Source organism: Pedobacter sp. G11 (assembly GCF_003860265.1).
GTDB classification, from domain to species: domain Bacteria; phylum Bacteroidota; class Bacteroidia; order Sphingobacteriales; family Sphingobacteriaceae; genus Pedobacter; species Pedobacter agri.
The window spans coordinates 4,471,789-4,529,459 of record NZ_CP034190.1 but is presented as its reverse complement, the minus strand read 5'-3'; the positions used below and the strand labels follow the sequence as shown (position 1 = coordinate 4,529,459).

Here is a 57,671-nt window from a genome sequence, read left to right as displayed (position 1 = left end):
TTCATAGTTCAACAGGCTGGAGGAGAAGTTTTTGATTTTTCTGGTGGGAGCGATTATTTTACGAAAAGAGAAATACTTGCCACCAATGGTAAATTAACTGCGGAAATGCTTGAAGCAATCAAAAGGTATTTTTGATGAATATTTGATCTTTCTCAAGTAACGTTGATCTCCAAAATCAGCAAGACATTAAAAACTAATAGATATAAAAAAGAATGGCCCGCTAAATTAGCGGGCCATTCTTTTAATAAACTATGAAAGATAACGAGTTATAATGCCTCTGAAACTACATCTGTAACTTCTGGAACCATCCTTTGTAATAGATTTTGAATTCCAGATTTCAAAGTAATGGTTGATGACGGACATCCACTGCAAGAACCGCGTAATTCTACAGTTACAACACCTTCATCAAAAGATTTATAAGTGATTGCACCACCATCTTGCTCTACAGCAGGACGAACATAATCATGCAAAATCTGCTGAATTTTTATTTCCGTTTCTGAACCTTCGAAAGCAGGCGCTTCTTCGGCTGTAGCTTCCTTAATCTTTAATTCAGATTCAACCGCACCTTTAACAAATTCTTTTAAAATGGCTTCAATATCTGCCCAATCTGCATCATCTGTTTTAGTAATGGTTACAAAATTACTGGCGAAAAATACACCAGAAACAAAGTTGAACTTAAATAACTCCTTTGCAAACGGAGAATGCTCTGCACTTTCTTTCGTTGCGAAATCTTCACTTCCGTTTATTAATAGCTTGTTCACCATGAATTTCATGGTAGCTGGATTTGGAGTTTGTTCTGTATATACGTTAATGGTCATGTCTTAATCAATTAGAATAAACAAAATTAACAATTAGTCGCCAATAAAACTTTTGCGTGCTGTCTGTTTAGCGTCAATTTAATTTAGCTAGAAAACACCAGTATAATTAAATGGTGTGATGCTTCTTAATTGCACTTTCACTTCTTCAGTCACAGCTAAACCTTCAATAAAATCTGCAATACTCGCTGCATTGATTTTTGAATTTGTACGGGTGAGTTCTTTCAATGCCTCATAAGGATTAGGAAAATTCTCTCTGCGTAGTACAGTTTGAATGGCTTCTGCCACTACCGCCCAGTTATCATCTAAATCAGCATGTAAAGCTGCTTCGTTCAATAAAATTTTATTTAACCCACGCAAAGTTGAATGAATTGCAATAAGCGTATGCCCAAATGGAACACCAATATTTCTCAACACAGTAGAATCCGTCAAATCTCTTTGTAATCTTGAAATTGGAAGTTTAGCCGCAAAAAATTCAAACAAAGCATTTGCAATGCCAGCATTTCCTTCTGCATTTTCAAAATCGATGGGGTTTACCTTGTGTGGCATAGCCGATGAACCGATTTCTCCAGCTTTGATTTTCTGCTTGAAATAATTTTTAGATATATAGGTCCAGATGTCTCTGTCTAAATCGATAATGATGTTGTTAATACGTTTTAAAGCATCACATTGTGCTGCAAATTGATCGTAATGTTCAATTTGCGTAGTATGTTGTGCTCTCGTCAATCCTAAAGTTTGATTTACGAGTTTGTTCGAAAAATCTACCCAATTCACTTGCGGATAAGCAATGTGATGTGCGTTAAAGTTTCCTGTTGCTCCACCAAATTTGGCACTGTTGGGTATGGCTTTCAAGGCTTCAACTTGTATCGCTAACCGCTCTGCAAAAACCAAAAATTCTTTCCCTAGCTTAGTTGGCGATGCCGGTTGACCGTGAGTATGCGCCAACATTGGAATATCTTTCCATTCAGTTGCCAAACCATTTATTTTTTCAATTAATGAAGCAATGGCTGGATAATAACTTTCGTTTAGCGCCAGTTTAATGGAATAAGGAATGGCAGTGTTATTAATATCCTGAGAGGTTAAACCAAAATGGATAAACTCTTTATAATCCTGAAGGGAAAGTGTGTCGAATTTAGCCTTAATGAAATATTCAACCGCCTTCACATCATGATTGGTTACTTTTTCAGTTTCTTTAATTTCCAGCGCATCAGTTTCTGAAAAATTTTCGTGTATTTGACGTAATTGGGCAAAAAGGCTTTTATCGAAATTTTCTAAACCAGGTAAATTAATTTCGCATAATGAGATGAAATATTCAATTTCTACAAAAACACGGTATTTTATTAAAGCTTCCTCTGAAAAGTAGTTTGCTAGATTTTCTGTAGTCTTTCTGTAGCGACCATCAACAGGTGAAATTGCTTGTAGTGAGGTTAAATTCATTATGCGGATTATAATTTTGCCGCAAATTTACTACAATTGATGGATTTAGAGGTTTTAAATCAGATAAATTTTAAAGCGTCAGAGGTTATTAGTGCAATTCTCGAAAGACGACAACAAAAAAAGGCTCCGGAAATTTCCGGAGCCTTTTTTATATTTTCTAAAATTAATTAGTTTTTTACAACAGTAGTATCAGCTTTAACAACTGTATCAGCAACAGTAGTATCAGTTTTGATAGTTGTATCAGCAGTGATTGTAGTATCAGCGCCTAAAGTATCAGTACTTTCGCCTTTTTTTTCTGAGTTACAAGCAGCAACTGATAAAGATAAAGCGATAGCTAAAAAGCCTAATTTGAATGCATTTTTCATTTTAATTTTGTTTTAGGTGATTAATTAATTCAATGTTTATACTCAAAAATTGAAAAGGTAACCCAAGAAATAATATATAAATGAAAAAAGCCTCAACTTTATTCAAGTTAAGGCTTTTTTATATATGTTTTTCTACTAATTAGTTTTTTACAACAGTAGTATCAGTTTTAACAACTGTATCAGCAACAGTAGTATCAGCTTTAACAGTAGTATCAGCAGTGATAGTAGTGTCAGCACCTAAAGTATCTGTACCTTCAGCTTTTTTTTCTGAGTTACAAGCAACAACTGATAAAGATAAAGCGATAGCTAAGAAGCCTAATTTGAATGCATTTTTCATTTTGAAATTTCGTTTTAGTGATTAATTAATTTACTCTTAATACAGGAAAGCTAAAAAGGTAACCCGAAAAAATAAAAAAAAATAAAAAAAGCTTCAAACCTACTGGAATGAAGCTTTTTTATATTTTTATTAAGCTAGAGACTAGTGTTTAACAACAGTAGTATCAGTTTTAACAACTGTATCAGCAACAGTAGTATCAGCTTTAACAGTAGTATCAGCAGTGATAGTAGTATCAGCACCTAAAGTATCTGTACCTTCAGCTTTTTTTTCTGAGTTACAAGCAACAACTGATAAAGATAAAGCGATAGCTAAAAAGCCTAATTTGAATGCATTTTTCATTTTTAAATTTTTTTAAGTAATTAATTTTGTTGTTAATGCCGCAAAGGTAAAAAGGTAACCCAACAATTTTTAAAAAAATAAAAATATTTTTTCCAGCGGTTTTGGGTTACCGATTTGCTTACGATTGTATTAACCATTGATAGCAGCTATAAATATTTTTTTATCTAATATTGGGTTACTATTTTTAGAAAAACGTATTAACGAGTGAATAACAGTTTAAAGAGTTCAGTTCCAACAGATAGAGAAGTTATTTTAGGTATACTAAATAACTCAGAAGATACGCTTAACAAGTTATACAAGGCCTATTACGCAATGGTTTTGCAATTTATTCTCAATAATAATGGAGATGAAGATGATGCAAAGGATGTTTACCAGGAAGCGATTATAGTTTTATATAACAAAATTAAAGAGGGTAATTTTGAACTCAGTAGTAAGCTCAAAACATATATTTATTCGGTTTGCCGGCGGATATGGCTTAAGAAGTTAAGTCACAATAGTAAAAAAGCTGGTAATATTACTGATTATGAAGATGTGCTGAGTGTTGAAGAGGATGTAGAAGAGCATGAGGAAAAAGATTTACAGTTTGTTAAAATGCAATCTGCCTTAGATCATCTGGGTGAGCCTTGTAAAACTATTATTCAGGATTTTTATATCCACAATTTATCCATGCAGGATATTTGCGAAAAGTTTGGTTATACCAACACGGATAACGCCAAAACACAAAAATACAAGTGCCTGCAACGGTTAAAGAAAATATTTTTTCAACCATAATAATTGAAATGAGAAACGATTTGGAGTTAGATGCAATTATTGAAGATTATCTTTTAGGTAAACTTAATCCGCAGGAAACGGAAGCTTTTGAAACCTTAAGGCGCAATGATGCGTCTGTAGATCATAAAGTTGTTTCGCATAAATTCTTTTTAGAATCTATGGAGACTTTTGCAGCGCAGTCGCGTTTAAAGGATCAATTAAATAGTATTCATGCTGAAATTGATGTAGAAACATTGGCTTCAACATTAAGGCCTCATCCATCTAAAGTGATTCAGTTGTGGCGTAAGCATAAGTCAGCTATTGCAGTAGCAGCCTCATTTCTGGTGTTATCCCTCGTTTCTGTTTATTCAATTCAGCATAATACTAAGCAGAAAGAGCAATTGGTGTTATTGAGCAATCAGGTTAACAGGGCTATCAAAACACAAAATAGCTTAATTAGAAAAATCAATAATTCTGCTACTCCTGCAGGGAAGCCTGTTGTGCAAAATAGTATTGGTGGTACCGGCTTTGCAATTTCTACAAATGGATATATTTTAACAAACTATCATATTATCAACGGTGCCGATTCTCTTTATGTTCAAAATAGTAAGGGAGAATCTTTCAAAGTTAAAGCCACTTATACTGATCCGCAAAACGATATCGCAATTTTAAAAATCAGCGATAAAAATTTCGCTAATCTATCTTCTATTCCTTACACCATCAAGCGTAACACCAGTAGTATTGGCGAAATGGTGTACACTTTGGGTTACCCGAAAGATGACGCAGTATTGGGTGAGGGTTATGTGAGTTCTAAAAACGGCTTTGTTGGCGATACCACACAATATCAGGTAGCCATTGCGGTGAATCCTGGCAATAGTGGCGGACCTGTCCTTGATAATGATGGTAACTTGGTTGGTATCATCAGCGGAAAACCAGATCAGACTGAAGGTGCCGCTTTCGCAGTAAAATCAAAATATATTTTGGAAGCGATGAGGGCGATACCACAAGATTCACTGGGCAGAAATAAGCTTTCAGCTAATAAAAAAAGTGGTCTATCAGGTTTAAAACGTACAAAACAGATTGAGAAAATTCAGGATTATGTATTTATGATTAAGGCTTTTAATTAATTTACCCAAACAAATTAATATTCTTGAAACCCTGTTGATTAACTTCTTCAGGGTTTTTTGTTATAAAAATATTTCGTGGCATAAAAATTATATAATGCCTATGTATTTAGTATAGTATTGTTTAGATTTGCTTGCATCAAATAAAAATATAATATTATGAGTATAAGACTAGGCGATACCGCCCCTAATTTTCAGGCAAATACATCCATTGGAGAAATAGATTTTTACGACTACCTGGGCGATAGCTGGGGTGTTTTGTTTTCGCATCCTGCGGATTATACACCAGTTTGCACTACAGAACTTGGACGCACGGCCGCATTAAAAGATGAATTTGAAAAGCGTAATGTGAAAGTTCTGGCTATAAGCGTAGATACTGCAGAATCTCATAAAGGCTGGATTAACGACATCAATGAAACACAAAATACTTCCGTTGAGTTTCCCATCATCGCCGACCCTGAAAAAACTGTTGCAAATCTTTATGATATGATTCATCCCAATGCTTCAGAAACATTAACGGTTAGATCACTTTTTGTAATCAGCCCAGATAAAAAAGTGAAACTAATTATTACTTATCCTGCTTCCACAGGAAGAAATTTCAATGAAGTTTTGAGGGTGATCGATTCATTGCAGCTTACGGCTAATTATAGTGTGGCTACACCTGCAGATTGGAAAGATGGTGAGGATGTGATAGTGGTAAATAGTATTAAAACAGAAGATATTCCAGCTAAATTTCCAAAAGGACATAAAGTAATTAAGCCATATTTGCGTACAACACCACAACCTAATAGATAATCAACTTATTTTTTAAAAATTTCGCAACTTTATTGTTGGTTTATTCAAAAAGGATTGTATTATATGTGTAAATTATTATATTTGATAGTTTTGTTTCAATATTAACGCTCAATTTGGTTATTTATTTAGCTTAGATAATAAAATGACTGATTGAAATGCTGATCAAAGCTTAAAAGTTTATTTATTTTATTTTTTTTATTTTTTATGGCAACGGGAAAAGTTAAATGGTTTAACACTCAAAAAGGATTCGGATTTATTGTTCAGGAAGACAATAAAGACTTATTTGTACATTTTAAAGACGTATTAGGTGGAATTGATAGCCTAAAGGAAAACGATGCAGTTGAATTTGAAGTAGCAGAAGGCAGAAAAGGTTTACAAGCAGTGAACGTTAAAAAAGTCTAGCGAAAACTATATAAGTTTTAATCATCCCTAAATTAGGCCTTTCTATGGAAAGGCTTTTTTTTTAATAGTATTGTAGAATCGTTGTTTTCAAAACAATATTATTACCCATATTATCTTTAGTAAAAATAACAAATTGATTTTTACCAGGCTTTATCTTATGCTTTTTGGATAGATCTTCTGGTTTCGCTGGATAATTTCTTACAATGATATTGCCCGTTAAGTCTGTTGATTTCTTTAACACTCCAGTGGAGATGATTTCATCTATTTTAAATATTCTTCCAGCAAATTCTGGCTTAAAAATAGCCGACGTGTATAATTGTGTTTGCGGGTGTAATTTTTTCAGGCCGTATTTTGATCCGATTAAATTAAAAGCACCAGATTTCAGCAAAGCTGTGTCTGGCTCGTACAAATAATCTGAATCTGAAATGTCATTAGCATAATCTGCATTTACATCCGTTTCATCTTGTTGGAATACAAACTGTTTCTCAGCATCATTTAAGGTTACTGCTACAAACTTCGTTATACCATTAAAATCACGATCTATGACCCATAGTAATTCTTTACATTCATTTTTCAAGCTAACGATGTGAACTTCACTGACATTTTTTAATTCTGAAAATCCGGCTTTGATATCTAGCAAAGGTGCGGTTTTAACAATAATGCGATTGGCTTTTTTCAAAAGCATATCCAGATTAGCGGCTACATCTGGTGTACAGTCTTTAAGCATAAACACTTTACCAATTTCTGATCGCCTTGCCGGATCGACGAAAATTGTATCGAAATTTTCGGAAGCTGAGCGGAGGTATTCTATCCCATCAACTGGAAGAAAATTGATATTCTTGGTCCCTAAAACGGATGCATTATACTCAGCGATGTAAGATAAATCTTCATTTATCTCACAGTGAGTTAGATTTTTTACCTTTTTTGCAAAATAGTAATCATCAACACCAAATCCACCAGTGATGTCAATTAGTGAGTCTCCCTTTGCTAACTCTGATTTATATTTTGCAGTAATTTCCGAAGAAGTTTGCTCAATAGATAATGTTGCCGGATAATAAATGCTGGCCGTTTTAAACCAAGTGGGAAGTTTCTTTTGAGATTTTTTTTTTGAATTAATTTGTGTTACAATTTCTGCAGATGAAATGCCTTCAAACGGGCTTTTAGACAACGCAATTTTCGCTACATCAGCATTCAGGTTCGAATCGATATATGTTTGTACGGCCTTGTCTAAAATTTTTTTATTCATCTAAAGCAATGCTAAGCAATTTTGTTTTTCATTACCATCTGGCACGTATGTCTGCTTTTTACTTCTAATAAAATTTCTTTATCAACAGTAACACGATCAATTGTATTTTGATTATAATACCTGATTGTCACTAGTTCTAATCCTTTATTATATTTTACGGTAAATTCTGTTGAAAGATCATTAATTAACTTTTCAATTTGAGCGGAGCGATCATCAACACTTACCGAAAAGCTGATTGCAGAATTCAACATGGTGTTGATTTTGATTTTATGTTTATGAAAGCGTTCAAAGATCTTGCTTAAATTTTCTTCAATAATGAAGGAGTAATCTTTCGGGAAAATTGAGATTAATGCCTGGTTAACTTTAAAAATAAAAGAGGGGACAGGAAGTGAATTACTTTCTTTCGTAATGGCTGTGCCAGATCCTTCTGGTTGGATAAAAGACCGCACAAATAAAGGAATTCCCTTGTTTTGTAATGGTTTTATCGTTTTTGGGTGGATTACTGTTGCACCGTAATAAGTCAGCTCAATGGCATCATGATAAGATAACTGAGCAATTTTCTCCGTTTCATCGAACCATTTAGGATCAGCATTTAACACGCCGGGAACATCTTTCCAAATGGTTAATGCCGCTGCATTCAAACAAGATGCAAATATTGCCGCTGAGTAATCAGAACCTTCTCTACCTAAAGTTGTGGTATAGTTCTCACTTGTTCCGCCTATAAAACCTTGTGTAACGATAATATTTTCATGTAGAAGCGGAACCAGGTCTCGCTGGATGATTTGATTGCTCTTCAGCCAGTCTACCTTACCTTCCTTATAAGTATTGTCAGTTTGAATGAAATTTCTGGCATCAACCCAAAGTGATTTGCTGCCAGTTTCATTCAACCATGCGGCTACAATCTTCGTTGATACCACTTCGCCAATTGAAACAATCTGGTCATAAATATAATCAACATCATTATCCGGCTCATCTTCAATTAACCAATCAATTTCTACAAAAGTATTGGCGACATCATCATAAACAGGATTGGCTTTTCCCTCAAAAAGTATATCGATAATCTGAAAGTGAAAATTTTTAATTTCATCAAAAATAGCATGAGCTTCATCACTTTGCGAAAGGTAGGCATGAGTCAAATCTTCCAGTCTGTTCGTAATTTTTCCCATTGCAGAAATCACAATCAAAAGATTTCCATTTTTGTAATCGCGAACAATGTTAGCCAGGTTTTTAACACCAGCGGCATCTTTAACAGATGCGCCGCCAAATTTGAAAATATCCATATATTAAAATGCCTTAACTTGTTCTTGAGACAGTGCTGCGTTTAGCCAACCACTTTCCAGATGTGCTTTATATTTATTGTAGAAATTGATTGCCGGCTGATTCCAATCGAGCACTTGCCACACCATTCCTGTGTATTTTTCGTTTTTGGCTTCTTCGATTACCTTCTCAAAAAGTACTTTTCCAATGCCTTTGCCACGCATTTCTTCTGTGACAATAAAATCTTCAAGATACAATCGGCAGCCCTTCCAGGTAGAATATCGGGTATAATATAATGCGAAGCCAACAATTTGCTCATCCACTTCTGCTACAAACGCCTTCCACACCTGATTTTGGCCAAAACCCGCTTCAATAAAATGATTTAAATCTACTGTAACTTCTTCAGGAGCTTTTTCGTAAACAGCAAGTTCATTAATTAACTCTAATATCCTTGGGCAATCATCTGCCTTTGCGGTTCTGATATTCAAATTCATCTAGTTTGCAGAAAGGTTTTTAAAGTGTTTAATTATTCTTTTTCCAAAAATGCTACTTCCAATACGTACCATTGTACTGCCTTCTTCAATAGCAATTTTATAATCGGCACTCATACCGGTTGATATCTCTTTAAAACTATCTTCCTTGCGGAAAAAACTGGCCTTTATACCTTCGAAAAATACTTTGAGCTCATGAAATTCAATAGTGATCTGTTTCTCATTCTTGGTATTGGTAGCGATACCCATTAAGCCAATGATTCTAACATTTTTCATTTCCTGAAATTCCTCTGATCTCAAAATTTCAATTACCTCATCATAGCCCAAGCCAAATTTCGTATCTTCATCAGCAATATATACCTGTAAAAGGCAATCGATTATCCGTTTATTTTTTAGCGCTTGCTTATTAATCTCCTGCAAAAGTTTTAAGCTGTCAACGCCATGTATCAATTTTACAAAAGGGGCAATGTATTTTACTTTGTTGGTTTGTAGATGTCCAATTAAGTGCCATTCAATATCTTTGGGAAGTTTTTCTTCCTTCTCGATCATTTGTTGCACATGGTTTTCTCCAAAAATACGTTGTCCGGCGTCGTAAGCTTCCCGGATAGCTTCTTCAGTTTGTGTTTTTGAAACAGCAATCAGTTTAACTCCATCAGATTCTACTTCGCTTTTATATCGCTTAAGATTATCAGCTATGCTCATTTATAACTATTTTTGGGTAAAATTAACAACCTTGCCGCAATTTGGGCAAAAAAATAATGTTTAATTAAAAATGAAGAGAATAGTTTGGGGGTTTGTACTGGCAATTTTGGCCTTTGGATGTAAACCGAAAGTACCCGAGGGCATTATAGACCGGGAAAGGATGGAAGGGATTTTATTCGATATTCACTTAGTTGATGGCTATTTGTCTTCCATTTATGTTCAGGATTCTGCCCGTAAAGTAGGTGCCGCATATTATAATGGAATTTATAAAAAATATGATACCGATTCTGCCCACTACGCCAAAAGCTTAATTTATTACAACCATAACCCGGAAGTGCTTAAAGAAATGTATACAGCGATTTCGGGAAAAATAGAAAAACAAAAAACAGGTCTTAAAAAAGCAGATTCTCTGTGGCAAAAGAAAACTTTTAGAGCAGATTCACTTAAAATTATTAAAATTTTTAAGGCAGATTCGCTTGCGCTGGTAAAGAAATCGAAAACTGACTCTGTTTCGAAGGCGAAGACCACTACACAAATTAAAAAGAAAAGGGCAAAGGCTGATTCATTGATTAACATCAAAAGAAGTAATGTTAACCTCACGACTGCTTCGCCCACATTAGTACAATAATATGTTATATCCCGAAAATTGTTTAGAACGTTTAGGATTTGTAGAGATAAGAGCGTTGATTAGCAAACATTGCTTAAGCCCAATGGGGCAGGCAATGGTGCAAAAGATGCAGGTGATGAATCGTTTTGATCAAATCGACAAATTTTTACGACAAACCAACGAATTTAAGAGTATCCTGCAAAACCAGGAGCCGTTACAAATCAATTCCTTTTTTGATATTAAATCTCTGGTAGAGAAAATCAGAGTAGAAGGAACTTACCTGCAGGAAGAAGAGTGGTTTCAGGTATATACTTCTCTCCAAACTGTTTTTTCAGTGCTGCGTTTTTTTGAAGAGCGAGCTGAGGTGTATCCAACACTCGAAGCTTTATTTGAACATTTGCCAATCGAAAAAAATATCCTTCGCAAGATAGAAACGGTCATTGACCCGAAAGGTAAAATCAAACCAAATGCTTCGAAAGAGTTGCAGGAAATCACTTCGGCAATTTCTAAAACCGAGCAAGATGTTCGTAAGCGGATGGATTCCATTTACAAACAAGCCATTGCAAATAACTGGGTGGCCGATGGAAGTTTAACCATTCGTGATGGGCGGATGTGTATTCCCGTTTTGGCTGAAAATAAAAGGAAGTTGAAAGGTTTTGTTCACGATGAATCAGCAACCGGTCAAACCGTTTACATCGAGCCTGAGGAAGTTTTTACGCTGAACAATAAACTTCGTGATTTGGAATTTGATAAACGAAGAGAAATTATCAAAATTTTAATTGCCTTAACAGATGATTTGAGGCCATATTCACCACTCTTGCTTTCTTATCATGGCTTTTTAACGAAATTGGATTTTGTACGAGCGAAAGCGTTATTTGCCTTAGATATTGAAGCAGAAATGCCTGGTCTGCTTAAGGAGCCTAAAACCAAACTGATCAATGCCCGGCATCCATTACTGGCGATTTCTTTCGCTTCCGAAAAGAAAACAGTAACGCCCTTAAATATTCATATTGATGCCGAAACTCGTGTGGTACTGGTTTCTGGCCCTAATGCCGGAGGTAAATCGGTATGTATGAAAACGGTAGGTTTATTGCAGATTATGTTACAGACAGGTTTGTTAATCCCCGTTGATGCAAATAGTGAGGTAGGCTTATTCGAAAATATTTTTGCCGATATCGGAGATGATCAATCTATTGAAAGTGATTTAAGTACTTATAGTGCGCACCTGAAAAAGATGCGTTATTTTGTAGAACATGCTTCGCCTAAAACGATGGTTTTAATCGATGAGTTTGGTACAGGAACCGACCCACAGTTTGGAGGACCAATGGCGGAGGCTGTTTTGGAAGTTTTAAATAATAAAAAGGTTCGCGGTGTCATAACCACCCACTATTCTAATTTAAAGTTGTTTGCCGGTAATACTCCTGGCTTGGAAAATGCGTCGATGCTATTCGATAATGCTAAAATGAAGCCGCTTTATATTCTGGAAATGGGGAAACCAGGAAGTTCTTATGCTTTCGAAATTGCCCAGAACATCGGTTTGCCTAAAGAAGTTATCCAACTGGCAAAGGAAAAAACGGGTTCAAATCAAAATCGCGTTGATACCATGTTGGTCGATCTGGAGCGTGAGAAAAAAACAATTTATGATGCAAAAGTAAGTTTGGCGAATCAACAGAATAAGGCTAAAAACCTGATTGAAGAAAATGAAAAACTCAGGGCATTTTTAGATGAAAACAGAAGGGTTTTAATCAAAGAGGCCAAACAAGAAGCACAAAATATTATCAAAAATGCTAATAAATTAGTTGAAAACACCATTGCTGAAATTAAAGAAAAGCAGGCTGATAAAATCGTAACAAAAGAACTTCGCCAGAATTTGCAGCGTGAATTGGTAAAGAATACAGTTCCGAAAGAGCGTCCAAAACCGGTTCAGGTTGTTATTGGAGGAGAAATAGCCGTTGGCGATTGGGTGAAATTTACAGATAGCGAAACTACCGGACAGGTGTTGGAGATTAATCGCAATGAGCTGGTTTTAGCCATAGGCGATTTGCGATCGAATGTAAAGAAAACCCGTGTTCAAAAAATTAGCAATAAAGAAGCAAAAAAGGTTATTCAAAGCAGTGGAGGTTCTTTTGCAGGCAGGATGAATGATGCCATTTCTGGTTTCCGAGCCGAGCTTGATCTTCGTGGCAAACGTACAGAAGATGCTTTATTCGAGGTGGAAAAATATCTGGATAAAGCGATTATGTTAGGATTTCCTTCTATCAAAATTATCCATGGAAAAGGAGATGGCATTTTACGTAAAATGATCAGAGAGTATCTTCGGAAATATAGTCAGGTGAATAGGATGGAAGATGAGCATGCCGATAGAGGTGGCGATGGAATTACATATGTTTATCTAAACTAGTAATAACTATAGCATTATAAATTTTATGGTGCTATAGTTACTTTAATTAATGAATAAAACTGAATAGCAATACCAGGCAATTAGCATTTAAAAAGCTAATAATGTTAAGTAGCGAGTATGGCTGGATTATCTATAAGCGTAGACGCAAGCTTGGAGTTTTTGAAGCTAGGCTACTTTTTCTTATTTCCAGGACATTTTTTGCAACGCTTACCCTTCTTAAATTTTTCACAGCATTTTTTATGTTCAGCAGTGCAGCTGAAAAGGTATCCCATTCCCTTTTGAAATTCAGGATCGGTTGGAACAATAAATGTTTTGTCGTCTCTCTCGTAAATCATTGCAATACAAAGGTAAGCGTTGTTTAGAACAATTCCAATTAAATAACACTCCCAAGAGATTTACTGACTAAATCTACCGGAAATCTGAACGCAATTGTTAAATTAGCAAACTAACCAATAATTCATAAAATGATAAATAAGGTGGTATCAGGCGCTGAAGAAGCGATCAGAGATATTTCAGACGGAGCAACCCTAATGCTTGGTGGATTTGGACTTTGCGGCATTCCAGAAAACTGCATTAATGCTTTGGTAACCAAAGGTGTAAAAAATTTAACCTGCATTTCGAACAATGCAGGAGTAGATGACTTTGGTATTGGATTGATGTTGAAACAGCGTCAGGTTAAAAAAATGATTTCTTCTTACGTTGGTGAAAATGCTGAGTTTGAGCGTCAGCTATTAAGTGGTGAGCTTGAGGTAGATCTTATCCCTCAAGGTACTTTAGCAACAAGATGTTTGGCTGCCGGATACGGAATGCCTGCAATATTTACACCTGCTGGCGTAGGGACAGAAGTGGCGGAAGGTAAAGAAATCAGAAATTTTAATGGTAAGGATTATTTAATGGAATATGCTTTCGATGCTGATTTCGCCATTGTAAAAGCCTGGAAAGGAGATACGGCCGGTAACTTGACTTTTCGTTCTACAAGTAGAAATTTTAATCCGGTAATGGCTATGGCTGGGAAAATCACGATTGCTGAAGTGGAAGAACTAGTTGAGGCCGGAGAATTGGATCCGGATTATATCCATACACCTGGAATTTACGTTCATAGCATTTTTCAAGGTAAGAATTATGAAAAGCGTATTGAGCAGCGTACGGTCAGGAAATCTGAGGTCTGAAGTCGCTAGTCCGGAATCTATCCGATATCTTAATCTATCAATCAAATTTATGTTTAATAAAGAAGAAATAGCGCAACGTATTGCGCAAGAAATAAAAGACGGTTACTACGTTAATCTGGGGATTGGAATTCCAACTTTGGTTGCCAATTATATTCCGAAGGGGATAAACGTAGTTTTACAATCAGAAAACGGCCTTTTAGGGATGGGTCCATTTCCATTTGAAGGTGAAGAAGACGCAGATTTGATTAACGCTGGAAAACAAACCATCACCACTTTACCAGGATCTTCGATTTTTGATTCAGCAATGAGCTTTGGCATGATCAGAGCTCAAAAAGTAGATCTTACTATTTTAGGAGCGATGGAGGTTTCTGAAAATGGTGATATTGCAAATTGGAAAATCCCTGGAAAAATGGTTAAGGGAATGGGTGGTGCAATGGATTTAGTTGCATCTGCTAAAAATATCATTGTAGCCATGCAACATGTAAATAAGGCAGGGGAGAGCAAGCTGCTTCCATCATGTACTTTACCGCTTACCGGCGTAAAATGTATCAGGAAAATCGTGACCGAATTAGCTGTTTTAGATGTATTGCCGGGAGGTGGATTTAAACTCCTGGAGCGGGCTCCTGGCGTAAGCGTTGATTTTATAAAGCAATCAACTGCTGGAAGATTAATTGTAGAAGGCGAAATACCTGAAATGAAATTGAATATGTAAAAAGAGCGGCGATTATAAAATGGCCGCTCTTTTAAGATGTTTGTTAATGAATATCAACCAGGATACTTTCTCTTAAGTCATTTGAAATGGCCTCTGTAATGGCTATAATCTCATCCGGCTCATTGGTGTTATTCATGATCACCTTGTGGCATTGTTCCCTATAAGGAAGTAAATATTCTTTGTAGGCCGGCACAACGTGATTGTGCCACTTGTAAAGTACATCATCTTCAGGATAGCCACGTTCCAAGCCATCGCGTTTAATCCGGCGATCTAATGCGACCTGTTCATTAGCATCAACAAAAATGGTATGATCAAGCAAGGCTGCAATTTCTTTGAAATGGAGGATGAAAAGTCCTTCAACGATAATAATCGGAGCAGATTTAATTTCCAGTATTTTTACAACTGCAAGCGGATTATTGAAATTGTATTCTTTTTTATAAACTACCTCACCACTTGTCAATTGTTTAATATCTCGTAAAAACTGTTCGCTATCAATAGTAGAGGGAAGATCGAAATTGTATAACTTATTTTCTTCCTGGGTCATGTCTCCTGCAGGAATGTAATAATCATCCTGAGAAACAAGTGTAACCTCATCTTGTTTAAAGTGATGTAAAAAACAGTTTAAAAAAAATGTTTTACCTGATCCGCTACCGCCGGCAATACCTATTATAAATGGTTTTTTGTTCAAACTCATTGAGCACTATATGTTAAATTGCAGAAAAAACGTTTGTCTAAAGCGCCTAATGAATCGGCCACAGCTTTAGTCATTACAATAATAACATCTTTTGTTGATTCGTTTTCAGTGAATTTACCAACAACCTTTGCAAAGGTAGTCTTGTTCGTCATCGGGTTAGTAATTTTAATCACTCTGCCAACAGGTGCTGTGCGGTGTAAAACCAACATTTTTGAGCTATCGAGATCTGCATCTGCAATCCATACTGCAGCACCCTTTTCTTCAATCTGGCTTAAACCATAAACGCTTGGGTCACGGCGTAGTTTTGGATCCTTTACCATTGTGCTATCCGGCTCACTTTCCTGATCCTCTTTAGATGCTTCGTTTACAGATTTAGGTTGTGGTGGTTTTGGAATCACTAGTTTTTGATCAACCTTAATTGAATTATCTGATAGCTTATTTGCCGACCTGATTTGATAAGCCGTAAGGTTATACTTTTTCGCGATACTGAAAATGTTTTCGCCAGTTGCCACAATATGGATGAAACTTTCTTCTTTTGAGTTATTAACCGGCACCTCTACAGCGGGCTCAACTTGTTTCTCTTTCGGTACCTGAACATCGGTTACAATACCTCCCGGTACTTTTAAAACTTGTCCGATGCTAATGGCATTATCTGGTAAATTATTTAATTTACGCAACTGATAAGCTGTAACACCATATTGCTTTGCTACAGTAAAAATAGTTTCGTTTCTTAAAACGGTATGTGTGCCAGATGCATTTACAGGTTTATTATCCTCAACAGATTTTTCTTCAGCAACACTGACTACTTTACTTTCTTCTATGTTTTTTGTAGCCGGAATTTTTAGTTTCTGACCAATTCGAAGATTATTGCTCGATAGATTATTGGCTTTTTTTACTTCTTCAACAGTGGTTCCATATTTCTCTGCTATTTTACCCAAAAACTCTTTAGGTGCAACAGTGTGTTCAATCATGGTTTGATCGGTAACTGTACTTTCCTGAGCAGGGGTTTGCGTAACAACCTTTGTCGGTTGCGCAGGAGCGGGATTTGGCGTTTCAGCAACAGTGCCTTTGGTAGCAATTTTTAGCACCTGCCCAATACTTAAGTTATTTCCGCTTAAATTATTTAGTCGTTTAATTTCGATAATGGTGGTTCCATACTTTTCGGCAAGCATGTTTAAATTTTCTTTCGCCTTTACCGTATGTTCAATTATACCGCCATCAGTGGATGACGAAACCGGACTTGTAACATTTGTAGATCCCCATGGAAGATTTGTTGGAACTTTAATGATTACACCTACCTGAAGGTATTTGTTCTCATTGTAGGCCATAATATCTTTGGGAGATACATTGTACCTTCTGCCAACAGAATAATAAGTGTCTTTGGCTACAATTTGATGAACGATAAGTTTCTTGCCATTATTATTTTCAACGCCGATAGAGTCTCTACCTGTGCTTGCTTTAGCATTTGCGATGTTTAGAGCAAATAGAACAAAAGCAGATAAGTATATTTTGTGCATTTATTTTCTATAAATTTCTTAGTCAAAGGAAGCAATTATACGAATAATATTGTTAACCATATCGAGTTTTCTAAACGCTTTGATCGTAAAAATGATAGGATCAAAATTTACATCAGTCTATATGTTATTCATTCACAATAAATTGTAATAGATACAAATTGGCTTCTTATTGCTTAATAAACGCACTTATAAATAAGGTATTGTATTGCTGAAGATTTAGATTAAAACTTTTATAAATCTGATTTGTTAGGTACACATTAAAATCACATAAAAATTTTTAAAATGGACGCCAAGGAAATAAGCTTAAATGAAACAGAGGTAAAACCGGTAGTAGATCTTTTGAACGATTATCTGGCCAATTACCACATCCACTATCAAAAACTGAGAGGTTGCCACTGGAATATAAAAGGACAAAATTTTTTTACGCTTCATGTTAAATTTGAAGAGCTCTATACTAATGCCCAGTTAACTATTGATGAAATAGCAGAACGTGTTTTAACATTAGGTAAACCCCCTCATAGTCGTTTTGCTGATTACATTAAAGAATCACAAATTCAAGAGATTGATACCATTGGGATGAAAGATCTTGATATGGTTGACGCTATTTTGGATGATATGTCAAAATTAATCGAAATTGAAAGGGAAATTCTTGAAGCTACAGCTGATGCAGGTGACGACGGATCTAATGATATGGTAAACCGTTTCATGCAGTTTAAAGAGAAAAATACCTGGATGTTACGCTCATTTGCAGGAAAGAAATAATTTAAAAAGTAGGTTAAACGGGCCTCAGTTAAATAGATTAATTGTCAAATCTGTTTATCTGAGGCTTTTTTGTTTTATAGAATAGCTATTTATTTATCTTTGGGCATGGCATATAAAAGTTTAGCAGAATGTGTTTCCGACCTCGAAAAACATGGTCATTTAATCAGGATTAAAGAAGAAGTAGATCCGTATTTAGAAATGGCAGCCATCCATTTAAGGGTTTATGAAAAACAAGGTCCGGCATTATTTTTTGAGAAGGTAAAGGGTAGTCCCTTTCCGGCTGTTTCCAACTTATTTGGAACATTAGAGCGCTCGAAATTTATATTTAGAGATACGTTGCCCAAGGTGCAGCAATTGGTGTCGTTACGAAACGATCCGATGAAAGCATTGAAGAATCCTTTCAAGTATGCAGGTTCCGCAATGTCTGCTTTGTCGGCATTACCCATGAAAACGCCTTCCGCTAAGAACAACTTCAAGAAAACCACTATTGATCAATTGCCTCAAATCGTAAATTGGCCAATGGATGGTGGTCCGTTTGTTACCATGCCTCAAGTATATACTGAAGATATTGAAAAACCAGGCATTTTAAACGCCAACTTGGGAATGTATCGTATTCAGCTTGGTGGAAATGATTATATTCAAAACAGAGAGATTGGCTTACATTATCAAATTCATCGGGGTATTGGTGTTCACCAATCTAAAGCGAATAAAGTTGGGCAACCCTTAAAGGTTAGTATTTTCGTAGGCGGACCTCCGTCGCATCCGCTAGCGGCCGTGATGCCGCTGCCTGAAGGTTTATCTGAAATGACTTTTGCCGGTGCCTTGGGCGATCGGAGATTTCGCTATTTTTATGATGATGAAGGATTTTGTATTTCAGCAGATGCCGATTTCGTTATCACCGGAACAGTTTATCCAAACGAAAATAAGCCAGAAGGGCCCTTTGGTGATCATTTAGGTTACTATAGCTTAACTCATTCTTTTCCATTGATGAAAGTGCACAATGTTTATCATAAACAGGATGCCATTTGGTCGTTTACGGTAGTTGGCAGACCACCACAGGAAGACACCAGTTTTGGTGCATTGATTCATGAGATCACAGGTTCTGCTATTCCCCAGGAAATTCATGGTTTAAAAGAAGTTCATGCTGTTGATGCAGCAGGCGTTCATCCCTTGTTGTTTGCTATTGGAAGTGAACGTTATACGCCTTATTTAAAAGAGCGAAGGCCACAAGAAATCCTTACCATCGCCAATCACATTTTAGGGAAAAATCAGTTGAGTTTGGCAAAATATGTTTTTATCGCAGCAAAGGAAGATGACGAAAAATTAAGCACTCACCATATTCAGGAATTTCTTACGCACATACTCGAACGGTTAGATTTAACCAGAGATATTCATTTTTATACCAATACTACCATCGATACTTTAGATTATAGTGGAGATGGATTGAACAGTGGCTCGAAAGTTGTAATTGCGGCAGCAGGAGAGAAGAAGAGAATATTATGGAATGCCGTTCCCGAAGGCTTAAAAATGGGAGATGGCTGTTATCAGTACCACGTAGCCATTCCGGGTATTTTGGTTATTGAGTGCGATAAATATATTAGTGCCGAGAAAACGGCAGCTGAAATTGCCCTATTGAATATCTCCTTAATTGACCAGGATTTATCTGGCTTCCCGCTGATTGTGTTGGCAGATGATTCAGCATTTACTGCCGCAAATATTGATAATTTAGTGTGGATTACCTTTACCCGAAGCAATCCTGCAGCAGATATTTATGGCGTTAATGACTTTACCATAAATAAACATTGGGGCTGTAAAGGTTCATTAATTATTGATGCAAGGAAGAAACCACATCATGCACCGGAATTGATCAAAGATCAGTCAACTGAGTTGAAAATTAATCAGTTGGCAAAAGCAGGAAGACCACTTCACGGAATTATTTAGTTGGATGAATGAAATAAAATCATGATTTTTAGGCATACTGTAAATTATGCTTCCCAAATTCATCCTAGTTTCTTTCTTTATGCTTTTTGGCTACCTTACGAGGGCGCAAGTTCAAAGTTTTGATGTGGTTGCAGAAAATTTAAAAAGCTACCATTTACAACACAACCGCTCTACGCTTTTTATCCATTTTGATAAAAATGTGTATACCAATAATGATCAGGTTTGGTTTACCGCTTATTTATTAAAAGCTGCTGTAAGGTCTGATCAATTTCATACACTTTACTTATCACTGGTTAACGCAGCTGATAGTACCATACTCTTACAAGAAAAATTTCTGATAGAAGAAGGTATGGCTTTTGGTAGTTTAACCCTTCCGGATTCACTGCAGAGTGGTCAGTATAATTTTGTGGCCAATACCAACATCAAATTAAACAATGATTTTGATGGCGTATTTATTCAGCCGATCATAATAAAGTCTACTACGATCAATCCACTTGTTCCAAAGGTATCAGTTTTTAAAAGCTACGATGAAAAAACAAAAAAGGGAACTGCATTGCTCAAGTTATTATCAAGTGATAATCGCTTTGTTGAGCATGCTGAGGTAAGTTATAAAATTGGTAGAGGCAATAATATTCTTCATGCAGGAAAAGCAAAAAGCAATGTGATTGGAGAAATTATGATCGATTATAACGCAGATCAAATTAATGAAGAAAATAACTTGCTTCAGGCTACTATCAGAAAAGGTAAAGATATTAGAAATCTAATGTTCAATCTTCCTGTTAAGAATGGGAAGAAATATATGATCAATTTTTATCCAGAAAGCGGCAATCTTATAGATCAGTTATATTGCCGATTAGGTTTTGAGATTAAAGATGAAAACGGCAATGCAATACATGGGCGTGCTGTACTTTACGATGATGATAAAGTTATAGATACTATAAGCACTAACTCGGCAGGCATGGGAAGCTTTATGCTTCAGCCCGATAAAAATAAGAGGCTGTATGCGAAAATTGTAGGCATTGATTCTGCCAAACGGTTTGATTTACCATCTATTTTACCTGATGGCTTAGTACTCAGGGCTCGTAATTCGGTCATAGATAATGATTTGCGGGTTCAATTGGAAAGTAACAAGGCATCGAGCATTCACGTTGTACTTCACGATTTTTCGACGATTTACCTTCATTCTGCTTTCGAGCTTAAAGCTTTCAGCATTCAAAACATCCGGTTCAAGCTCGATTCTTTTCCGATAGGATTATATGCGTTAACTATTCTGAATGAAGCTTATCAGCCAATAGCTGAACGTATATTCTTTGCGCATTACGACCAAATTAATAAAATTCAAATTGGTACTGATAGGGAAGAATATCAAACAAGAGATCGTGTTGAGCTTTCTTTAAATGCTTTGGGTAGAAACAACAAACCCCTGCTCGGATTGGTCTCAGTTAGTTGTGTCCAAGCCAATCGGCTTGCTCAATACAATAATCAAAACATCACTGATTTTTACTTTTTTCAGCGGCATCTGGCTGATTTACCTCAACATCCTCAGGGTGTAAAGTATCAAGATCCAGAATACTTAAATCTTGTCTTATTGATAAAGGGGTGGAGGAAATATAAATGGCAAGGTGAAAAATTGGCTACAATTAAATTTAATCAGTCTTCTATGGAATTGAGCGGCACTGTAAAAAAAGACAATGGCCGGTTGAAAACGCCAATGTTATTAAATACAATCGGCGGAACAAAAATTAATGTTTTGGCTACAGATAGTGCTGGCCATTTCATTATTCCATCAGCTAATTTATTATCAACTGAGCAAGGAAGGGTTTGGTTAAGTTTGAGCGATAAAAAAAGTTACAAGTATGATGTTGAGTTGAATGATCCGTTCTTTGAGATAAAAAAATATGTAACTAATATTGGGTATAAGCCATTGGCGAATGGAGTTGTGATGCTAGAAGATAATATCTCAAACCTAACGGCATCTTCGGGAATCAAACTGAAAGACGTAGTAATTAAAAGCAAAAAAGATGATCGCTTGAATTTTGCTGTAAGGGGCGCAAATAAATGCGGTGATTATGTATGTCGGTCTAACATCTTGAACTGTGGCAATCATATCGGCGATTCTGAGAACAGACCACCAGAACAAGGTAAAACCTACAAACAAGCTGCGGGGTCAGGCAGCATCACTTATTCAGGTTGCACAGATAATGAGGATAAGCCAAATTTTAAAATTTTGAAAGGCATTCGTCTGGCCAAAGATTTCTATCAGCCAGATATTTTGAACATGAATGAACCAATCAATTTTGCCACAATCTACTGGAATTATCAAGTTGCAATCAAAGCATCTGATCACACAAAAGTTGTATTTAATACCGGCGATATTAGTGGAAGGTTTAAAATCATTGTTCAAGGAATTACATCTGAAGGTGTAGCTTATGGTGAGAAAGAAATTACAATAAAATCTAAATAACAAAGCCCCTGATTAATTAATCAGGGGCTTTATTATTTTGCGTTATAGCGGATTAGAACCTCACACCAAATGTTAAAAATACATTATTTCTATTGCTTTTAACATCAGCAACAGGTTCTGAATAATCATCTAACAGGTACGGACTAGAATTGAAATTCGTTTTATAGTTTTGATAAGCTAAATCAAAGTAATAGTTATCAATACGGTAGCCAATACCACCTGTGATGAACTGGCCTTGGTAGAATGAATTCTCTCCACCTTTAATACCGTTTCCATTCACTGCATAACCACCTCTTAAACTTACTTCACTGGTTACTTTTACTTCAGCACCAAGTCTGTAATTTACAGCTTCTTTATATGATGCCTTTATAAATGCATTATTATCATTAATTGTTGCAGAACTACCACCGCCATCGGCAGAAAAGCGCATTGAAGAGTAATCGATATAGTCTACATCTGCAGAAATTAATGCAACATTTCCGATTACATAACTTAAACCAGCTGATGCTTTGAGTGGCGTACGAAGATTGTAAGTGAAGTCATAATATCTGCTTGGATTATTGATAGATTGTGCACTATTTGTTGCATTACCAGCTAATCGTGCCTGTAAGGTCTCAGTCGTGTTATCTTCAATACTCATCCAGGTTGGCGTTTGGAAATTTAATCCAACTCGCAGTTCAGGTACCGGACGGTAGATCATTCCAAGTTTTAGGTTGAAACCATTACCTCTGGTTTGTTGATACCTAAGATGGGTTAGCGTATAGTTTTCATTGCCGGTATAAGCGGGTACAGTTAGCTGATCATCGTAAGAATTCACAATACCTGACTCAGTAAATGATGCATCACTTGTATACTTTACATTTACAAAACTAGCTGTTGCCCCAAGATATAATTTGTTTGAAAAATTAAGTGCCCCAGCAATATTAAATTCCGAAGTAGAACCTAATCTGCTTTCACTCCAGTTTTGATCAAAGTTTGCATTATTGTACGGCTCAGCAGAAAATCCATTAGGAAAATTTGGTGCATTTCTATTAATCAAATAACTGTTATAAGCATCTCCGGCAACAGAATTTTCTGTACCAAAGCCATTCGCTTGATCTACATATGCATCTCTAATTGAACTGTTTGTATTGATTCCGTTGTAATCAATATTATTCAAGAAATCATTGTTTCTGGTATAACTCAACCCGAAAACAGTACTTACAAGCCCTTTATTGACATCAGAGCCTTTCATTTTTGCTGCTGGATTGTAAAATACAACCCCCAGGTTATTCAAGTTGATTTGACTTTTATCTGATTTGATATTATTTCCCAGATAAGCACTCTCGTTGGAAACGCTGTTAAATTCCGGCGTGATATTTAATTCAGATTTTGTAAATAGTCCAAGCCCTGCAGGATTGGCGTTAATAGAACCGATATCTCCGCCTACACCAATCTGTGCGCCACCCATTCCTTTAAATCTTGCCGAGCTACCATAATTTGTCTGTGAAAAACGGAAAGCATCAGGTGCATAACTTTGGGCGTATGTTGTTCCTATAGTAGCTACTGTAGCTACTATGGTTGCTAATATTATTTTGTTCATTTGTGTATCTGCTAAAAATTATCCTCTTCCTGCTCTAGATGGTCTTGAGCCACCGCCTCCGCCACCACCAGTTGAACCACCGCCGCTGCTTCCGCTTGAAGATGGTGGAGGTGAATAACTAGGTCTGCTCATCTCTGTTCTTTGAGGAGGAGAGTAAGATTCATTTCTGGTTGGTCTGCTACTTTGAGTACCTTGAGGTGTATATCTTCCGGCACCATTTGATGAACCTGATTGCTCATTACGTGTTGGTCTGCCGGCATTGTAGTTTGGTGTGTAACCTTGTCTGCCTTGTCCATTTGGATTTGCAACACCTGAGCGACTTGGTCTGCCTGCATTTCCAGCTGTTGAACCGCCATACGATCTTGGAACACCTCTGTCGTTGCTGCCAGGTCTTGGTCTGTAATTATTGTTTGTGTAAACGCCACCACCATAGTAGCCGCCGCCTACACCCCAGCCACCGCCGTACCAACCGCCGCCCCAACCGAAGCGATCATAGTAAGAATATGGACCCCAGTTATTCCAGCCCCAATTGTTCCAGCCAAATCCCATATTACCATAATAGAATGGATTGTTCCAGATGCTTCCGTAGCCGAAACTACCGCCCCAACCAAAGCCTCCGCCCCAGCCACCTAAACCATAACCGTTATTCCAGCCTAAGCCATAGCCTAAATAATTAGTGGCACCATAGCTGTTTCCGTAGTAAAAGTTTTCGTAATAAGGGTCATAATATCCACGGAAACTGCTGCCATTATAAAAACGGTTGATTCTTGAGGAATAATCCATGTCGTAATATGGATTACTGGTTCCGTAATATTCGTCGTTGTAATCTGATTGTTCCTGCGCCTGAACTTGATTTTGAGGTGGAACATAAGCTTCTACCTCTCTCGCCTTCGCAACAGAATTATAAACATCGTCATTAGCTTTGGTTTGAGCCAATTTCGTTGTAGAGCATGATGCAACCAACCCAGCGGCTGCGATCATTACAATGGGTAAAAATTTAATTGGTTTCATTGTGTTTATATTTAGTTGTGTGTGTCACTAATTTACTAAAAATGGATCAAATTTACTAAAAATCAACTATTTAATTAGTCAGATTTATGTATTAAAACAAAAGCCTGCCATCTATAATCGTTTTGTAGGCATAAATTTATAAATTTGTGATCTTATTTTACATATTTTAACACACAAATTACGTTCCAAATACATAACATGAGCAAAGAAATTACAAGCAGAGATGCAGATTATTCTCAATGGTACAATGATATTGTTATAAAAGCCGATCTGGCTGAGCATTCAGCAGTTAGGGGTTGTATGGTGATCAAGCCAAATGGCTATGCTATATGGGAAAAAATGCAAGCTGTACTCGATAAAATGTTCAAGGATACAGGACATCAAAACGCCTACTTTCCATTGTTCATTCCGAAGTCATTTTTTTCAAAAGAAGCCTCTCATGTAGAAGGTTTTGCAACGGAATGTGCGGTGGTGACACACTACCGTTTGAAAAATGACGGTAACGGTAATATTGTAGTGGATGAGTCAGCGAAGCTCGAAGAGGAACTTATCGTGCGACCAACATCCGAAACTATTATTTGGAATACTTATAAAGGTTGGATTCAATCTTACAGAGATTTACCTATTTTGATTAATCAATGGGCAAATGTTGTTCGATGGGAAATGCGTACCAGATTATTCTTACGTACTGCAGAATTTTTATGGCAGGAGGGGCATACTGCCCATGCGACTGCCGAAGAAGCTATTGAAGAAACAGAACGTATGTTACACATCTATGCCGATTTTGCTGAAAACTGGTTGGCAGTTCCGGTAGTTCGGGGAAGAAAATCCCCAAATGAAAGATTTGCAGGAGCATTAGATACTTATTGTATCGAAGCGCTGATGCAAGATGGAAAAGCGCTTCAGGCTGGAACTTCTCACTTTTTAGGTCAGAATTTTGCAAAAGCTTTTGATGTGAAATTTACGGGTAAAGATGGTAAGTTAGATCATGTTTGGGCAACTTCCTGGGGTGTTTCAACAAGGTTAATGGGGGCTTTAATCATGGCACATAGTGATGATTCGGGTTTAATTATTCCACCAAAACTTGCACCGATACAAGTTGTGATCGTCCCAATTTATAAGAGCGATGAAGACTTGGCGAAAATTTCTGCCTATGTTAATGAATTAACTATGCGTTTAAAAGGACTTGGCGTTTCTGTCAAATACGATGATCGGGATACACAACGTCCGGGCTTTAAATTCGCTGATTATGAATTAAAGGGTGTTCCTATTCGTATTGCCATTGGCGGTCGTGATTTGGAAAACAAAACGGTTGAGATAGCCCGTAGAGATACCAAGTTGAAGCAGACTGTACCTCAGGAGGGGTTGGATATTTACATTGTAAAATTATTAGAAGATATCCAAACCAGCATGTTCAATAAAGCGTTGGCTTATAGAGATGATCATATTACCGAGGCTAACAGCTATGATGAGTTTAAAGAACTGCTAGATGGTAAAGCTGGCTTTATTTCTGCACACTGGGATGGAACTCCAGAGACTGAACAAAAAATTAAAGAAGAAACAAAGGCAACCATTCGTTGTATTCCTTTAGATAATCCTTTGGAAGATGGCGTTTGTATTTATTCAGGTAAGCCATCTACGCAACGCGTATTATTTGCAAGAGCATATTAATTAGAATGTAAACGGGTTAGGGTAGGGTGGTAGAAAAAATCTTATCCCGATACTTGATTTTTACATCTCAATAGTAATAAAATGAAATTCGGAACAAAAGCGATACATGCAGGTCAAGAACCTGATCCAACAACTGGTGCGGTAATGACACCAATTTATCAAACTTCCACTTACTGGCAGAAATCGCCGGGTGATAATAAGGGGTACGAATATTCCAGAGGAACAAATCCTACCAGGAAGGCTTTAGAAGATTGTCTTGCAGCTTTAGAAAACGCCAAATATGGGTTAGCATTTTCAAGTGGTATGGGCGCTACGGATGCAGTTTTGAAATTGCTGCAACCAGGCGATGAAGTGATTACGGGAAACGATTTGTATGGCGGTTCTTATCGGATTTTCACTAAAATTTTCACTAAATACGGCATCAAATTTCATTTTCTGGATTTATCAAAGCCAGAAAATATGTTGCCTTACATCAATGATAAAACAAAGCTGGTTTGGATTGAAACGCCAACCAACCCAACCATGCAAATCATCGATATTGAAGGCGTAGCAAAAATCACAAAAGAAAGAAAACTGATTTTAACGGTTGATAATACTTTTGCGTCTCCATACTTGCAAAATCCAATTGATTTAGGTGCCGACATTGTAATGCATTCGGTGACTAAATATATTGGTGGTCACTCTGATGTGGTGATGGGTGCACTCGTAACGAATGACGAACAATTGTATAAAGACCTATGGTTTATCTACAATGCTTGTGGTGCAACGCCCGGTCCACAAGATTCATTTTTAGTTTTAAGAGGGATTAAAACTTTACACCTGAGAATGAAAGCGCATTGTGAAAATGGTGAGCGCATTGCAAAATATCTTAAAACGCATCCAAAGGTAGACAAAATTTACTGGCCAGGGTTTGAAGATCATCCAAATCACAATGTGGCTAAAAAACAAATGCGTGGTTTTGGTGGTATGATTTCTATTACTTTAAAAGATGCTGATTTGCAGGAAACATTTCGTATCTCATCTAATTTTAAAGTATTTACCCTGGCAGAATCTTTGGGCGGAGTAGAATCCTTAATTAACCATCCGGCAACAATGACGCATGGTTCAATTCCAAAAGAAGAACGTGAGAAGGTTGGTGTAACCGACAATTTGCTGCGTTTAAGTGTTGGGGTAGAGGATATTGAAGATTTGCTCGAAGATTTGGAAAATGCATTAAAATAAAATTCTAGCATCTCACCGAATGCTAATGCCCTTCTTTCTGTCACCCAGTTGTTAAGCGATGTGCTTATCAGTTGGGTGACATTTTACTATAAATACGAATGGATTTTTTAGATCTAAAAAATTTTCTAGATAGCAAAGTAGAACAGTATAATCGGCCTGATTTTATTGAAAATGATCCGATATGCATTCCACATTTATTTCAGAAAAAGCAGGATGTAGAAATTGCTGGTTTTTTTGCCGCGATACTGGCTTGGGGGCAACGCAAAACAATTATTAATAAGTGCAAAGAATTGTTAAACAGGATGGATTACGCACCTTATGATTTTGTACTTAATCATCAGGATCAAGATCTTAAAAAACTGCTAAACTTCAAGCATAGAACGTTCAATGATACAGATTTGCTGTATTTCATTTCTTTTTTTAAAAATCATTACACCCATTTTATAAGTTTAGAACAAGCCTTTATTCCGCCCGATCTCAGCAATACTGAACAACCGATAGTAAATTATCCTACGGATTTATCTTCGACATCTCATGAATTGAGTGTAACGAATTTTAGCGTTGAAGATTCATTAAATCATTTTCGCCAGTATTTCTTTTCGATAGAAGATTTTCCTCACAGAACGAAAAAACATATCTCCTCTCCGAAGCAAAAATCAACCTGTAAACGTCTGAATATGTTTCTGAGATGGATGGTTAGAAATGATGGAATGGGGGTTGATTTTGGGATTTGGAATGTCATAAAACCAAAATATTTAATTTGTCCTTGTGATGTTCATGTAGACCGGGTGGGGCGTCTGCTTGGGTTAATAAGCAGAAAGCAAACCGATTGGCTTACAGCAGTAGAATTGAGCGCTAATTTAAGACAGCTCGATGATAATGACCCGGTTAAATATGATTTTGCATTATTTGGGTTAGGGGTGGAGAAAATCCTATAAATGCGCTAAAAAATTGAGAAAAGTCAAAAAAAACTTCTTTATCTCGATCAATCTTCCTATAATTACGTAGTCATTCTATTATTTTTAGAGTTCGTCTATTCCCAAAGCTATTATAAATGATTGCAGTTAATTTATCTGATGAGGATAGGTGGAAGAAATATAATAATTTCTCTCCCTTAATTTCAATATTTAAAAAATTTCATCCGCTCAATGATGAAATCGAGAAACGTATTAATCAGCATACTTTTCCAATTAGCTATAAAAAGAACAAATACTTAGTTTCTCCTGTTGATCGTAATAAATATTTGTTTCTTATTGTAAAAGGCGTAGTAAGAGGATTTATCAAAGATGGTGTTTCCGAAATAACTACCTGGATTGCACAGGAAAACGAAATTGTGGGTACGATCCGAAACTTATGGATTGATGGGGATTCTGATGAATATCTACAAGCATTGGAAGACGTCGATTTGATCGCCATTCCACACGTTTTATCTGAATATTTATATGAGAATTTTGCCGAAGCGAACATTGTTGGAAGAAAAATGATGGAGCTTTATTACAGGTCCGCTGAAGAGCGGGCGTATCTGTGCAGGATTTCTTCTGCAGAAAAGAGATATAAGCGATTTCTGGTTTCTTTTCCTGATTTAATTAATCGGGTATCCCTAAAATATATTGCTTCATTTTTAGCCGTTCGGCTAGAAACTTTAAGTCGAATCCGTGCTAAATTGTAGTTTTTAGAAAATCCATCACCAATACTCTGCTAAAAGGGCCAGTTCTTCGAAAGAAGATTGGCCCTTTTTCGCTATATGGGCTTATTACTTTTTACTCTAGATTTGTACTATAAATACTACATGTGGTTAAAAAGTTGTTGATTATTATCAAAAAAATTAGTGTGTCAAATTCTGATGTGCTGTTTTATAGTAATTTTTATTTCCATTTTTATTTGCTTTGTAGTATTGGTAATACAGTTTTTGACATTATATGTACAAAAAGACCCTCCGAAATGGGTGGAATTTGGAACTTGTACATGTCTGTATTTTAACATACTTTTGCCGCCCTTAAAACACCATGATTTAAAGTTGTTTTTTGTGCTAAAACTGATTTCAAATCAGCTAGATAACAAATTTTTGAATTTTAATTTTTCCTTATAGAAATCGGGAAATGGGAAGAATTAAGTAACGGTTACGAAGCACAGAGAACAACAAACAAAACAAGAAAACGCTCACAATATCTAACAAAAAAAATGAAAAAAAGTTTACTGCTGGTTTTGAGTCTTACATTAAGCATTCTGGGTGCTTTTGCTCAACAAAAAATGAAAGATGGTACAGTTGCGCAAAATAACTTACCAAACAAGGATGCGATTCTGGAATTAGAGAGCACTAACAAAGGATTGTTATTTTCAAGAATTTCATTGAAGAGTTCAAAAGACCCCTCGCCATTAGCCGCTCATACGGCGGGTATGATGGTTTACAATACTCAAAGCATATCTGATGTTGTTCCAGGTATTTATTATAACGATGGTACAAAATGGATTCTGGCCAGACAAGGACAGGCTTCAAATATTTCATACAATCCTACCACTTATACGATAACCTTTACAGATCCTTCTACCAACTTACCGGTGGTGGTTGATTTAAAAGACGTAGTAAAAAAGAATGAAACTTTGACTTTTTTAGTGAAACAAGAGAATGGAACCTATTTATATACTTCTGAAAACGGAAACAAAACAATTATCAATGTGCCAGCAGACGTTATCAATAACTTCCAGGCTATTGCAAACGATAATTCAGTAAGAACTATTCTTGAGAGTATTTTTAAAAGTACTGGAGGTAATGTTTCTTACGACGGAACCAATTTTACTTACATCGATAATGCCGGTGTTAAACAAACCATTAATATCTCACAGCTTGTTAAGGCCAATGAAACAGTAACTACGTTAATAGATAATAAAAACGGAACCTATACTTACACTGCCGAAGATGGAAAGCAAACGATCATCAATGTTCCGGCTAATGTAATTTCAAATTTTCAAACTATTGCAAATGATAATTCGGTAAAAACGATTATTGAGAATATCGTTAGAAATACTGGCGGTAACGTTTTTTATGATGGGGCGAATTTCACTTATGTAGATAATAACGGAGTAAAGCAGATAATCAATATTTCACAGCTTGTAAAGGCCAATGAAACAGTAACCACTTTAATAGATAATAAAAACGGAACTTACACCTATACAGCCGAAGATGGAAAGCAAACGATCATCAACGTTCCGGCTAATGTAATTTCAAACTTTCAAAGCATTGCAAATGACAATTCTGTAAGAACAATTATTGAGAATATAGTTAGAAACACTGGTGGTAACGTTTTTTATGATGGGGCGAATTTCACTTATGTAGATAACAACGGTGTAAAGCAGGTGATCAATATCTCACAGCTTGTAAAAGCCAATGAAACAGTAACCACTTTAATAGATAATAAAAACGGAACTTACACCTATACAGCCGAAGACGGAAAGCAAACAATCATCAATGTTCCGGCTGATGTAATTTCAAATTTTCAAAACATTGCAAATGATAATTCGGTAAGAACGATTATCGAAAATATTGTTAAAAATACTGGAGGGAATGTTTTTTATGATGGAGCAAATTTCACTTATGTTGATAACAGTGGGGTTAAACAAACCATAAATATTTCACAAATTGTAAAAGCAAACGAAACCAAAACCACTTTAACTTATGATAACGCCAAAAACGAACTGACCTATACAGGTGAGGACGGTGTTGCGAAACTAATTGATTTGAATGATGGTGCTTTGGCTTATGACAAAACCACCAACACTTTAAATTATACAGACGGTAAAGGTGTGGTAACGGCATTGCCTTTAAACACCACTGCTTTGGTTTATGATAAAGCAACCAATGCTTTAACTTACACGGATTCAAAAGGTGCACAAACAACAATTGCCATTAAAGATTTAGTTGCAGCGAACGAAACCAAAACCACTTTAACTTATGATAACACCAAAAACGAACTGACTTATACAGGTGAGGACGGTGTTGCGAAAGTTATCGACTTGAACGATGGTGCATTGGCTTACGACAAAACCACTAACACTTTAAATTATACAGATGGCAAAGGTGTGGTAACGGCATTGCCTTTAAACACTACTGCTTTGGTTTACGATAAAGCAAGCAATGCTTTAACTTATACGGATTCAAAAGGTGTTTCAACGACAATTGCCATTAAAGATTTAGTTGCCGCGAACGAAACCAAAACCACTTTAACTTACGACAATACTAAAAACGAACTTACCTATACAGGTGAGGACGGTGTTGCGAAAGTTATCGACTTGAACGATGGTGCTTTGGCTTACGACAAAACCACCAACACATTAAATTATACAGATGGTAAAGGTGTGGTAACGGCATTACCATTAAATACTACTGCTTTGGTTTATGATAAAGCAAACAATGCTCTAACTTACACGGATTCAAAAGGTGCACAAACAACAATCGCGATCAAAGATTTAGTTGCAGCGAACGAAACCAAAACCACTTTAACATACGATAATATTAAAAACGAACTTACCTATACAGGTGAGGACGGTGTTTCGAAACTCATCGACCTAAACGATGGTGCTTTGGTTTACGACAAAACCACCAATACTTTAAATTATACAGATGGCAAAGGTGTGGTAACTGCATTGCCTTTAAATACTACTGCTTTGGTTTACGATAAAGCAACCAATGCTCTAACTTACACGGATTCAAAAGGCGTTTCGACAACAATTGCCATTAAAGATTTAGTTGCCGCGAACGAAACCAAAACCACTTTAACTTACGATAACACCAAAAACGAACTGACCTATACAGGTGAAGACGGTGTTGCGAAAGTTATCGACTTGAACGATGGTGCATTGGCTTACGACAAAACCACCAACACTTTAAATTATACAGATGGCAAAGGTGTGGTAACGGCATTGCCATTAAATACTACTGCTTTGGTTTATGATAAAGCAAACAATGCTTTAACTTATACGGATTCAAAAGGTGTTTCAACAACAATAGCGATTAAAGATTTAGTGGAAGCCAATCAATTAACTTCCAGTGTTGTGGAAAGCGTTACGACAAGTGTGACTTCTGCTGCAAGTGCGGCTAATGCTAAAAATACCGAATATAAAGTGGAGGTGAAAGATTTAGCGATTACAACTGCTAAGCTAGCCAACAACGCAGTCACTACTGATAAAGTTGCTGAAAAGGCGATCACTTCTACAAAATTAGATGCCGGAGCAGGAAGTGTTGGAAGAGTAGGGGTTGCTGATGCAAATGGTGTGGTAACTTATCAAAATTTAAGCCCCGCTACTTTAACAGGTAAAAAAGACATCACAACTGATGGAATCATTAGCGTAAATAACGCAAACTCACTAACTGGTGCAGTTTTAGAGGCAACTGATCTTAAAATCAATGATAATTCGATTACTACCAAAAAAATCAATGCTCCAGCGGGAACCAATAAATTGGTTCTTGGGTACGACGGTGCTGGAAATGTAATCTGGTCTACAGTTGATGGAATTGCCGGAAGTACTACCGTAAGTAATAACATCACCGGTACCGCTTTAACCACTACGGTAAATGGTACAACCGGTGCTGCAGTTGATCTAAAAGATGCTATTCAATTAGGACAAAAAACTTCGGTAGTAGCAGCCGGCACAGGTACAATAGTCACACCATCAACTGCTGGTAATGTAACTACTTATACTGTTGCAGCGGATTTGGCAAACATTACTTTAGCTGGAGATGTAACTGGAGCTGCAAATGCAACGAAAGTTGAAAAGTTACAAGGTACGCCAGTGAGTGCAACTGCTCCGGCGGTTAATCAGGTATTAACATTTGAAAATGGAGCCTGGGTAGGTAAAAAACCTACCGTGGGAGCTGCCGATGTTGTAAATGCTGGTAATTTAACATCTGATCAAATCACATTTGCTGATGGTAATGGTGCGACTTTGAAAAACGTGGTGGCTACGGTGAAAGCTAAATCAATTACGGCAGCAATGTTAAATTCAGATGGTGCCACTGCTGGTCAGTTGGCAACTGCTGATGGAACAGGAGGGGTAACTTATAAAACATTTGATGCAACATCTCTAGCGAACAAAAAAGCAATTACAGGTGATGGAATCACGGTTAATAGTCCGGCGGGTGATGGAACAGATGCTGTTTTAAAAGATGTAAAATTAGGTATCGCAGATAATGCGATTACAACTGCTAAAATTGCTAACGACGCTGTTGAAACATCAGATATTAAAGATAAAAATGTAACGGCTGCTAAATTAACCGCTGGTACAAGTACGGTTGTAAATAGAGTAGCTACTGCTGATGCAGCAGGAAATGTAACCTATACAGATTTAACTACTTTAGTAACGGGTGCAGAAACTAAATTAATTAACGGAACAAATACAACCGTTACAGGATCGGGCACAACTGCTGATCAATACAAAGTAAATGTTGCGACTGCGAATGGTACTGCTTTAGGAGTTGTAAAACAGGGTAATGGTTCAGTAGTAGTAGCTGCTGATGGCGGACTTTCAGTTGATGCTGTTGCAATTACAACTGGTAAAGCATTAAGCTCAACCGATTTATTATTATCTGCAAATGCTGGTACTTCGCTATTGAAAGATGTAACCATCAACATTAAAGATAAAGCGGTTACTGCAACCAAATTAGGTGCAGCAACTGATGGAACGGATGCCAACAAAGTGGCTACAGCAGACGCCGCAGGTAATGTGACTTATAAAGCTATTACTGATGCGAGCATAGTAAGTGCCAAGAAAATCACCGGAAGCGATATTAATGTTTTAGGTGGTGATGGAGCAACTTTAAAAGATGTAAGTCTTTCTATCAAACAAGGTACAGCCGGGCAAATTTTAACTACCAATGCCGCTGGAACAGCCACGGAATGGGTTAATAAAGCTGATGCAACTTCAGTAAGCAATACTTCCTCTGGCAATAGCCTGACTACGACAGTAAATGGTAAAACCGGAACTGCAGTAAATATTATTAACACTAATGCTTTAGCGTTAGATGCTGACAAAAAATTAGTAAGTACAGTTAATGGAATTGCAACTACACCAGCTTTGGACTTAACGCCAGCTATTGCTGCGGCTCAGAAAACTGCTTCTGTAAAAAATGCATCTGATAGAGTTTCTGTAGTAACAACAGGTACTGGTACAGCGGGTAACAATACAGAATATTCAGTAGATGTTGTTGAATCGAAATTAACATTATCTAATTTAGGTGGGAAAGTTACCAATAGCCAGATTGCAACTGGTACGTCCAATCAAGTTCTAATTACTAAAGCAGATGGTACTACGACTCAATGGGTAGATCAATCTACTTTGGTTCCAACAACAACGAATATACTAAGCTCATCAACAAATACACTTACAAGTGATGTGAACGGAGTTTCTAGAACAGCTCCAATTATCAACACTAACACTTTAACATTAGATGGCTCGAATAAATTAGTAAGTATTGTCAATAGTGTTGCAACTACACCAGCTTTGGACTTAACGCCAGCTATTGCTGCGGCTCAGAAAACAAGTTCGGTAGTGAATGGAACGACTACAACTGTTACTTCAACTATAGCTGGAAACAATACCGCTTATAAAGTAGAAGTAACCGATGCAGCAATTCAGGCTGGCCAAAATACAACTTCATTATCTAATGGTTCGAATACAACAGTTACCTCAACTACAAGTGGAAAAAATACCAATTATGTTGTGAATACTAATGTGGCTAGTACATCAGTAACTGGTGCTGTAAAACCGGGCACAGGTTTAGCAATTGATGGAACAGGAACTTTAACTGTTAATGCATCTACCATTACAACTGGCCAAGATGTTACCACTGGTAGCGATAAAATAAAATTGGGCGGAACACCAGTAGGCGCTGCATTAAAAGCATTTTCTGTTGATGTAGACGAGACCAAATTAAACCTAAATGCCAATCAAATCAAAGGTGGCACAGCTGGACAAGTGATGGTAGTTGGTGCAGGAAATGTAGGCTCATGGGTAGATAAATCAACTCTTGTTCCTGCAACTGTTGTAAGCAATACCTCAACAGGAAATAGCTTATCAACAACTGTTAATGGAGTTACCGGAACTGCTGTGAACATTATTAATTCAAATGCCTTAACACTTGATGGTACTAATAAATTAGTAGGTACTGTTAATGGTCAAGCTACTACAGCGTTAGATTTAACACCAGCTATACAGGCTGCCCAAAAAACGACAACAGTAGTTGCCGGTACAAATGTTACTGTTTCACCAACTACTCCAGCTGCAACTGGAAATACTGCGTATACTGTAAATGTTGCCACAGCAAATGGTACAGCTCCAGGAGTTGTAAAACAGGGTAATGGCTCTGTAGTGGTAGCTACAGATGGTGCCCTTTCCGTAGACGCTGCTGCGATCACCACTGGACAAAACGTTACTTCTACAAACAAAATAATTTTAACTGGTACACCTACAGGTGCCGCATTAAAACCATTTAATATTGATGTTGACGAAACGAAGTTGAATTTACAAAACATGGCAGGCAAGGTGACCAACAATCAAATCGCCACTGGTACGACTGGTCAGGTTTTAATTACAAATGCTGCTGGAACCACGCAATGGGTTGATCAATCTGCATTAGGAGACAATACAACTGCGAGTAATGGTTTAACCAAAACTGCTAATAATATTCAATTGGGTGGTGCTTTAACTACACCAACAGCAATCGCCACCACTGGAACCAATACCCTTGCAATTTCAGGTTTACCTACTACAGGAACAACAGCTGATAAAATTGTAGTGGCCGATCCAACAAGTGGTGTTTTAAAACTGGCTAATGCTGCTATGCCTAAATGGTTCTATATGCCATCAATCGTATTGGATGTGGCAACCATCGGCACAGGGAAAACTGTCAACCTGTACAATCTTTACAAATCACAATTCGAAAATGTACCAGGCACAATGAATAGTACAGGAGTACAGAAAAGCATCCCATTCCTGTTAAATCCTACAGATTTGGAGTACTATGTCACCTATGTTGATGCTAATGTAATTACGGTTACATCAGTTAATGCTAACGGAGTAATGACTTATAGTGTAACAGGTAAAGCAAAAACTACTTCATTCGCTAACATTGTATTCGTTGTTAAATAATCAAGATATGAAAAGATCAATTCAAATCATATTGGTAATGTGTTTGTGCTTCGTAATTAAAGCGCAAGCGCAGATTACCATCATAGATACATACAGCAATAAGATTAAGCGTCTTTCACTAAAAGAACGTGAAGAATTAGACAAATTGTTGTTTGGACCGATATCACGTATGCAACTCAATGAAACTGGCAAGCCTACATTTCTATGGGCAGAGGAGGGTAGTGTAAAAGGTGTAGAACTAACTAATGATCTGACAAATCAACTAAAAGATACAAATTTTTCAACCCAATTAAAGTCTGTTGAAGTAATCTCTATCAAATGGGAAAAAGATAAAAATCTTGTACTTAATGAAGATCATTTAAACCAATTAAAAAGTCTGAAATATATTTTGATAAAAAGTTATGATTCGGTGAATATTGATCAACTAAAAGAACTTTTTAAAGATTTAATCTCTACTAAAAGAATTTCTACAAAAATTGAAATTGTTTATTTCGAAATGGAACTTCCATCTTAAATACCCTCAATGAAAAGCAGTTCTAAATTAATAAGTCGAAGTTTGAAGATTGTTATAGCATTTGTTGTAACTGTTCTAATTTCTCACGTTGCATACTCTCAACAAGTTCCCTTTACTCCGCGTACTTCTCAGAAAGCACCGGGAAATTATAAAGGTAAAGCAACATATAATCTACAGGGTGATTTTGTTATGGTTGGAAACACAAACCTAACTTTATCAGTCTATAATGATAATGTCGATAACAGCAGTAGTATAATGAAATATGTCGATATTGATAATGATCCTAATACTTTTAATTCATCGTCTGCGGATTTGCAATTCGGTACAGATGCGGCATGCACTAAGATTATTTTCGCTGGTTTGTATTGGACAGGTAGGGCTCATAATGATAATGATAATAGTCCAAATATTTTTAATGTAACCAAAAATGGAGTTACAAAAAGCTTCAACAAGAGAAAGGTAAAGCTCAAAGGGCCAAATGGAGGCTATCAGGAGGTAACTGCAGGTACAAACGACATATATTTTCCAACAAGCGGTAATCGTGTAATGTATTCTGCTTATGCAGATGTTACGGATTATGTAATTGCTCAAGGTATAGGAAATTATACCGTTGCTGACATTGCCATCAATGAGGGTACAAGTGATGGTACAGGGTTTTATGGAGGATGGGGAATGGTTGTTATTTATGAAAATCCAACTAAGGTTTGGAGGGACATAACAGTTTTTGATGGGAATGCATTTTTATTAGGAAGTTCTTCCACCGCACTTGAGTTACCAGTTACTGGTTTTCAAGCAGTGAAGAATGGCCCCGTTAATATCAAAATGGGCATGATGGCGGGTGAGGGTGATCGAAATATTACAGGTGATTATTTCAAAATACGTAATGCGGCAAATAATGCATGGGTCACGTTAAATCATACTGGAAATACTGGTAATAACTTTTTTAATTCCAGTATTGTTACAGGCGGTAATGCTCGTAATCCCAATTTGTCTAATAACACTGGAATTGATGTGAGTATGTTTAACCTGGCAAATAGTGGCAACTCCATTATTAGTAATAACCAAGTTTCAACAAGATTTCAATACGGGAGTACACAGGATACCTACAGCATCTTTAATATCGTATTTGCCGTTGACGCCTACATTCCGGAAGTGCAGGTTTTTAATGCAAACCAATCAAGCGTTTCTAATAATGATTCCGTCGATCCAAATCAAACGATTGAATTTACGTCAACAATTTACAACAAAGGCACCGAACCGATAAGTAATGGAGTGGTTGAAATACCTTTGCCGCATAATGTGCATTATGTAAGTTCGAATGTAACTGTTGGTTCAGGTACATCAGTTGTTTGGTCGCACCCATCTGGTGCAACAGATCCAAACATCACTCCTGGTGGTAAATTAACGTGGACTGTTGGTAATTTAATTAAGCCAACGGATCCAAATACTATATTGGCCCAATTGAAATACCGCATTAGGGTTACCAACGATTGTACCATTCTGACAACCGGAGGTGCCTGTGGTTTGGTCATCAATTTAGATGGTACTTTTAAAGGTACAGGTACAAATTCTGGTATTGCGATCAACAATGGATTTGTAATTGGGTACAATGCAGATTGTGGAAATACACCAATTCGTGATCCATTTCAAATGAACATCGTTCCTTCTCAGGCTTTTATCGATAATTGTCCGGTAGGGGTGAATAATGGAACAAAACAGTTCAAAGCATTTTGTTCATCGCCTGGAAACGCTATTCAGCGTAGCACTATCACCTCAGCATATCCATTAGGTAGCAAATTTTATTCGGTGAGTCCAGCGGTTGCAGGTTATACCACCTCTTTGATTTCGGAAAATTTTCCTGTAACAAATGATGGTAACCCAACGGCATACTATGCAGTTTTAGAAGGTATGGCTGCCGGATGTTTCCTGAAGTTGGAAACCTTGACGGAAATCGTGACAACCCAGCCTACAGTAAATAATCTTAACTGGTGTGCCGGAAGCCCTGTTGCCTTTAACAATCAACTATCACCAGCAGGTGCAGCAAATGGTAATCAATTGTATTACTTCGCCAATGCGAATGATACTACTCCACTATCATCTGTGCCAAATCCAACTGCGGCAGGTACCTATAATTATTTCGTTGCTGAAGGGTTAACTAAAAACGGAACAACTTGTTTTGGTCCAAAAGTGCCTTTCCGAGTAGATGTTTATGCATTACCAATTATCACCCAAAATTTGGCCGAGGATTTCTTCGTATGTGCTGATGATGCAAAAACAATCAGTATTCAAAGTAATGCAACCACAGTGGTTTGGGAATATTTTAATACGAATACTTCCAGCTGGTCTGTCTTAACTGCGAACACCTTTGTTGATGAGGTAACACCAACAGGATCGGAGGTTAAATTCACCAGCCCGTCAATTGATCGTGATCAACTAAAGATTCGTGCTAAATTGACTTCATCAAACAGTTGTACAATTTACTCTAAAGAAGTAACTATCGAAGTGCGTTTGTGTAACATCATTACCAATCCAATGCTTCCTGCTAAAATTATCAAGAACTAAGAAAATGAGAAAGAAAATTATACCGATTCTGCTTTTGATTTTTCTGTTGATCAGTAGCTCTAAAATTTATGCGCAAACAGGAGCAGGCAGCAAAACTGTCGATGATTCGGCAGTGATTGTATCCGTTGGTAATACAGAAACTCGATATGCTGAAGGAACTTACTTTGGTCCGAATGCAAACTGGGTGATTAACGGAACATTAGAAATATACAGCAAAAACATTTGGATAGCACCTGGAGCCAAGTTTTCAGGATCTGGGAAAATTGTAATTTATAATCCGGCAGATAATCCGTTTTATCCGAATATGCCTGCCAGTTCAACCATGATTGATGGTAACAATAGCAACTTTATCGACCTGATCATTGAACATAGAAACAGAAACAATGCCACTTTAACTGATGTAGCTGATCCAGGTTATAACACGGCGAACCCATCTGGTGCGCTAGCTGCAACACTTAATATCGGTGGTACACTCGATTTGGCTACAAATGGCGCAAACATCATTTTAAATGGGAATAACCTTGCCTTTAATGCTGCAGGTAAAGTTACTAACTATAGCCAAAATAGAATGGTGGTTACCGGAAACAGCATCGCTGGGCATATGGTTAAGGAATTTTCTGACAATACCGCTTTTGTATTCCCTGTTGGTATTGCTGAAGGTGACTATACCCCTGCAACATTAACACCGCAAGCGGCAGCTAAACTTTATGTAAGTGTTCAAAATTATTCAGCTGCTAACCTTCCCGGAATTACTTCGGTGCAAGGGATGGACCGTACCTGGAATATTTACTCGTCAGCTCCAGTTCAAACTACGATCACGCTTCAGCATAATCAGAATACAAATGGATCTAAATTCGTTGATGCTACCGCAACAATTGCCCGTTATTTAGGCAATTCAAATTGGGATATCGTATCCGGAACTAATCCTGCGCTTGGCATTCATACCCGCTCCAATGTTTTAATTGGCGCAGACATGGCAGCTAACGGTGCATTTTTTACAAAACATTCTATTTCGGGGAATAACCTTTTTGTACCTAATTTATTTACACCAAATGGTGATGGCATAAACGATTTATTCGAAATCCGCGGACTGAACCTTTTCGCTCAAAATGATCTGGTAATTGTAAACCGATGGGGTAACGAAGTTTATAAATCTAACAATTACCAAAATAACTGGTCGGGAGAAGGCTTAAACGAAGGAACTTACTACTATTTGCTTCGGGTTAAAGAAAACGCTTCAGCTCCTTGGCAGGTGTTTAAAGGATATATTACATTAATTCGTGCATTTAAAAATTAAGGCTAAGGTGATGATAAAGAAATTATTATTGATAATTGGGTGTTTCATTTTATTCTTTGCGATGCCCGTTTCGGCTCAGCAAGATGCCCAGTATAGCCAGTACATGTTCAACGGCATTTACATTAACCCGGCTTATGCAGGTTATAAAGAGGTGTTGAATGTGCACAGTTTTTACCGGAGCCAGTGGACAGGCATTACCGGAGCGCCGAAAAGTATGTCGCTTGCTGTTGATGCTATTGCCAATAGTGGAAATGTGGGTTTGGCCCTTCAGGTATCAAGTGATAAACTTGGTGCACAAACCAACCTCGCTGTTTACGGAAACTATGCTTACCGGATTCGTTTAAATGATGACGGAAGTTCGAGGTTGGCACTAGGATTAGGAGTGGGGATGGCACAGTTAGGCATTGATGGGTCGATGTTAAACCCGAACGATCCGGAGCCTTTTCAACCAGTTGGTGTGCAAAGCACCATTGTACCAGATGCAAGGGCCGGTGTTTATTTTGCTAATGATAAATTTTATGCCGGTTTTTCTGCTGATAACCTGATTGCCACTTACATCAATATCGATCGCTATGCTTTCATTCCTCAACCAAAGCCACATTACTACTTAACGGCAGGCGCTTTGTTTCCGATTAATGAAAACTTCCAGGTAAAACCATCCTTCCTATTAAAAGATGACAGGGGTGGGCCAACCAGTTTAGATGTAAATGCTTTTTTATTAATTAAAGACTTCTTATGGGTGGGTGGTTCATACCGTACCGGAGTGAAGCTTTATGACAAAAGCTATTTACAAAGAGATTTATCTCAAAGAAACTCGGCAGTTGCTGCCATTCAAATTTTCCCATCAGAGAAGTTGAGGATTGGTTATGGCTATGATTTCTCAATCGGACCATTGCAAGGTTACAGTGGCGGAACACATGAAATTTCGATAGCATACTCTTTTATTAAGCCTAATATTAGAATCGCAACACCGAGGGTTTTCTAAATGATATGAATTTTAAAGTTATGTATAATAAAGTCTACACTTTGAATTAGATAAAAGCAGTCGAGATTTGAATAAAAATGTTTACAAATTAGATAAAAAGGTTACAAATTATTAAATTGCAAGATATTAGTTGAACATGAAAGCAAAGAACACAGGGAGTACATTCACGGTATTGATTGCCGATGACCACGAAATTATTCGCAGAGGCTTAAAAAGTTTGATTTCTGACTTTTGGGCTGGTGTTGAAATCATTTGTGCCGGAACGCTTGAACAGGCATTGGTAGAAACCGAGAAATCACCTAATTTAATCATTATCGATGTGAATTTGCCTGGTGGGAATAATCTAAGGGTGATTGATCAAATCAAACTGGTTCAGCCAAATGCTAAAATATTAGTCTTTTCTTCGTTAAACGAGAACATCTATGCTGTGCCTTATTTAAAATCAGGCGCATCGGGGTATCTCACAAAAAATGCAGAAGAATCTGAGATTGTTACCGCGATCACTACAATATTGGCAGGAAGCCGTTACTCTAGCAGGAATGTTAAAGAAAATATGTTTAATAGTATTTTAGGTAATGATGCTGATAATCCATTTACAAAACTATCGGGCAGAGAGTTGGAAGTAGCAGAGTTATTAACCAAAGGGGTTGGTGTTTTGGAAATTTCCAACCAGTTAAATCTTCAGATGGGTACTGTAAGTACTTATAAACTTAGACTTTTCCAGAAATTAAAAATAAAAAGTATTATAGAACTTGCAGAGAAAATGAGCATTTATGAAAAATAAGGAATGCTTTTAAGCATTCCTTATTTTCTATTCTCATTAGTAGTTCCAGCACCTTTTTCCGTTTCTGATTCATTAGGCGTTTCACCCGCCTGACCATACTTCTCTGAAGCACCTTTTCCATTCTGATCAAAACTGGCTTTCTCTTTAGAAGTCCCTTTAGTTTTGCCTTTTTCTTCTTCTTGTTCTTTAGCTGCCATATCGTTCATGTTTATAATCTACAACAAGAACTGCGCAGCAAAGTTTTGATTCTTTGTACTTCGAGTTCATTCTATACGAAAAATTGTTCTTAAATCTTCGATAGATATTTTGTTGACATTTTACCTTGTTTATTGAGAAATATACTCCGAAATATAAAATGAAAATTATGGAACATGGAATAGTGAAAATGTACAATAGCGAAAAAGGCTTTGGTTTTATAGCACCAGATAGTCCTTCTGAAGATTTATTTGTATATGTAACCGGTTTATTTAGTTCGGGAACTTAAATCTGGAGATCGTGTGGAGTACAATAGCGAAAAAAGAAACTAATTGCAGTTATTGTAAAAAAAGTATAAGCTAAAGGTTATTAAGTTCTATATCGTCAGTTTCGTTGAAGAAAGGAACTCAAAGCTAGTAATGACCTTTTGATGTTCCGTGGGTTTTACCCATATTTAAAAGCTGTTTTTTTTGAGCATAGAACAATCCCAAAACTAACGCTAAAAAAATTAAAACAATAATTAACCATTTCGGCATAATTGCTATTTTGTTTATCAATTAAAAATGATTCAGGCTATCTTTCCATTTAAAAGATAGCCTGATTAATATTATTGGTTTTTTATTGAATCCCGGGCTCGTTTTTTAAAGAAGCCCCTGAACAGAAAATTGCTTTGTAGAGCTTCCAAATCTTCATCGAGTTTTTTACTGCCTTTTTCCAGGTTGGTCATTATCGCTTTTGCCTGTTCTGCAGTTTTAGCATCGTTTAAAAGTAAACCAGCTGCGTTATCAGTAGTATTTAACTTGCCCGAAGCTTTTTCCAGGTTAGCTGCCATCAAAGAGGCAGACTGTGAAGTTTGTTGTAGGGAAGCAGCAGATTTTTCCAGTTTGGCAAAAACAGCTGTGTCAGTCATCATTTTATTCACCAATCCATTTTTACTATTTAAAGTTTTGCCAAAGGTATTTAGATCCTGAGCCGTTTGAGCCGTTGAAAGTGTGATGCGATTTAGATTGGAAACCATTGTTTTGAAGTTCATTGCCAACTGTTCATCAGATAAAAGCGCACCTGCAGCACCTTTACCATCCACTAAATTTCTGGCCAGGATTTTGAAATCTCCGGTTACATCTACCAGATTTTTGTTGTTTACCTGAAGTGTTTTCATAATATCATCTGTAGATAAAGAGCTATTTACTTTCAGCACATCACCATCTTCTACAAAAGGAAATTTAGGATTACCCCCTGTTAACACCACAATCTTATTTCCGATTAACCCATCAGCGCCAATGCTTGCTCCGGCATCTTTGTGGATGTATTTATGCATATCTTCCTCAATACTTAAAAATACACGCACTTGTGAGGTGCCAAAAAATTCTATTTTTTTGATTGTGCCGATCTTCACACCTGAAAACCACACATTATTGCCTTTCTTTAATCCCTGAATATCATTGAAAACCACACTAAGGGTAAAGCTTTTTACAAAGGTTTTCTTTTGACTGCCCAATGTAAATATGGCAAATACGAATATCAGAATGCCAATGGCAATGAATATTCCAACCGTTATTTTCTTTTTATTGTCGTTCATGTTTATTGTATAAAGTTGTAGTCAAAAAATGGTTGTGCCTGTGGATCGCCAGTATTGAAGATCTGTTCAAAACTTCCCTGGCGTTCGAAACTTCGCTCCACGAGCATGGCTACTCGGTTTCCCGTTTCTTTAGCGCAGGTTAAATCATGTGTAATCACTATTGCACTGGTGTGGTAACGCTCCTGTACTGTATTAATCAATTTGTTTATTTCTTTTGATGTAATGGGGTCGAGGCCAGCGGTTGGCTCATCATAAAGCATAATTTCAGGTTTAAGCATTAAAGTTCTGGCTATGCCAATTCGTTTTCGCTGACCACCAGAAAGTTCTGAAGGCATCTGATTAATGGTTTGAGAGAGACCTACCGCATCGAGCATTTCTTCCACAAGCGCATTTACATCGCTTTTACCCATGTCTCTTCGGTTTCTTACCAGTGGAAACTCAAGATTTTCCTTTACGGTCATGCTATCATAAAGCGCACTGTTCTGGAAGGAGAAACCAACTCTTAACCTCAAGGCCAAAAGTTCTTCGTAAGAGATTTCATCAACGATGTGGTCCAGCACTTTCACTAATCCAGAATCAGGACGAAGTAAGCCTACGATAATTTTGATGAGTACCGATTTTCCTGTCCCAGATTTTCCTAAAACCACCAAATTTTCGCCTTTATACAAATCAAGAGACGCGTTTTCAAGTACCTGGTAACTGCCAAAAGCTTTGTAGAGTCCATTAATCTCGATTACCTTTTCCGCATCTGTATGTATATTTTCTTTCTGTACCATTTGCTGTTAAGTGTTAAAAAGACTGAATATCTGAACGCAAACCACCTCTTCAATAAAAATCAAAAACATAGCGGTTACTACAGAGGAGTTTGCTGCTTTACCCACACCCTCGGTTCCTTTCGAGGAATTGTACCCTTGGTAGCAACCTACTATAGCGATGGTAAATCCGAATAAAATGGCTTTGAAGGTCGAAGCGATAATATCTAAAAACGTGATGCTTTCCAATGCGCTTTGAAAAAAGGTAGTCGCACTTGTGCCCTCATTTACAGAAACATTTAACAAAGCACCTAACATCCCTACCATAGCGGTATAGAAAGTTAGAATAGGCATGGTGATCGTTGCTGCAAGTACCCGTGTGGTTACTAAGAATTTAAAAGGATTGGTTGCTGAAACTTCCATCGCATCAATTTGCTCGCTCACCTTCATTGATCCTAATTCAGCCCCGATGCTTGATCCTACTTTCCCTGCTGCGATGAGACCGGTAAGTAGGGGAGCCAAAGTTCTTAAAAGGGCGATGCCCACCAGTGAGGGTAACCATGACGTTGCACCAAACTCAGAAAGCGAGGGACGAGATTGCTTTGTGAAAACCAATCCTGTGATGAAGCCTGTAGTAGAAATCAGCAGCGCAGAGCGATAGCCAATTTCATAACATTGCCGCATCAATTCTTTAAACTCATACGGCGGGAAAAATGCTTCCTTAAAAAAGCGACCTATAAAGCTAAAAACTTCGTAAAGGCTAATGAATGTTTGCGCAAATTTGCCAACCGGCTTCGGCGCATCTTTACTATTTTCATTTTTGTTTATTCCCATCTTGGCGCCTTATTTGATTTTATGGAATCTTTCTCAGCATCCTGTGCTTTCTCTTTTTGGTAACTTGCAATCTTTAAGGTATCAGCTGGTGAAAGGCTATTGAAAAGCACTTTGAAAGTGTTATTAAGCATCGTATTTTGTTCATTAAACGCAGCTTCGGTTATCTTTCCTTCGCTCAATTTTTTCCGTAGTGCATACTTTTGATCGATAAGGGCTCTGGTTGAATCAACGATTGCATCATTTGATAGCGTTACTGGTTTGTCTACCTTGATTCCTCCGGCGCCTTGTTCTGGATTTGTGTTATGACACCCGATACCCAATAAAGTGATCATCAGCAGAAGTATAAATTTCATGTTAACAATACATATATGATGCGCAATTGTTTGTAAGGTAGCGTTTTATTTAGACATTAAAATTTTTCAAATCGAGAACGATTTAAACCAAAAGTCTTTAATGGAATCAGCTATAGAAATTTCGATGGAGATTGAAATCTATTATTTTACCTTACAAAATCACGACTAAATTATATTTACAACTACTGGTTGTAAAATTAGAATTGACATAAGTCAAATGATCTTATGGATTCAGGCAATTTCATTAGCCTCAGATGGGCTATAAACAGCCTTTATTTTCTGGATAAGTCAAAATATTAAACGCGTGTAGAACTAATAATACACATAAATATTTCGTTACATTAATTTGACAAAGCATTATAATATCTTCGTAGCAGAATTGCTATGCCTGTAAGCAGAGGTGATAAAAGTTAAAGGCTTTTAAAACCGGAAGGTTTAAAATTTCGTGAGAAATTTATAACCAACAGACTTATAAAATTGCATCATCCCAATTGTTGCAGCTCTTATCGTCCCGTGTATGAATAAAACTCTACTTTATTCGTGTGGCTTCACACGAAATTATTCTTGTTTTAACATTAGTTTAACGCAAAAATTCGTTAAATGTTTTAGCCGTTTCCTTGTTTTTGTACTTTTATTTCTTTCCGCCGGGATGCAAGATGTTTTTGCCGATGGGAGTAAGGATTTGTATCCTAATAGTACTGGACGTCGAGCTAAACTAAGGGCTTCTACAACTCCGAGTTTTGCTTCGCCATATGCGAATCTAGGGGTACACTATGTATATGCAAAAGCTGGTGAACGAATTACGATGGCTAATAGCGCTTTCCGATTTGCAACCAACAACAATAATGCAAGAATAAAATTAACTCTAATTGATAATTCCGCTCCAATCATTTATACACCAGTTACCGGAAATTCGGACGGTTTAATTGATGCAAGATTAAATGAAGTAGCTGGTCCGCAGTTGTTCGGTGGGTCAATAGCAAATCGATACACTCCAATATATTACCAGGTTCCTGCTGGTAGAGATGGTATCTATAAAGTAGAATTTGTGTCTAGGGGAGGAGAAACCTCCGCTGGTAATAGTCGTGAAACTACTGCTGCGGATGTATGGACACAATCGACAACGACAACAAATGCAATGATTTCGGCATGGGATGTATCTGTCATTAATACTTCAAACACAGGATTCGTAAGCGGAAGGGTATGGGTAAATTCCCTAAGCCTTGATATTCAGCCAAGCTACACTCAAAGTGAAGGTTTCTTTGGAGTTGTCTATGTTTTAACCAAAGATGGGTATGTATATAAAGTAAATAATAATGGCAATAATGGAATTCAGTTTTCATTTTTTGTCAATAATAAAGGTTTTGTTGATGCGAACAAAAATCCTAAATATAAAAGTATATCTACACCGCAATCTGAGGCAGTTTCTGTGATTGCTAGTCAAAGCCATGACCCTAATCTTGCAGATACCGAAACAGATATCACGCATAAAATCTTTTATACAGTACCAAGTTCCGATTTACCAGCGAGTGCTATCGGAGCAGTGCCTCTTAGTAGTTTAGCTAGCGTTAATCCTAAAAATTCTACCTGGTTAAGGGTGGCTAGTACACCTCCTACAATTAGTAATGTAGAATTGGTTGGTATAGAGGGCCAGCCTGGACAGGTCAGTAATAAGGGTGGAAATATTAAATTTGATGCATTGGTTGCTGGAGCTTATACAGTAACTATATCAAGCCCAGTAGCAAGTGGATCACCTGGTTATTTTGTTACCAGAGTATTAACAGGATATTCGAATGTAGGTACTACTTCAGTATTTTGGGATGGTAAATCTGGTGATGGCACCCCGTTACCTGCTGGAACTTCTCCTGCGAAAATAGATGTTACCCTCCAAGGTGCGGAAGTGCATTTTCCATTTATTGATATGGAGTTTAATCCTGGAGGTACTCAAATCCAACTTTTAAACGATAATGGTACAGTTAGGAGCGATATTGTTTATTGGGATGATTCTGATTTTAATAATACGGCTGATGGTGCTATTAGTGATCCTAAAAATGCGAGTCAATTTGTATTTCCTAATGGACGATCTAGCGTAACTGCCGGACATACCTGGGGTGCAGGTGCTACCAATACCTCAACCTATGCTGGAAGTTTTGGAGACGAACGGGGGATGGATACCTGGAGTTTTATTACTGGTAGATCGGATACTAAAAATACAAACGTTGTAGTTAAAACAGCTAATCTTGAAGTAACCAGCATTACCCCAACTTCTACGAGCATGACTATTGGCGGTAATGTGTCTTATAATGTCGTTGTTAAAAATGCTGGTCCGAGTGATGTGACCACTGCACCATTTGCATTTACTGTTCCATCTGGCTTTGAAGTTGTTTCTGCTAATGTTACGAACACCACTCTAAGCGCAACAGCAAATACTGGCGGAGCCATATCAGCAGATAAACTTAGGTTTAACTCAACCTTAAATATGCCCAATAATAGTACCGTAACTTATACCGTACAAATAAAGGCAGTTTCTACTTCAACCATTAATAATCCTTTTACGGTTCAAGCGTCAATTTTAAGACCTGCGGATGTTACTGACCCGGATGCAACTAATCCGAACACAACAGGCGTTCCTTCTGACCCACAGCTTGAATGTACTGGCAATGTGCCAGCAAGCACAGTTACTGCTACAAGGCCTTTCGGCTGTAATAACATCGCCGTAAACAGCGGTGTTTCGGTTGCTCCAAGCATTATTCCTGTTACAGAAAGTGGTAGTGTATCCGTTAGCGTAATTGGTACTACCGCAGTAGCCAATGTGGCAGCTAACGACACCGTAAACGGTGCACCAGCAACATTAGGAAATTCAGGTAATGCTACCGTTGCACAATCGGGTACTTGGCCAACTGGTATTGCCTTAAATCCAACTACAGGCGCCATTACTGTTGCTGCATTAACCCCAAGAGGAGCTTACAATGTAACTTATCAATTGTGCGATAAATTAACGCCTGCTAACTGTGCAACAGTTGTTGACCGTGTTAATGTAACTGGTGTTGCTCCTGTGGCGGTGGCAGATAGTCAAACTGGGTTGGAAGATAATCCGATTGCCTTTGATGTAACTGCTAATGATACAGATCTTGATGGTAACACAACGATCAACAAATCGACGGTATTGTTAATTGACCCTGCTGATAATGTGAAGAAAACCACAGTTGTTATTGCTAATCAGGGTACCTGGACTGTTAATACCACAACTGGCATAGTAACCTTTACTCCAGTTGCAAACTATAATGGAAGCCCGACTGTAATCAGATATACAGTAAAAGATGATGAAGGTTTGGAAAGTAATGCGGCTGACATCACAGCAACTGTGACCCCTGTAAATGATGCACCTTCGTTCACGGCAGGTGCAAACCAGTCGGTTGCGCAGTGTGCTACTGCACAAAGTATAACAAACTGGGCTACGGCAATATCTCCAGGTCCGCCGAACGAATCAACCCAGGTCGTATCGTTCCTGGTAACCGTTCTTTCCGCTGATGCAGCTAAATTTACAACTGCCCCAGCTGTTTCATCGGCTGGTACCCTAACTTATACATTGGCGTCTACATTTTCTGGAACTGTTACAGTTACCGTTATAGCGCAAGATAACGGTGGTACAGCTAACAACGGAGTAGATAAATCTGCTCCTCAAACATTTACAATTACGGCATCTGCAGTGTCGGTCGCAGCAACAATCAACGCTACAAGTCCAACCATTTGTAATGGTACAAACGGACAGATTGTTCTTGGTAATTTGACAAATGGAATTACTTATACTGTCAATTATACAAAAGGTGGTGCAGCTCAAACAGCAATTATAGCCACACCCACAAATAATGCGATTACCATACCAAATTTGGGTTTTGGCGTTTATGCAAATATTGTGGTTTCTACAGGAACTTGTAGTTCTCCAGCGCTTTCTGCAACACTGGTAAATCCTGCACCGGCGCAACCGGGTGCAATTACTGGTGCAACCTCCATATGTTCGCCATCACCTGCTCAAACTTATTCTGTTGCTGCTGTTGCTGATGCAACTTCCTACACCTGGACTTATTCTGGGTCGGGTGCCACTATTGCCAGCCCCAATGCTGCGTCTACTACGATTACTTTTGCTGCTGGCGCAACCAGCGGTACATTATCAGTAACGGCCACCAACGCTTGTGGTACAAGTGCTGCCAGAACACAGGCTATTACAATAAATCCAACACCTGCCACGCCAACGGTAACTACAGGCGGACCAACTACTTTTTGTAACGGGGGAAGCGTTGTATTAACTTCATCAGCAACAACTGGTAACCAATGGTACAATGGTACAACATTGCTTAGCGGAGCAACCAGCAGAACTTATACTGCAACTGTTTCTGGAAATTATAATGTTGTTGTAACAGCTGCGGGTTGTTCAAGTGCTCCTTCCGCCAGTACTTCAGTTACAGTGAATCCAATACCTGCAACACCAACTGTAACAGCAGGTGGTCCGACTACTTTCTGTACAGGTGGAAACGTTGTATTAACTTCTTCATCAGCTACCGGAAACCAATGGTATAACGGAGCAACGTTAATCTCCGGTGCAACCAATCAAACCTACACGGCAACTACTTCCGGAAACTACAATGTTGTTGTAACTACTACGGGTTGTTCAAGTGCAGCTTCTGCTAATACTTCGGTTACAGTAAACCCTTTACCAACCGCTACCATCAGCTATGGCTCAACACCATATTGTGCAACCGGTACAGCAACAGTCACGCAAACGGGAACTGCAAATGGTACATATACTTCTTCTTCTACAGGTTTAATTATTAATCCATCAACCGGCGCCATTGATCTTGGTGCGAGTACTGCTGGTACTTACACCGTAACTTATAGCTTTAACAATGGTGTATGTGCTAATACGACAACTGCAAACATTACCATTAATGCTCTACCTGCAGCAACTGCAACGGCGAGCACAACGACCACATTCTGTACTGGTGGAAGTGTGGTATTAACCTCAACAACAGGAACAACTTATCAATGGTTCAGGAGTGGTAGTGCCATCTCCGGAGCAATCAATCAAACTTACACGGCAACTACATCTGGAACATATACCGTTGTTACGACCAATACGAACGGCTGTGCAAGTCCAGCTTCCAACGGTGTAGTGGTAACCGTAAATCCATTACCAACTGCTATAATTTCTGGTACGACAACGGTCAACATCGGCGCAACAAATCCGAATGTAACTTTTACTGCTACAGGAAGAGCGCCGTTTATATTCACATATACCATCAACGGTGGTTCAAATAACACGCTTAATAGCAGCACTTCGAGTGCAACCATAACACAAACTACAGCTGCTGCTGGTGTATTTACTTATAATTTAGTTAATATCTCTGATGCCAATGGATGCAGCAGTGCGGTGACTGGTCAGAGTGCAACGGTTACAGTTAAACCAACAGGGGTAAACGACAGTTATAGTACTTCTATCAATACCACAACAAATTACGATGTAAGAGTTAATGATGGTGCAGCAGTTGCAACTGCCACGGTTAGTATCTCTACGCCTCCAGCTCATGGTACTGCAAGTGTAATCGCAAATGGAACAGTAAACTATGTTCCTGTAACTGGGTACATCGGAACGGATACCTATAAATACAGACTTACTTCAAATGGCGTAACTTCTGATGAAATCACGGTTACCGTAACCGTTGCGAATGGTATCATCTTGGCACAGAATGATGCGAAGACTGTAAATGGTACCACGGGTGATGCAACGGGATTAAATATCTTAGCAAACGATACTTATAATGGTATTGCCAATTCAGCAACTCCAGCGAACGTAACCATCGCTGAAAATGCAAATAACAGTGGAGGTAAGGTTAAACTTGATGTAGCTACTGGATTTGTTACCGTAGACCCGGCAACTCCGGTAGGTACTTATACCATTAAATATACCATCACAGATAAGTTAGACAACAGCAAAACTTCAACAGCTGATGCGGTAATCACTGTGATCAATGGTACTATTCTGGCGCAAAATGATGCGGTAACCACAAACGGTGCTAACGGAGGCGCAAACGTTTTAAATGTATTAGCAAATGATACTTACAACGGTGTTGCCAACTCAGCTACTGTAAATAATGTTACGATCAGTCAGAATACCAACAACAGCAATGGTAAGGTTACTTTAAATACCACGACAGGTCAAATCTCTGTAGCAGCTGGAACACCTGTTGGTACTTATACCATCAGCTATACCATTACTGATAAACTCGATAATACTAAAACTTCTCAGGCGAATGCAGTTGTTTCGGTTACCACAGGAACAATTTTAGCTGTTGACGATGCGGTTACAGCCAGTACAGCTGGTGGTGTAGCATCTCCAAATATTTTAATTAATGATACCTATAACGGTGTTGCCAATGCTGCAACTACAAGTTCGGTAACCATAAGCGAAGTTAGTAATGCCTTACCTGGAAAGCTGACTTTAGATGTTGCCAATGGAACAGTAAATGTTGCGGCGAACACGCCTGCGGGTGCTTATGTTATCGAATATAGAATTACTGATAAGTTAGATGCTACTAAATCATCGGTAGCAAAAATTACGGTGAATGTTAGTTCAGGAAACATCCTTGCCAATAACGATTCAGGTTCAGCAAACGGCTTTACTGGTGGAACAGCTATTAATAACGTTCTGGTAAATGACAATGTTAATGGTGGACAGCAAGCTACTTTAAGCAACGTAAAAATTGAACAGGTTTCTACCACCAACAATAATGTAACGATCGATCCTGCAACGGGAAAAGTAAACGTTGCGGCAAATACAGCTGCAGGTTCTTACAATGTTCGTTATCGGATTATCGATTTATTGGATGCCAGCAAAACTGCTGAGGCGGTTGCTACGGTTATTGTTAATGCACCAGCATTGGCTGCCAATAATGATACCGGAAACGCAAACAGTTTCACGGGTGGGGTAGCCGTAAATAACGTTTTAACCAATGATACTTACAATGGCGATCCTGCAACCTTAACTACTGTCAGTTTAAGATTTGTAAACGCTTCAGATCCGAGGATCACTTTAAATACTGCTAACGGCAATGTTGTTGTTGCTCCAAAAACAAAAGCGGGCACATATACTTTAAATTACGAAATCGTAGATAAATTAAACCCAACTTTAAGCTCTCCTGCATCTGTTACTGTAACTGTTGGTTTACCAACCATGGTTGCTGTTGATGATGCAAAATCAATCAACGGTTTAACGGGCGGTACTGCTATCGAGAATGTATTGGCAAACGATAGTTATAATGGCAATACTGCTACCTTAAATGAGGTGTCCTTGCGCCAGGTTTCTACATCAGATCCAAAAGTTCAGCTTGATCCAGCTACGGGAAAAGTAACTGTTACACCAGGTACACCTGCAGGTACATATACGGTAGTTTACGAAATAACTGATCTTGTAAATCCGACAGAAAAGAAAACGGCTCAAGTGGTGATTACTGTTGAAGCTCCGGAATTAATTGCAAATGCTGATAATGGCGCCGCAAATAGTTTCACGGGTGGGATAGCGGTAAGCAATGTGCTGGCTAATGATAAATACAATGGAAACACAGCAACTTTAGCTGGTGTAACTTTATCACGCGTATCTACTTCTGATCCACGTGTAAATGTTGATCCGGCAACTGGTGCGGTTAATGTTGATCCTGGTACGCCTGCCTCAACCTATACTGTTGTTTACCAGATCACCGATAAAATCAATCCAACATTATCTAAACAAGCAACTGTAACGGTTGTAGTTGCTGCGGCGCCAATTGTTGCAAACGATGATAATGGTACTGTTAACGGATTTACCGGTGGCGGTGCTGTTGATAATGTTTTGGCTAACGATACCTACAACGGAAATCCGGCTACGCTTAATGAAGTCGTGTTATCGCAATTAACATCAACAAGTACAAAAGTTAAATTAGATCCTGCAACCGGTAAAGTAAATGTAGATCCTGGTACAGCAGCCGGCACCTATACTTTAACTTATAGAATTGCTGATAAAATAAATCCAGGTCAGTTTAAAGATGCAACCGTAACCGTTACTGTAACAGCTCCTGCGATTGTGGCCAATGCTGACAATGGTACGGCTAATGGTTTTACCGGTGATGTTGCTGTACAAAATGTGTTGGCAAACGATACCTATAATGGTGCGCCTGCTACCGTGGCAAACGTTACTTTAACTCAGGTATCAACCACAAATACTAACGTTACCTTAAATACAACAACAGGAGCGATAAACGTTGCTGCAAATACACCGGCAGGTTCGTACGTAGTTGTTTATAGAATCGCTGATCAGTTAAATCCAGGTCAATTTAAAGAGGCAAGTGTAACGGTTACTGTCACTGCACCTGCAATTGTTGCCAATAATGATAGCGGCACTATTAATGGTTTTACCGGTGGCAAAGCTGTAGATAATGTTTTAGCTAACGATTCGTATAACGGAAATACGGCTTTATTAGCTGAAGTAAATCTTTCTCAAATATCATCTTCTGATACAAAAGTTAAATTAGATGTAGTAACAGGTGCTGTAAATGTAGATCCAAATACACCTGCCGGAACCTATGCGCTCGTTTATCAAATTCAGGATAAGGTTAATCCTATTCCATCGCAAACTAAAACAGCAACGGTGACTGTAACGGTTACTGCACCTGCATTAGCCGCTAACGCTGATGCTGGCAGCATTAATGGTTTTGCTGGAGGTAAAGCAATCGATAACGTTTTAGCGAACGATAACTATAATACAGGAACTGCTACTTTAACAAATGTTAATTTAAGCCAGGTATCCACAAGCAATACCAATGTCACTTTGGATCCAGCGACAGGAGCGGTAAATGTAGCTTCGGGTACACCTGCCGGAAGTTATACTGTTGTTTATCAGATTCAGGATAAATTAAATCCAACTCAAACAAAAACAGCAAATGCTGTAGTAACTGTTAATGCACCAGATTTGATTGCGGCCAATGATGCGGGTACTGCTAACGGCGCTGCGGGTGGCATCGCTGTAAATAATGTTTTAGCCAACGATACTTACAATGGAAATGTAGCTACTACAGCAGTGGTAACCTTAACGCAAGTTTCTACTACAAATGCCAACGTAACTTTAAATCCTGCTACAGGTACAATCAATGTTGCAGCCGGTACACCAAGCGGATCATATTCGGTTACTTATCAAATTGCTGATAAATTAAATCCAACATTAACTAAAACTGCCGTGGCAACCATTACCGTTGATGCACCTGCATTGGTGGCAAATGATGATGCCGGAACAGCAAACGGATTTAGTGGCGCTACTGCAATCGCTGATGTATTGGTTAACGATACTTATAACAACGGACCGGCTACATTAAATAATGTGAACTTAAGCCAGGTATCAACTACCAATAACAACGTCACTTTAGACCCGACAACCGGGAAAGTAAATGTTGGAGCTAATACACCTGCTGGAACTTATACTGTAGTTTACCAAATCCAGGATAAAATTAATCCTGCTCAAACGAAAAATGCCAATGCAGTAGTTACGGTAACAGCGCCGCAAATTATTGCAAACGCAGATTTGGGTACCGCAAATGGTTTAACGGGAGGTACTGCTGTTCCAAACGTATTAACTAATGATACTTACAACGGTGCACCTGCAACTTTAACAAATGTTACATTAAGTCAGGTTTCTACAACGAACCCTAACGTTACTTTAAATACCTCTACTGGTGCAGTAAACGTTGCGGCCAACACCCCAGCTGGTACGTACAATGTTGTTTATAGCATCACGGATAAATTAAATCCATCTCAATCTACAACTGCCACGGCAACCATTACTGTAAATGCACCTGCAATGGTGGCAACTGCCGATAATGGAAATGCCAACGGTTTCACTGGTGGTACAGCGGTTCCAAATGTATTGGCTAACGATACTTATAATGGAAACCCTGCAACTTTAAACAACGTGACCTTAACTCAGGTTTCTTCTGACAATGCGAAGGTTAAATTAGATCCGGCAACAGGAGCAATCCTGGTTGAGGCTGGAACTCCGGTCGGAACATATACTGTAGTTTATCAAATTGAGGATAAATTAAATCCTGGTCAGAAAACTACAGCTAACGTAACGGTTACGGTTACTTCGCCAGGTATCTTGGCGACTAACGATTCCGGCTCGATCAATGGTTTTGTCGGTGGCACAGCTGTGAGTAATGTATTAACTAACGATACGTACAACGGAACGACCGCAACATTAAATGAGGTTAACTTAAGTTTGGTTTCAACATCTAATCCGAAAATCAAATTTGATGTAACAACCGGAGCGGTAAATGTAGATCCAGCTACACCTGCCGGAACCTATACGGTAGAATACCGCATTGCGGATAAAGTGAATCCTACATTAACTTCAAATGCAACAGCAACCATTATTGTTAATGCTCCTGCCATTGTGGCTAATGCAGATAATGGTAATGCTAACGGATTTACTGGCGGAAAAGCTGTACCTAATGTTTTAACAAATGATACTTATAATGGTTCACCTGCAACTTTAACGAATGTTACGTTAACGCAGGTTTCAACAACCAATACGGGTGTAACTTTAGACCCTGCAACGGGTGCTGTTAATGTAGCATCAAACACGCCTGCTGGAACTTATACAGTAGTTTATCAAATTGAAGATAAGTTAAACCCAGGACAAAAAACTACCGCAAGTGTTAGCGTAACAGTAGATGCACCGGTGATGAACGCCAATACTGATACAGGTACGGCCAATGGCTTTACCGGAGGAGTTGCTGTTCCGAATGTGTTGACAAACGATACCTATAATGGTGTGAGTCCGGC

The 57,671-nt window shown here is 37.9% G+C and carries 42 protein-coding genes (1 of these 42 running past the window's edge); 24 read left to right on the top strand and 18 right to left on the bottom strand.

The window, feature by feature from the left end; translation table 11 throughout:
- A protein-coding gene (locus tag EA772_RS19425; protein ID WP_124914602.1) for an inositol monophosphatase family protein crosses the window boundary here: on the top strand, nucleotides 1-135 show its end. The gene continues 654 nt to the left of window position 1, outside the view; the window shows 135 of its 789 coding nt (coding positions 655-789); its start codon lies off the left edge, out of view; its stop codon occupies nucleotides 133-135.
- 131 nt (nucleotides 136-266) lie between these two features.
- Here EA772_RS19425 and EA772_RS19420 read toward each other — a convergent pair whose 3' ends face one another.
- From EA772_RS19420 to EA772_RS19400, 5 genes are all read right to left on the bottom strand, one after another.
- A complete protein-coding gene (locus tag EA772_RS19420; RefSeq protein ID WP_010601945.1) occupies nucleotides 267-818 on the bottom strand; it encodes a NifU family protein in 552 nt (183 codons plus the stop codon).
- An 87-nt stretch (nucleotides 819-905) separates the two neighbouring features.
- The gene (gene purB, locus EA772_RS19415; RefSeq protein WP_124914601.1) at nucleotides 906-2,252 is read right to left on the bottom strand and encodes an adenylosuccinate lyase; all 1,347 of its coding nucleotides are present in this window, start codon (nucleotides 2,250-2,252) and stop codon (nucleotides 906-908) included.
- 167 nt (nucleotides 2,253-2,419) lie between these two features.
- Nucleotides 2,420-2,617, bottom strand: a complete 198-nt coding sequence (locus tag EA772_RS19410) for a hypothetical protein (RefSeq protein WP_010603575.1) — start codon at nucleotides 2,615-2,617, stop codon at nucleotides 2,420-2,422.
- 139 nt (nucleotides 2,618-2,756) lie between these two features.
- Nucleotides 2,757-2,954, bottom strand: coding sequence for a hypothetical protein (locus EA772_RS19405; protein ID WP_116167966.1), 198 nt, complete (start codon nucleotides 2,952-2,954; stop codon nucleotides 2,757-2,759).
- A gap of 141 nt (nucleotides 2,955-3,095) precedes the next feature.
- Complete coding sequence (locus tag EA772_RS19400) at nucleotides 3,096-3,293, bottom strand: hypothetical protein (protein ID WP_116167967.1); 198 nt, start codon at nucleotides 3,291-3,293, stop codon at nucleotides 3,096-3,098.
- 204 nt (nucleotides 3,294-3,497) lie between these two features.
- On the opposite strand from EA772_RS19400, the gene EA772_RS19395 reads away from it, so the two are divergent.
- The 4 genes from EA772_RS19395 to EA772_RS19380 all read left to right on the top strand — a co-directional run bounded on the left by EA772_RS19395 (nucleotide 3,498) and on the right by EA772_RS19380 (nucleotide 6,364).
- Nucleotides 3,498-4,064: an RNA polymerase sigma factor gene (locus tag EA772_RS19395; RefSeq protein WP_124914600.1), complete on the top strand. Its 567-nt coding sequence runs from the start codon at nucleotides 3,498-3,500 to the stop codon at nucleotides 4,062-4,064.
- 8 nt (nucleotides 4,065-4,072) lie between these two features.
- Nucleotides 4,073-5,170 carry a serine protease gene (locus EA772_RS19390; RefSeq protein WP_010601864.1) on the top strand — a complete coding sequence of 366 codons (1,098 nt, stop codon included), beginning with the start codon at nucleotides 4,073-4,075 and terminating at the stop codon, nucleotides 5,168-5,170.
- A gap of 156 nt (nucleotides 5,171-5,326) precedes the next feature.
- The gene (locus tag EA772_RS19385; protein WP_124914599.1) at nucleotides 5,327-5,962 is read left to right on the top strand and encodes a peroxiredoxin; all 636 of its coding nucleotides are present in this window, start codon (nucleotides 5,327-5,329) and stop codon (nucleotides 5,960-5,962) included.
- Nucleotides 5,963-6,166: 204 nt separating this feature from the next.
- Nucleotides 6,167-6,364, top strand: a complete 198-nt coding sequence (locus EA772_RS19380) for a cold-shock protein (RefSeq protein WP_010601866.1) — start codon at nucleotides 6,167-6,169, stop codon at nucleotides 6,362-6,364.
- Between the two features lie 61 nt (nucleotides 6,365-6,425).
- Here the strand turns inward: EA772_RS19380 and EA772_RS19375 are convergent, their stop codons facing one another.
- Genes EA772_RS19375 through EA772_RS19360 form a run of 4 tightly spaced genes read right to left on the bottom strand, consistent with a single transcriptional unit; the run spans nucleotide 6,426 to nucleotide 10,060 of the window.
- Nucleotides 6,426-7,610: a class I SAM-dependent methyltransferase gene (locus tag EA772_RS19375; RefSeq protein ID WP_124914598.1), complete on the bottom strand. Its 1,185-nt coding sequence runs from the start codon at nucleotides 7,608-7,610 to the stop codon at nucleotides 6,426-6,428.
- A gap of 11 nt (nucleotides 7,611-7,621) precedes the next feature.
- Nucleotides 7,622-8,890, bottom strand: a complete 1,269-nt coding sequence (locus EA772_RS19370) for an aspartate kinase (protein ID WP_124914597.1) — start codon at nucleotides 8,888-8,890, stop codon at nucleotides 7,622-7,624.
- Between the two features lie 3 nt (nucleotides 8,891-8,893).
- The gene (locus EA772_RS19365) at nucleotides 8,894-9,361 is read right to left on the bottom strand and encodes a GNAT family N-acetyltransferase (RefSeq protein WP_116167973.1); all 468 of its coding nucleotides are present in this window, start codon (nucleotides 9,359-9,361) and stop codon (nucleotides 8,894-8,896) included.
- On the bottom strand, nucleotides 9,362-10,060 hold the full coding sequence (locus tag EA772_RS19360) for a YggS family pyridoxal phosphate-dependent enzyme (protein WP_124914596.1): 699 nt from the start codon (nucleotides 10,058-10,060) through the stop codon (nucleotides 9,362-9,364).
- A gap of 70 nt (nucleotides 10,061-10,130) precedes the next feature.
- Here EA772_RS19360 and EA772_RS19355 point away from each other — a divergent pair, with 70 nt between their 5' ends.
- The 4 genes from EA772_RS19355 to EA772_RS19340 all read left to right on the top strand — a co-directional run bounded on the left by EA772_RS19355 (nucleotide 10,131) and on the right by EA772_RS19340 (nucleotide 14,949).
- Nucleotides 10,131-10,688, top strand: coding sequence for a DUF4296 domain-containing protein (locus tag EA772_RS19355; RefSeq protein ID WP_124914595.1), 558 nt, complete (start codon nucleotides 10,131-10,133; stop codon nucleotides 10,686-10,688).
- Nucleotide 10,689: 1 nt separating this feature from the next.
- A complete protein-coding gene (locus tag EA772_RS19350; RefSeq protein WP_124914594.1) occupies nucleotides 10,690-13,068 on the top strand; it encodes an endonuclease MutS2 in 2,379 nt (792 codons plus the stop codon).
- Between the two features lie 464 nt (nucleotides 13,069-13,532).
- Nucleotides 13,533-14,237, top strand: coding sequence for a CoA transferase subunit A (locus tag EA772_RS19345; protein ID WP_124914593.1), 705 nt, complete (start codon nucleotides 13,533-13,535; stop codon nucleotides 14,235-14,237).
- A 49-nt stretch (nucleotides 14,238-14,286) separates the two neighbouring features.
- The gene (locus EA772_RS19340; protein ID WP_124914592.1) at nucleotides 14,287-14,949 is read left to right on the top strand and encodes a CoA transferase subunit B; all 663 of its coding nucleotides are present in this window, start codon (nucleotides 14,287-14,289) and stop codon (nucleotides 14,947-14,949) included.
- 43 nt (nucleotides 14,950-14,992) lie between these two features.
- Here the strand turns inward: EA772_RS19340 and EA772_RS19335 are convergent, their stop codons facing one another.
- Together EA772_RS19335 and EA772_RS19330 are read right to left on the bottom strand one after the other, a co-directional pair.
- Nucleotides 14,993-15,637, bottom strand: a complete 645-nt coding sequence (locus EA772_RS19335) for a uridine kinase (RefSeq protein ID WP_124915099.1) — start codon at nucleotides 15,635-15,637, stop codon at nucleotides 14,993-14,995.
- Nucleotides 15,638-15,639: 2 nt separating this feature from the next.
- The gene (locus tag EA772_RS19330) at nucleotides 15,640-17,160 is read right to left on the bottom strand and encodes a LysM peptidoglycan-binding domain-containing protein (protein ID WP_124914591.1); all 1,521 of its coding nucleotides are present in this window, start codon (nucleotides 17,158-17,160) and stop codon (nucleotides 15,640-15,642) included.
- Between the two features lie 282 nt (nucleotides 17,161-17,442).
- Between EA772_RS19330 and EA772_RS19325 the strand changes: the two genes are divergently transcribed.
- The 3 genes from EA772_RS19325 to EA772_RS19315 all read left to right on the top strand — a co-directional run bounded on the left by EA772_RS19325 (nucleotide 17,443) and on the right by EA772_RS19315 (nucleotide 22,327).
- Complete coding sequence (locus tag EA772_RS19325; RefSeq protein WP_010601878.1) at nucleotides 17,443-17,922, top strand: Dps family protein; 480 nt, start codon at nucleotides 17,443-17,445, stop codon at nucleotides 17,920-17,922.
- A 105-nt stretch (nucleotides 17,923-18,027) separates the two neighbouring features.
- Complete coding sequence (locus tag EA772_RS19320; protein WP_124914590.1) at nucleotides 18,028-19,863, top strand: UbiD family decarboxylase; 1,836 nt, start codon at nucleotides 18,028-18,030, stop codon at nucleotides 19,861-19,863.
- Between the two features lie 46 nt (nucleotides 19,864-19,909).
- Entirely contained in the window at nucleotides 19,910-22,327 is a 2,418-nt protein-coding gene (locus EA772_RS19315) for a hypothetical protein (protein WP_124914589.1), read from the top strand.
- 52 nt (nucleotides 22,328-22,379) lie between these two features.
- On the opposite strand, the gene EA772_RS19310 is transcribed toward EA772_RS19315, so the two are convergent.
- Nucleotides 22,380-23,909 carry an OmpP1/FadL family transporter gene (locus EA772_RS19310; RefSeq protein ID WP_124914588.1) on the bottom strand — a complete coding sequence of 510 codons (1,530 nt, stop codon included), beginning with the start codon at nucleotides 23,907-23,909 and terminating at the stop codon, nucleotides 22,380-22,382.
- Between the two features lie 18 nt (nucleotides 23,910-23,927).
- Nucleotides 23,928-24,920, bottom strand: a complete 993-nt coding sequence (locus EA772_RS19305) for a hypothetical protein (RefSeq protein ID WP_124914587.1) — start codon at nucleotides 24,918-24,920, stop codon at nucleotides 23,928-23,930.
- A 198-nt stretch (nucleotides 24,921-25,118) separates the two neighbouring features.
- Here EA772_RS19305 and proS point away from each other — a divergent pair, with 198 nt between their 5' ends.
- The 10 genes from proS to EA772_RS19255 all read left to right on the top strand — a co-directional run bounded on the left by proS (nucleotide 25,119) and on the right by EA772_RS19255 (nucleotide 43,095).
- Entirely contained in the window at nucleotides 25,119-26,591 is a 1,473-nt protein-coding gene (gene proS / locus EA772_RS19300; protein ID WP_124914586.1) for a proline--tRNA ligase, read from the top strand.
- Between the two features lie 81 nt (nucleotides 26,592-26,672).
- Complete coding sequence (locus EA772_RS19295; RefSeq protein WP_124914585.1) at nucleotides 26,673-27,812, top strand: cystathionine gamma-synthase; 1,140 nt, start codon at nucleotides 26,673-26,675, stop codon at nucleotides 27,810-27,812.
- Between the two features lie 98 nt (nucleotides 27,813-27,910).
- Complete coding sequence (locus EA772_RS19290; RefSeq protein WP_124914584.1) at nucleotides 27,911-28,750, top strand: TIGR02757 family protein; 840 nt, start codon at nucleotides 27,911-27,913, stop codon at nucleotides 28,748-28,750.
- Between the two features lie 116 nt (nucleotides 28,751-28,866).
- On the top strand, nucleotides 28,867-29,481 hold the full coding sequence (locus tag EA772_RS19285; protein ID WP_010602974.1) for a Crp/Fnr family transcriptional regulator: 615 nt from the start codon (nucleotides 28,867-28,869) through the stop codon (nucleotides 29,479-29,481).
- A 512-nt stretch (nucleotides 29,482-29,993) separates the two neighbouring features.
- The gene (locus EA772_RS19280) at nucleotides 29,994-36,953 is read left to right on the top strand and encodes a hypothetical protein (RefSeq protein WP_124914583.1); all 6,960 of its coding nucleotides are present in this window, start codon (nucleotides 29,994-29,996) and stop codon (nucleotides 36,951-36,953) included.
- A gap of 7 nt (nucleotides 36,954-36,960) precedes the next feature.
- Complete coding sequence (locus EA772_RS19275) at nucleotides 36,961-37,467, top strand: hypothetical protein (protein ID WP_124914582.1); 507 nt, start codon at nucleotides 36,961-36,963, stop codon at nucleotides 37,465-37,467.
- A 42-nt stretch (nucleotides 37,468-37,509) separates the two neighbouring features.
- A complete protein-coding gene (locus EA772_RS19270; protein ID WP_168187607.1) occupies nucleotides 37,510-40,029 on the top strand; it encodes a DUF11 domain-containing protein in 2,520 nt (839 codons plus the stop codon).
- Nucleotides 40,030-40,033: 4 nt separating this feature from the next.
- Complete coding sequence (locus tag EA772_RS19265) at nucleotides 40,034-41,326, top strand: gliding motility-associated C-terminal domain-containing protein (protein ID WP_010603344.1); 1,293 nt, start codon at nucleotides 40,034-40,036, stop codon at nucleotides 41,324-41,326.
- 10 nt (nucleotides 41,327-41,336) lie between these two features.
- A complete protein-coding gene (locus EA772_RS19260) occupies nucleotides 41,337-42,311 on the top strand; it encodes a type IX secretion system membrane protein PorP/SprF (protein ID WP_124914580.1) in 975 nt (324 codons plus the stop codon).
- A 136-nt stretch (nucleotides 42,312-42,447) separates the two neighbouring features.
- Nucleotides 42,448-43,095 (top strand): response regulator transcription factor, encoded by a 648-nt coding sequence (locus tag EA772_RS19255; RefSeq protein WP_010603055.1) that lies wholly within the window; start codon nucleotides 42,448-42,450, stop codon nucleotides 43,093-43,095.
- 20 nt (nucleotides 43,096-43,115) lie between these two features.
- Here EA772_RS19255 and EA772_RS22185 read toward each other — a convergent pair whose 3' ends face one another.
- The gene (locus tag EA772_RS22185; protein WP_168187606.1) at nucleotides 43,116-43,292 is read right to left on the bottom strand and encodes a hypothetical protein; all 177 of its coding nucleotides are present in this window, start codon (nucleotides 43,290-43,292) and stop codon (nucleotides 43,116-43,118) included.
- Between the two features lie 167 nt (nucleotides 43,293-43,459).
- Here EA772_RS22185 and EA772_RS19250 point away from each other — a divergent pair, with 167 nt between their 5' ends.
- On the top strand, nucleotides 43,460-43,579 hold the full coding sequence (locus tag EA772_RS19250; RefSeq protein ID WP_124914579.1) for a cold-shock protein: 120 nt from the start codon (nucleotides 43,460-43,462) through the stop codon (nucleotides 43,577-43,579).
- 318 nt (nucleotides 43,580-43,897) lie between these two features.
- Here the strand turns inward: EA772_RS19250 and EA772_RS19245 are convergent, their stop codons facing one another.
- From EA772_RS19245 to EA772_RS19230, 4 genes are read right to left on the bottom strand one after another with little or no spacing between them, the layout of a single operon-like run.
- Nucleotides 43,898-44,869, bottom strand: coding sequence for an MlaD family protein (locus EA772_RS19245; RefSeq protein ID WP_124914578.1), 972 nt, complete (start codon nucleotides 44,867-44,869; stop codon nucleotides 43,898-43,900).
- Nucleotides 44,870-44,871: 2 nt separating this feature from the next.
- The gene (locus tag EA772_RS19240) at nucleotides 44,872-45,645 is read right to left on the bottom strand and encodes an ABC transporter ATP-binding protein (protein ID WP_010603052.1); all 774 of its coding nucleotides are present in this window, start codon (nucleotides 45,643-45,645) and stop codon (nucleotides 44,872-44,874) included.
- Between the two features lie 6 nt (nucleotides 45,646-45,651).
- On the bottom strand, nucleotides 45,652-46,455 hold the full coding sequence (locus EA772_RS19235) for an ABC transporter permease (protein WP_124914577.1): 804 nt from the start codon (nucleotides 46,453-46,455) through the stop codon (nucleotides 45,652-45,654).
- Entirely contained in the window at nucleotides 46,446-46,808 is a 363-nt protein-coding gene (locus EA772_RS19230; protein ID WP_124914576.1) for a hypothetical protein, read from the bottom strand. The genes EA772_RS19235 and EA772_RS19230 overlap by 10 nt, the downstream gene beginning before the upstream one ends.
- Nucleotides 46,809-47,325: 517 nt before the next feature.
- Here EA772_RS19230 and EA772_RS19225 point away from each other — a divergent pair.
- A partial coding sequence (locus tag EA772_RS19225) for an S-layer family protein (protein WP_210405055.1) occupies nucleotides 47,326-57,671 on the top strand: 10,346 nt, incomplete at its 3' end.

What these genes read in the sequence shown, in the direction of transcription:
- EA772_RS19420 (WP_010601945.1), bottom strand. Translation starts at nt 818, where the DNA reads ATGACCATTAACGTATATACAGAACAAACTCCAAATCCAGCTACCATG.
- purB (WP_124914601.1), bottom strand. Translation starts at nt 2,252, where the DNA reads ATGAATTTAACCTCACTACAAGCAATTTCACCTGTTGATGGTCGCTAC.
- EA772_RS19410 (WP_010603575.1), bottom strand. Translation starts at nt 2,617, where the DNA reads ATGAAAAATGCATTCAAATTAGGCTTTTTAGCTATCGCTTTATCTTTA.
- EA772_RS19405 (WP_116167966.1), bottom strand. Translation starts at nt 2,954, where the DNA reads ATGAAAAATGCATTCAAATTAGGCTTCTTAGCTATCGCTTTATCTTTA.
- EA772_RS19400 (WP_116167967.1), bottom strand. Translation starts at nt 3,293, where the DNA reads ATGAAAAATGCATTCAAATTAGGCTTTTTAGCTATCGCTTTATCTTTA.
- EA772_RS19390 (WP_010601864.1), top strand. Translation starts at nt 4,073, where the DNA reads ATGAGAAACGATTTGGAGTTAGATGCAATTATTGAAGATTATCTTTTA.
- EA772_RS19385 (WP_124914599.1), top strand. Translation starts at nt 5,327, where the DNA reads ATGAGTATAAGACTAGGCGATACCGCCCCTAATTTTCAGGCAAATACA.
- EA772_RS19380 (WP_010601866.1), top strand. Translation starts at nt 6,167, where the DNA reads ATGGCAACGGGAAAAGTTAAATGGTTTAACACTCAAAAAGGATTCGGA.
- EA772_RS19375 (WP_124914598.1), bottom strand. Translation starts at nt 7,610, where the DNA reads ATGAATAAAAAAATTTTAGACAAGGCCGTACAAACATATATCGATTCG.
- EA772_RS19370 (WP_124914597.1), bottom strand. Translation starts at nt 8,890, where the DNA reads ATGGATATTTTCAAATTTGGCGGCGCATCTGTTAAAGATGCCGCTGGT.
- EA772_RS19365 (WP_116167973.1), bottom strand. Translation starts at nt 9,361, where the DNA reads ATGAATTTGAATATCAGAACCGCAAAGGCAGATGATTGCCCAAGGATA.
- EA772_RS19360 (WP_124914596.1), bottom strand. Translation starts at nt 10,060, where the DNA reads ATGAGCATAGCTGATAATCTTAAGCGATATAAAAGCGAAGTAGAATCT.
- EA772_RS19355 (WP_124914595.1), top strand. Translation starts at nt 10,131, where the DNA reads ATGAAGAGAATAGTTTGGGGGTTTGTACTGGCAATTTTGGCCTTTGGA.
- EA772_RS19350 (WP_124914594.1), top strand. Translation starts at nt 10,690, where the DNA reads ATGTTATATCCCGAAAATTGTTTAGAACGTTTAGGATTTGTAGAGATA.
- EA772_RS19345 (WP_124914593.1), top strand. Translation starts at nt 13,533, where the DNA reads ATGATAAATAAGGTGGTATCAGGCGCTGAAGAAGCGATCAGAGATATT.
- EA772_RS19340 (WP_124914592.1), top strand. Translation starts at nt 14,287, where the DNA reads ATGTTTAATAAAGAAGAAATAGCGCAACGTATTGCGCAAGAAATAAAA.
- EA772_RS19330 (WP_124914591.1), bottom strand. Translation starts at nt 17,160, where the DNA reads ATGCACAAAATATACTTATCTGCTTTTGTTCTATTTGCTCTAAACATC.
- EA772_RS19325 (WP_010601878.1), top strand. Translation starts at nt 17,443, where the DNA reads ATGGACGCCAAGGAAATAAGCTTAAATGAAACAGAGGTAAAACCGGTA.
- EA772_RS19320 (WP_124914590.1), top strand. Translation starts at nt 18,028, where the DNA reads ATGGCATATAAAAGTTTAGCAGAATGTGTTTCCGACCTCGAAAAACAT.
- EA772_RS19315 (WP_124914589.1), top strand. Translation starts at nt 19,910, where the DNA reads ATGCTTCCCAAATTCATCCTAGTTTCTTTCTTTATGCTTTTTGGCTAC.
- EA772_RS19310 (WP_124914588.1), bottom strand. Translation starts at nt 23,909, where the DNA reads ATGAACAAAATAATATTAGCAACCATAGTAGCTACAGTAGCTACTATA.
- EA772_RS19305 (WP_124914587.1), bottom strand. Translation starts at nt 24,920, where the DNA reads ATGAAACCAATTAAATTTTTACCCATTGTAATGATCGCAGCCGCTGGG.
- proS (WP_124914586.1), top strand. Translation starts at nt 25,119, where the DNA reads ATGAGCAAAGAAATTACAAGCAGAGATGCAGATTATTCTCAATGGTAC.
- EA772_RS19295 (WP_124914585.1), top strand. Translation starts at nt 26,673, where the DNA reads ATGAAATTCGGAACAAAAGCGATACATGCAGGTCAAGAACCTGATCCA.
- EA772_RS19290 (WP_124914584.1), top strand. Translation starts at nt 27,911, where the DNA reads ATGGATTTTTTAGATCTAAAAAATTTTCTAGATAGCAAAGTAGAACAG.
- EA772_RS19285 (WP_010602974.1), top strand. Translation starts at nt 28,867, where the DNA reads ATGATTGCAGTTAATTTATCTGATGAGGATAGGTGGAAGAAATATAAT.
- EA772_RS19280 (WP_124914583.1), top strand. Translation starts at nt 29,994, where the DNA reads ATGAAAAAAAGTTTACTGCTGGTTTTGAGTCTTACATTAAGCATTCTG.
- EA772_RS19275 (WP_124914582.1), top strand. Translation starts at nt 36,961, where the DNA reads ATGAAAAGATCAATTCAAATCATATTGGTAATGTGTTTGTGCTTCGTA.
- EA772_RS19265 (WP_010603344.1), top strand. Translation starts at nt 40,034, where the DNA reads ATGAGAAAGAAAATTATACCGATTCTGCTTTTGATTTTTCTGTTGATC.
- EA772_RS19260 (WP_124914580.1), top strand. Translation starts at nt 41,337, where the DNA reads ATGATAAAGAAATTATTATTGATAATTGGGTGTTTCATTTTATTCTTT.
- EA772_RS19255 (WP_010603055.1), top strand. Translation starts at nt 42,448, where the DNA reads ATGAAAGCAAAGAACACAGGGAGTACATTCACGGTATTGATTGCCGAT.
- EA772_RS22185 (WP_168187606.1), bottom strand. Translation starts at nt 43,292, where the DNA reads ATGGCAGCTAAAGAACAAGAAGAAGAAAAAGGCAAAACTAAAGGGACT.
- EA772_RS19250 (WP_124914579.1), top strand. Translation starts at nt 43,460, where the DNA reads ATGGAACATGGAATAGTGAAAATGTACAATAGCGAAAAAGGCTTTGGT.
- EA772_RS19245 (WP_124914578.1), bottom strand. Translation starts at nt 44,869, where the DNA reads ATGAACGACAATAAAAAGAAAATAACGGTTGGAATATTCATTGCCATT.
- EA772_RS19240 (WP_010603052.1), bottom strand. Translation starts at nt 45,645, where the DNA reads ATGGTACAGAAAGAAAATATACATACAGATGCGGAAAAGGTAATCGAG.
- EA772_RS19235 (WP_124914577.1), bottom strand. Translation starts at nt 46,455, where the DNA reads ATGGGAATAAACAAAAATGAAAATAGTAAAGATGCGCCGAAGCCGGTT.
- EA772_RS19230 (WP_124914576.1), bottom strand. Translation starts at nt 46,808, where the DNA reads ATGAAATTTATACTTCTGCTGATGATCACTTTATTGGGTATCGGGTGT.